Here is a 57,671-nt window from a genome sequence, read left to right as displayed (position 1 = left end):
GAATTTCTGGAACATATCCCATTGCAAAACTTTTTATTACTATATTTTTTAATAAATCACTTGACCTATCTTTTTCACATTGACATAAGTATCTTATAGCATGGATAAAAAATATTGGTCTATCTCCATCAGCATAAGCATACTCTTTTCTCATCTGTCTTAAATTATTGATAAGTACAGCAGCCATAGGGTCTCCCATTCCTATATCTTCTACAGAGATAGCTGTAAGTCTTCTCCAAAGTTTTTCTTCCATTTGAGGAGAAGTGATATACATCTCATAAGCAAATTCACAAGCTGCTTCTACATTTCCTCTTCTGATTGATTTTTGTAAAGCTGATATTACCTCATCTCCAGCTAATCCATTTCTTGTTGTTGTTCTTGCCCAAGGGTCAACAATAAATTTTTTTTCCATTTTATATCTCCTTTTTTTATAATTTTTATTGTATAATATAATTGGTGATGTACTTTGTTAGATATAGATTATATAGTTAAAAAACATAGACTTAACAGTTTAGAAAAAGATATCTTAACCTCTATCCAAGAAAAAATTTTAAAGCAAGAAAAAATTTCTATTCGAGAGGTAGCTAAAATCAATTATACTTCTACATCTGTAATTTATAACTGTATAAAAAAAATTGGTTTCAATAGTTTTACAGATTTAATTTTTTATATAAAAAATTCTAAAACTGAAGTTGATATAGATGATAACCTAACTCTTCCTATAAAAATTTTAACTTCCAATCCTGATTCCTTGATTATGTTTTTATCTGTTGGAATTGCTAATAATATTACCTCATATATGAATGAGAGAATAACTCTTATAGGTAGACGTTCAATAGCCAATACCCATCTCCAACTTTTAAATAAAAATCTGACAAATGATACTGTTCTTATTGTAGTTTCTGAATCTGGAGAAACAGATTCATTACTAGATATGATAAAAGAAGCTAATTCCAATAATATTCCTATAATAAGTTTTGTAGGTAAGAATAACTCTTCTATTGCAAAACTTTCAACCTTTTCTTTTGAAATTGAAAAAGGAATATTTTTTGCCGAAGTAATCAACTCTTTTGAAAAGTTATTATCTAAAATATAATAAATTTTTCTTATAAAATCAATATTTTCAGGCAATAAAAAAACATTTTTCTAAATTTAGAAAAATGTTTTTTTCATCTTATTTAAATTTTGTAAGTAGCTCTCTATATTGTTTTATCATAACTTTCAGCATACCTTTTTTAACAAATTGATACCACTTGAAAGTCATTCCTTCCATTCCTCTTATAGAATCCACTATCATTCTTTTTAAAAACTCATACTCTTCAAAACTTAATTTTAATTCCATTTGCTCTTTAGCATCAGCTACAGATTTTATATAATCAAAAAACTCTCCTAATCCACTTACTTGAGCTCCCATAGCTGAAGAAGAAAACTGCTTCTTTACTTCTTCTATAAATTTAGATAGGAATTTTTTATTATTTTTATCTAAATTGACTGTTATTTTTCTTTTTCCTTTCCCTATTCTTTGAATATTGTTCATCATACCCATCATGCTAGACATATTATTCATCTGCATCGGATTCATCCCATTTGGATTTACTCTTTGTGTTTTCATAACTTCCTCCCTATATTTTTCCAATTACTTTTTCTATATCTTCAATTGAAATTGCTCCTAATCTCAATATTTTTGGCTTATCAGTCATATCTATTATGGTAGATTCTGTTCCTAATGGAGATTTTCCTCCATCTACAATAATATCTACTCTCTCTTTAAAAGTATCTGATAACTCATCATAAGCTCTAGGTGTCTTTTCTCCAGAAATATTAGCACTTGTTGTAGGAAGTAACCCACCTGCAGCTTTTATTATTTTTTGTGCGATATTCAAAGCTGGCATTCTTACTCCTACAGTATCTCCATCAGCTGTCATAATATTTGGAATCCATTCTTTCTTTTTTAAAATAATTGTAAGCCCTCCAGGCCAAAACTTTGCTATTAACTTTTCAATAGCTTCTCTATTTTTTTCTTCTACATAAGCTACTTCTTCAATCTTTTTTACATCACTTACTAATACTATAAGAGGTGACTTAAAACTTCTCTCTTTTGCCTTATATATATTTTTTATTGTCTCTTCAGATGAAATTACTCCACCTATACCATATACAGTATCAGTTGGATATATTATCAATTCTCCAGCTTTTAGTGACTTTTCTATCTCTAAAAAATCAATATTTTGTAAATTATATATTTTTTTCATACTATACACCTTATTTTTAGACTCTTAATAATTTTATCATATCTAATTAAAAAAAGCTAGTAAAATACTAGCTTTTTTCTAATTTAATTAGTTTTCCATTATTAATTTTTTCTCAAATAACTCAGATACTGATTGATTATTTACAATTCTTCTAATTGCTTCAGCAAATATTTCATCTACTGATAATACAGTTATCTTATCTAATTTTTTTCTTTCAGGTAATGCTATTGAATCAGTTATAATAACCTCTTTTAAAGGAGAAGCAGCAAGTCTTTCGATTGCTGGATCAGAGAATACAGCGTGTGTACAACATGCATAAGCCTCCTTAGCTCCTCTTTCTATAATAGCAGCAGCACCATTTGTAATAGTTCCAGCTGTATCTATCATGTCGTCTATAAATATAGCAGTCTTTCCTTGAACTTCTCCAATTAAGTTCATTACTTCTGACATATTTGGTTTTGGTCTTCTTTTATCAATAATAGCTATTTTACAGTCTAGCCATTCAGCTAATTTTCTAGCTCTCTTTACTCCACCGATATCTGGAGAAACTACTACTACATCATCTCCATATAATCCTTTTTTCATAAAGTATCTTACCATTAATGGTAATGCTTGCATGTGGTCAACTGGGATATCAAAGAATCCTTGAATTTGATCAGCATGTAAATCCATAGCAATTATTCTAGTAGCACCTGATTTTGTAAGCAGATTAGCTACTAATTTAGATGTAATTGGTTCTCTTGGGTTAGATTTTCTATCTTGTCTAGCATATCCATAGTAAGGAATAATTACATTGATACTTTTAGCTGATGCTCTTTTTAATGCATCTACGAAAATTAACAATTCCATTAAGTTTTCATTTACAGGTTCAGAAGTTGATTGTACTACAAATACATCTCTTCCTCTTACTGTTTCGTCAATTTTAACGAATACCTCTCCATCTTTAAATCTTACTACGTCTGCTTTTCCTAAAGGCAGCCCATATTTCTCAGCTATCTTTTTAGCTAAGTCTCTGTTTGAAGTTCCTGCGAAAATTTTTACATTTTCTGAATTAATCATTTTTTATTTCCTCCAGTCGGTTTTAATAATTTGTTTACTTCTTGATACAGCTAATGAGTTATTAGGAACATCTTTTGTAATTACAGACCCAGCACCTACAAGAGCTTTTTCTCCTATATTTACTGGAGCTACAAGCATAGTATCACTTCCTATAAATACCTCTTTACCTATTACAGTTTTAAATTTGTTTACACCATCATAGTTACAAGTAATTGTTCCAGCACCAATATTTGTGTTCTCTCCAACTTGTGCATCTCCCAAATATGTAAGATGCCCTGCTTTTACTCCCTTTTCAAGGGTAGATTTTTTTACTTCTACGAAATTTCCAATATGTACTTTTTCTTTTAGATGAGCTTTAGGTCTTAAATGAGCAAATGGTCCCATAGTAACTTTATCTTCTAAAATACTCTCTTCTATTACTGAACTTTCTACTCTAATATCATTCCCTAATGTGCTATCTATAATTCTAGTATTTCCTATGATTTCGCATCTTTCTCCAATTGTAGTTTTACCTTGTAAAAACACTCCTGGATAAAGTATTGTGTCTTTTCCTATTTTTACATTATCTTCTACATATGTATTTTCTGGATCTATAAGAATAACTCCCTCTTCCATAAGTTCTCTATTTTTTCTATCTCTTAAAACTTTTCCTGCTTGAGCAAGTTCTACTTTAGAGTTAACACCTAAAATTTCCATGTTATCTTCTAGTACAAAACTTTGAACTTTTTTATTTTCTAAAACTTGAATACCTATTACATCAGTAAGATAGTATTCTCCTTTTTCATTATTATTATTTATTTTATCTAAGGCCTTAAAAAGTTCTTTTGAGTTAAAACAGTATACTCCTGCATTTACTTCCTTTATCTTTTTAATTTCTTCACTAGCTTCTTTTTCTTCAACAATAGCTTTTACAAACCCATCTTCTTTTACTATTCTTCCATACCCAAATGGATTTTCATAAATAGAAGTAAGTATTGTAGTTACAGCACCACTTTCTTTATGATACTGATATAGAGATTTTAATGTACTCTCTTTAAGTAATGGAGTATCTCCACATAGTATCATTACATCCCCATCATAATTTTGAAGTTTTTCTTTAGCTTGAATCACAGCATGTCCTGTTCCTAATTGTTCAGTTTGTAAAACATAATCACAATTTTCTCCAACTACTTTTAAAACTTCATCTTTCTTATGTCCTAAAATCAATATATTTTCCTCTGGACTTAATCCAGATAAAACATCTATTATTTTAGATATCATTGGTATTCCATTTACTTTATGGATGACCTTTGGCATTTCTGACTTCATTCTAGTACCTTTTCCTGCTGCCAGAATCAATGTTTTTAGTTTCATAAACTACACTCCTTTAAGTTATACTGTACATTTACAAAAAACATCTCATACGTGTTAAATTATATCATACTTATTAAAGTATTTCAAGATTAAGTAAAATCTTTTGAAAGTTTTTCATATGCTTCATTTATCTCTTTTAATTTATTTTCATGGTATTCTTTTTCAGAATCATTTGCATTAGTAAATTTATCTGGATGATGCTGCTTTACTAAGTCTCTATAAGCTTTCTTTATATCATCTTTACTAGCATTTTTATTTACACCAAGAATCTCATAATATTTACTTTTATCCTCTGCATAGCCAAAAGGATTATTATTGTAGTATCCTCCCTGTTGCTGTCCACCATAATTTCCTCCTGCTTGACGGAAAAAATCTTCAAAATCTTTTGTATTAGTTCCATTATATCTATAATAATAAGTTCTTCTTGTCCTTTTAGGTTGATTCCTATTTCTTAAATAATTAATGAAAATTATCAAAAGAATCAGCCAAAAAAAATTAAAAATAAACCATCCAAAAAATGCCACTAATAAAAATATTATAAATAGCACAGGAAGCATTCCAACTGCTCTATTAAATCCAAAAGTAATTCCTATAACCAAAAACAATACTAATATCAATGTCATTGAAACACTATAAATCATTTGTTCTCCTTAATATTAATTTTGAAGTAACTAAACAACTTTTACTTCAAGCTTTTCTTTTAATTTTTTTATCTTCTCCCCTATATTTTTTTCACGTGGGTCTATCTCATAAGCAATTACATACTCTTTTAAAGCTCTATCTAACAACCCCATTTTTTCATATTTTTCAGCAAAATCTATATGAGCTTTGTAGATATCTAAATCTAAAAATATTGCAAAATCATAACTTGTAATTGCTTCCATTATTTTCCCAGCTCTTGAATAAGCATTTCCTAATAAAAAATGTACAAATGCTACATCTGGATTAATATCCAAAGCTTTTTCAAAATATCTAATAGCTTTTAAATACTCTTCATTTTCATAATAAAGATGACCTAAAAAGGCGAAACTTTCTGCTTTATCTTCTTTGTAATCTACAACTTTTTTATATATCTTTATTGCACTTGAATAATCTCCTTTATGATATAATAAAATAGCTAATTCACTCAACATATCTATATCATTAGGATTCATTAGAAGAGTCATTCTTACACTCTCTTCTTTTTTTAATAAATCTTCCATCTCAAGTTGATTAAAAATTTCTGCTTTTAAAATATTTTTGTCCAATTAATTTCAACCTCCCTACTTAAAGAGTCCCTAATATATTATATCATAATTTTTTATTATATAAAGATTTTTTTTAGCTTGTGTTATTAAAAAAGATAGCTAAAATTTTTAATTAAAGCTATCTCTAAGTAATTATCGTTTATATTATATTTTAGAATGTATAAATTACTCCTGTACCAAAAATATAAATTACATCATTATCAACTATTGGAGAATTAGAAATCTCCTTAGATAACTTTGTAACTCCTGTAAATCCCATTAAAGAAACTGCATCATTTATTCTATAATTTCCTAAAATTCCTATCCCTATTCTATATGCTGCTTCTCCACTATATGTTTTTGTTATTTTATCACCATTGACCTCATTAGAATCAATTCCAAAATAATAATCTACAAAGTTAGAATCATAATATACATAATTTATTGCAGGAACTAATGTTAAATTAGATGTAACTTGATAAGGTCTACTGATACTAAAATTAAAATGTCCTCCCTCTTCTCCATACTCAGCAGCCACTTTTGTTTCTAGCTCATAAAATCCTGGGTAATAAGCTAATTCTACTCCTCCCATAAGATGAGTATCTCTATCATCAATTCCTTTATACCCTGATTTCATATCACTATTTTTTACTTCATATCCACCAAATGGCATTCCATAAAGAGATAGCACATAGTTATCTTCTTCGATAACTTTATATCCCAATGATAATCCATAAGTACTTCCACCTTTTAGAAAAAACTTTTCATACTCTAAATCTACTATTGGTAAAACATAGTCATTCTTATCATTATGATATATTGGTGTAGTGACACCATATCCTATCCCTATATTCCCAGCTAATGCTCCTTGAGCTAAGACAACTAAAGCTCCTAATATAGCTAATTTATTTTTCATAAAACTCCTCCTAATATTACTTTATGACTAATATTTTATTTTTACTATGAATTTCACTTCTATTTTATCACACTTTTATCAAAAAATAAATATTTATATTAATTTAATCATAATTACCTTTTTTTCATATTTTGATATATATCTCACGTTTAATAGACATCTCATTATACTAAAAAATTAATTTAATAATTGACACTTTTTAGTAGATATGATATATTTTATTTATAAAATATACAACTTGATAGACATCATAGAATTTGTTTAGGAGGTTTTGTTTATGAAATATGCTGAAGAAGGATTACAATATCATATTGGATTAAGAAAGGGAGATGTAGGTAAATATGTAATTTTACCTGGGGATCCTAAACGTTGTGAGAAAATAGCAAGACATTTTGATGATGCTAAACTTATTGCAGATAGTAGAGAATATGTTACATATACTGGTTATTTAGACGGTGTTAAAGTAAGTGTTACTTCTACTGGAATTGGAGGTCCATCTGCTTCTATAGCTCTTGAAGAGTTAGTAAGAGTTGGAGCTGATACTTTCTTAAGAGTTGGAACTTGCGGTGGTATGCAAACAGATATAATGGGAGGCGATTTAGTCATTGCTACTGGAGCCATTCGTATGGAAGGAACTAGTAAAGAATATGCACCTATAGAATTTCCTGCTGTTGCTAATCTCGAAATTACTAATGCACTTGTTCAAGCTGCTAAAGATTTAAATAAAAAATATCATGTTGGAATTGTTCAATGTAAGGATGCTTTTTATGGACAACATGAGCCTGAAACAAAACCCGTAGATTATGAACTAGTGAACAAATGGAATGCTTGGGTGCGTCTAGGATGTAAAGCTTCTGAAATGGAATCTGCTGCTTTATTTGTTGTTGGAGATTATTTAAGAGTTCGTGTAGGTTCATCTTTTTTAGTTGTTGCTAACCAAGAAAGAGAAAAATTAGGACTAGAAAACCCCGTTGTTCATGATACAGAGGCTGCTATTGAAGTTACAGTTCAAGCTATTCGTAACTTAATTAAACAAGATAAAGAATCTGGTCTTTTATAATTTTAATTAAATAAATCGGAGGAATGATGAAAGGGATAATAATTTTAATTGGTATAGTTTTACTATTAGGTCTATTGTATCTTATATCTTCACACAAAAAGGAAGTAAAAATTTCTATTGTTGTAAAAGCTTTAATTGTTCAATTTATTCTAGCTTTTCTTCTAGTAAAGTTTCCTTTTGGAAGAATTGTAGTATCTAAGCTTTCTGATGTAGTTACAAAAATTCTTAGTTATGGATTTAATGGATTATCATTTGTATTTGGTAGTTTAGCAGACCCTAGTCAAGCTACTGGTTTCATATTTATAATAGGTGCTCTTGGAAACATAATATTCCTATCAGCTCTAGTAGCTGCTCTTTTCTATCTTGGAATATTAGGAGCTATTGTTAAAGTTATTGGTAAAGTAGTAGGGAAAATCTTAGGAACTACTCAAGTTGAAAGCTTTGTTGCTGTTGCTAATATGTTTTTAGGACAAACTGAAAGTCCTATTCTTGTTAGTAAATACTTAGGAAATATGACTCAAAGTGAAATAATGGTAGTTTTAGTTTCTGGAATGGGAAGTATGTCTGCTACAATAATTGGAGGATATACTGCTTTAGGTATTCCTATGGAGTATCTACTTACAGCTTCAGCTCTTGTTCCTTTTGGAAGTATTGCTATCTCAAAAATTCTTTTACCTGAAACAGAGCATGCTAAAGTAATTGAAAATGTAAGTATGGATAGAAAAGAACATCATGAAAATATTATATCAGCTGTTACAGAAGGAGCTGTAAACGGTATCCAAGCTGTTATTGCCATTGCTGCTTCTCTTGTAGCATTTATCTCTATTGTTTCTCTTGTAAATGGTATATTAGGAGTTGCTGGATTAAGCCTTGAGAAAATTTTCGCATATATATTCTCTCCATTTGGTTTCTTTATGGGATTAGAAGGTGAAAATATCTTGTATGCTGGAGAATTACTTGGATTTAAATTAGTTTTAAATGAATTTGTTGCTTTTCAAAATTTAGGTCAACACCTTGCTTCTTTAGATTATAGAACAGGACTTATGTTAAGTATTGCTATGGCTGGGTTTGCTAATGTTTCTAGTATGGGAATTTGTATTTCTGGAATATCTATACTTTGTCCTGACAAAAGACCTGTACTTGCTAGACTTGCTTTCAAAGCTATGATAGGTGGTTTTGCTGTAAGTATTTTAAGTGCTATGATTGTTGGATTTATCACAATTATATAAATTTATGTTATAATATATTGAGGTTGATTTTCAACCTCAATTATTACTAGAAGGAGGTATTTATGCAAAAAATATTTGAACAATATAAAGATATTCTAGATAGAGCTTTTGAGGTAATGGAAAAAGCTTATGCACCTTATTCAAAATACCATGTTGGAGCTTGTGTAAAAACTAAAGATGGAAAATATCATGTTGGAGCTAATATAGAAAACGCTTCTTATGGGCTTACTAATTGTGCTGAAAGAAGTGCTCTATTTCATGTATATTCTTTAGGGTATAGACAAGATGACATTGAATCTATGGCTCTAGTAACTAGAGGGAACACTTTAGGAAGTCCTTGCGGAGCATGTAGACAAGTTATGGTTGAGCTTTTAAAAAAGGATACCCCTATAATTATTGCTAATACAAATTCTCAAGCTATGATCACAAATATTGTTGAACTTTTACCTTTTTCTTTTACAAGTGATGATTTAAAATAATAGGAGGATATATTAATATGACACCACATAATAATGCTAAAATCGGAGAAATTGCAAAAAATGTTTTAATGCCTGGAGATCCTTTAAGAGCAAAATTTATAGCTGAAACATTTTTAAAAAATATAAAACAAGTTAACTCTGTTAGAAATATGCTTGCCTATACTGGAACATATAAAGGAAAGGAAATTACTGTTATGGCTTCTGGAATGGGAATGCCATCAATAGGAATATACTCTTATGAGTTATTTAAAGTATATGGAGTAGAAAATATTGTACGTGTTGGTTCAGCTGGAGCATATGTTGATAAGTTAGATGTATACGATGTTGTCTTAGCTGAATCAGCTTGGAGTCAATCAACTTTTGCTCATACTCAAAATGGATATGAAAGTGATACTACATACCCAGATAAAGAATTAAATGAAAAAATTATAGCAACTGCTAAAAAATTAGGTATTCCTTTACATGTTGAAAAAATTCATTCAAGTGATGTATTCTATACAGAGCCAAATGTAGATAGCTATAAAGAGCATTTTGCAAAACATGGTTGTACATGTGTAGAGATGGAGAGCTTTGCTCTATTCCATAATGCTAAAGTTTTAGGTAAAAAAGCAGCTTGTCTCTTAACTATATCTGATTCTTTCACTTCTCATAAAGTTACAACTCCTGAAGAAAGACAAACTGCTTTCACTAAGATGATGGAAATAGCTCTAGAAACTTTTATTGACTAAAAAGGAGATTAATATGAAAAAATACAAAAGAATTTTTACAATAGTATTAGATTCATTAGGAATTGGAGCTATGAAAGATTCTGAAAAATTTGGAGATATAGGAGTAGATACACTTGGTAATATTGCTAAATCTGTTTCTTCTCTTAATATTCCAAATCTGCAAAAATTAGGATTAGCTAATCTACATCCTATTAAAAATGTAAATACAGTAGAAAAACCATTAGGATATTTTGCTGCTCTTAATGAAACTAGTGTTGGAAAAGATACTATGACTGGACATTGGGAGATGATGGGACTAAATATACAAAAACCTTTCCAAACTTTTACTGATACAGGTTTTCCAAAAGAATTAATAGATGAACTTGAAGCTAAATGTGGACGTAAAGTAGTTGGAAATAAATCTGCTAGTGGTACAGAAATACTTGATGAATATGGAGAACATGAGATAGCTACAGGAGACATGATAGTTTATACCAGTGCTGACTCAGTTTTACAAATCTGTGGACATGAAAAATATATGGGATTAGATAATCTTTATAAATATTGTGAAATAGCTAGAGAACTTACTATGAAAGATGAATGGAAAGTCGGGAGAATAATAGCTAGACCATATATAGGTGAAAAAAAAGGAGAATTCAAAAGAACAAGTAATAGACATGATTATGCTTTAAAACCTTATGGAGATACTGCTCTTAATGTTTTAAAAAATGCTGGACTAGATGTAATTTCTGTTGGAAAAATTAATGATATATTTGATGGAGAGGGAGTTACTGAGTCTCATAAATCAAAAAGTTCTGTTCATGGAATGGAACAAACTATTGAAATAGCCAATAAAGATTTTATAGGTCTTTGTTTTGTAAATTTAGTAGATTTTGATGCTTTATGGGGACACAGAAGAAATCCGCAAGGTTATGCTGAGGAGATAGAAAAATTTGATAAAAATTTAGGAGTACTTCTTTCTAAGTTGAGAGAAGATGATCTATTAATATTGACAGCTGATCATGGAAATGATCCTACTTATACTGGAACTGATCACACTAGAGAACAAGTGCCTTTTATAGCTTATTCTCCATCTTTTAAAGAAAATGGAAATTTAGGAGAATTTGATACCTTTGCTGTAATAGGAGCAACAATAGTTGATAACTTTGGACTAACAATGCCTCAAGATACTATTGGATACTCTATTTTAGATAAAATAAATTAAGAGAGGATATGTATATGGATAGAAATAAAATATTAAGTGCTGTTGACCACACACTTTTAACTCAAAATGCTACTTGGGAAGATATAAAACAAATTCTTGATGATGGAATAAAATATAATGTTGCTTCTGCTTGTATTCCAGCTTCTTATGTAAAAAAAGCTAAAGAATATGTAGGAGATAAGCTACCTATTTGTACAGTAATTGGTTTCCCTAATGGTTATTCTACAACTGCTGTAAAAATTTTTGAAACTGAAGATGCTATTAAAAATGGTGCTGATGAAATAGACATGGTTATCAATATTACTGATGTAAAAAATGAAAATTTTGATGCAATCTTAGAAGAGATTAAAGATATTCATAAAGCTTGTAATGGTAAAATATTAAAAGTGATTATTGAAACTTGTCTTTTAACTGAAGAAGAGAAAATAAAAATGTGTGAAATAGTTACTAAATCAGGAGCAGAATATATTAAAACTTCTACTGGATTTTCAACTGGTGGAGCTACATTTAATGACATAGCTTTAATGAAAAAATATGTAGGAAAAGATGTAAAAATAAAAGCTGCTGGTGGAATTTCTTCATTAGATGATGCTGCTAAGTTTATGGAATTAGGTGCTGATAGACTAGGTACAAGTAGAATAGTAAAAATCATCAAAGGGGAAAACTCTGAAAATATGTATTAATTTAATTAAATATGGAGGACTGACTTAACAGTCCTCCATATTTTTTAATCTTTCCAAATTCCTAATTTTCTAGCTTCTTCTTTTAACTTTTCTCTAAAATCTGGATGAGCTATACTTATTAATAATTTAGCTCTTTCAAAAGCACTCTTTCCTTTTAAATTAACTTTTCCATATTCTGTTACAACATATTGTACATTAGCTCTTGTATCAGTTACTATAGATCCTTCTTGTAATGTAGGTCTTATTCTTGATTTTAATTGACCATCTTTTGTTTTGAATGTAGATGATAAGCAGATAAAGCTTTTTCCTCCTTTAGATAGATAACCTCCTAGTACGAAGTCAAGCTGTCCTCCAGCTCCACTTATATGTTTAGGACCAGCACTTTCAGTATTTACTTGTCCAAATAAGTCTATATCAACAGCATTATTAATAGATATAAAGTTATCTATTGAAGAGATAGTTCTAATATCATTTACATAATCTACTGGTGCTGCCATTATCTCTGGGTTATTATTTAAATACTCATACATCTCTTTTCCACCAGCAGCAAATGTAAATACTTGTCTAAATCTATTAGAGTTTTTATGAGCTCCTGTTACTTTTCCAGCTTTAGCCATTTCTACAAATGAGTCAACATACATTTCTGAATGTACACTTAAATCTTTTAAATTAGATTTAGCTATTAAAGATCCAACAGCAGTTGGCATTGCTCCTATTCCTAATTGAATACAACATCCATCTTTTAATTCTTCTACTATTAGCTCAGCTACTTTCATATCTACTTCTGATGGAGTAGGTGCTGGTAAAATAGCTGGCATTGGATTATCTCCTTCGATTATCATATCCACTTTTGAAATATGGATAGCATGCTCAAATCCTCCTTGACATACTGGAAGATTTTTATTTACCTCTACTATAACTTTTTTAGCTACTTCACAAACTGCCATCATATGAGAAGGGCTTACACTGAAGTTGAAGTACCCTGCTTCATCCATTGGAGTAACTTGCATAACCGCCACATCTACTTTTGCCCCACCATCTCTATAATATCTTGGCATTTCTGAATATCTTAAAGGCATATAGAAACCTAAACCTTTTGATATTAATTTCCTTTCTAATCCACTTGAATGCCATGAATTCCAAGTAAAATGTTTTTCTGGATTTTCTATTTTAAAAACTTCTGGTTCCCATAAAAGAATTCCACCTCTTAAGTTAATATCTGTTAATTCTGGCATTCTTTTAGCTAAAGCTTTATCAAAAGCTACTGTAGTAGTTACACACCAACCATAATCTACAAAATCCCCAGATTTTACTATCTCTGCTGCTTTTTCTGCTGATACTAATTTTTCTTGATACTCTTTTTCAAATGTTGACATATCTACACTCTCCTTTTATTATCTCAAAAAACTCTATATATTATATATTTTTATATTATCCAACTAACTTAATTCTATCATATTTTTTCTCAATAGTATATGATTTTTTTTCATATTGTTATGAATTTGATTTAAAAATAATATTTTTAGGTATTTATTTTAACATTTATTATTTGATATAAGTTATAAAATTATAAAAATAAAAAAGAGGAATTTTTATAAATTTCATTCCTCTTAATCTGCATACTATCTAAACTTTTTCTAATTCAACAGTTAATTTCAATCTTTTTAAACCACTTTTAAGTGCTTTTATTTTTACTTTGCTTATCTTCATATCTGATAACTCTTCATCAGGGACATCTTGAAGCTTAGATATACTATTATATTTATTTATAAGTTTTTCAATATCTTTTTTAGTCAATTTACTAATTCTTCCTAAAAGTCTATATCCTTTAGGGCTAACTTCATTATCTAAAAGACTATAACTCTTTCCATAACCAAGAGCATGAGAGAAATTCTCTACTTCTAATAACTCTTCATCGTCTAAAGCTTTCATCTTTTCTTTTACATCTTTATAATCTCTATCTTCTTCCATATAATCTCTTATTAAGTCATATTCATCTTCTTCTATATCTTGATTTAAATCTTGAAATTGTAAATTTAAAAGTCTTCCTTCTACTCCTAACTCAACTACACAACTATTTACTTCATCACCAATTCTTCTAAGCATTTCAAATCTTTGAAGAGCTGTTGCTACATCATAAAGAGTTGCTATATTATCTAACTCAAGACTAGTTAAATTTGCTAACGCTCTATCCAAAACAGATTTATATCTTTCCATAGTTTTTATAGCTTGCGAAGCTTCATTTTCAATTGATGAGCCATCTTTTAACCTATATCTTATATCATCTCTATAAAGAGTTATCACATTTCTTCTTTCAGACACTGCTATGACAAGTTTTCCTGTTTGTTGGCCAGCTCTTTGAGCAGTTCTATGTCTTGTTCCACTCTCTGTTGATCTATACTTCCTATCTGGTTGTAAATGTACATTTGCATACATTATTTTTTTACATTCTGCATCTAATATTATTGCTCCATCCATTTTAGCTAGTTCATATACTCTCTCTGGAGTAAAATCACAATCTAAATAAAATCCACCATCTGTTATTTTTTTTACATTTTCATCAAACCCAACCACTATCAAAGCTCCTAGTCCAGCTTCAAGTATATTGTTTAATCCTTCTCTTAAAGCTGTTCCTGGTATTACAAATGACAGCATCTCCTCTAATTTTTTACTGTCCATCTTTATTCATCCTTTCTAAAAGTTCTTCCAAGTTTTTTAAATATATCAGTTTTAAATTATACTTATTTTTTTCTATTTCTTTTCTATTGGCCTCTGGAATATATACTCCTTTAAAACCAAGCTTTTCTAACTCTCTAAGCCTTTTGTCTATAAAGAAGACTTTTCTAATCTCTCCTCTTAAACCTAATTCTCCTATAGCTGCTATTTTTTGACTAATTTCTACTCCCTTATAGATAGATAACAACGAAATAAGTACAGCTAAATCTGCAGCTGGGTCTTCTATGTTAAGCCCTCCTGGAATATTTACAAATAAATCTTTCATAGATAAATTTATATGCATTTTTTTCTCTGCAATAGCTGTAAGTATCTGGATTCTATTTCTATCAAATCCCTGTACTATTCTTTTTGGTATACCTATTGTTACCTCTGTAAGTAAAGTTTGTACCTCTAATAAAAAAACTTTTGTTCCTTCTAATACAGGTACAACCATACTCCCTATATTTTTCTCTTCTCTTTCACTTAAAAAATATTCTGAAGAGTTTTTTATCTCCTTCATTCCATCTTCTTCCATACTAAATACTGCTATTTCATTTGTTGAACCAAATCTATTTTTAGTACTTCTTAAAATACGATAAAAAAGTCCCTCTTCTCCTTCAAAATTAAATACAGCATCTACCATATGCTCCAAAAGTTTTGGACCGGCTACCTTTCCATCTTTAGTTATATGACCTACTATAAAAAAAGATATCCCATATTTTTTAGCTAACTCTATGATTTTTAAAGTACATTCACGAATCTGCGTTGGAGTTCCAGGAATAGAATCTACAACAGAATTATACAATGTTTGTATAGAATCTACAATAACAACTTTAGGTTTTTTACTAACTAGATACTCATAAATTCTTGAAATATCTGTTTCTGACATTAAGAATAGATTTTTACTTTTTATATTTAATCTCTCTCCTCTATTTTTTACTTGAGCAGGAGATTCTTCCCCTGATATATAGATTACTTCTCCATATGTAGTATATTCATTTGCTACTTGTAGTAATAGTGTTGATTTTCCTATTCCAGGATTTCCAGTTATTAAGATTACTTCTCCACAAAGTAATCCTCCACCTAAAATTCTATCAAACTCTCCTATTCTAGTTCTATATCTATCATTTTTTTCTGTTAATATTTCATCAAAGGAAAAAACTTTCTCTGAAGTTTCTTTAATAGAAATAGCAGATGAAATTACTAAAGCCCCTACTGAAGATGTCACTTCTATTTCCTCTTCAAAACTTCCCCAACTACCGCATTGTGGACATTTTCCTGCCCACTTAGTAGCTTTATATCCACACTCACTACATATATAAAAACTTTTAGTTTTTGCCATCTATAACCTATCCTTTTAGACTTTCAGCCTTCTTCTTAATTATATCTATAATCTTTTCATCTACAAATATATCTAATCTAGCTCCTACTGTTGCTGCTTCTCTTACAGAGCTTGAACTTAAATACATATACTCTCTAGCTGCTGGTATAAATATAGTTTCTATCTCTCCATAAGACAAATCATGGTTTACAAAAGCATACCCTAACTCATATTCAAAGTCTGAAACAGCTCTTAATCCTCTAATTATTATATCAGCACCATTTTCTTTCATAAAATCTATTAAAAGTCCATCAAAACTTTTTACTTCAACTTTATCTCCAAACTCTGATACTAACATCTCTATTAAATTTTTTCTTTCCTCTAAAGAAAACCAACATTTTTTATTAGCATTATTCATTACCGCTACTATTAACTTATCAGTAATCTTTAAAGATTTTTTTATTACATCAAAATGTCCCTTAGTTATCGGGTCAAAACTTCCTGCATATACTCCTATTCTCATATATCCACCTTTACTTCATCAAAATAATTTCATAACTATAATCATTTTGACTATTCTCTTCCAAAATAATTTTTTTCTTTCTATTTTTTACAAAATCTTCTACAAAATCAAAATATAACTCTTTAAAAGCTATTTTCAATTTTTTAGACAAAATCACTTTTATGATATTTATGTCCTCATCTTTAGCACACTCTTTTATTTCTGTCATCATCTCATGGATAACAGAATCTTTGGATTTTATTTTTCCAGTTCCTTCACACATAGGGCATCTCTCTTGAAAGTAATTATAAAGAGGTTTTCCTGTTCTTTTTCTTGTCATCTCTATAAGTCCTAAATCTGTAAAATGAACTATATTATTTTTTATTCTATCCTTAGAAAGATTTTGTTCTAAGGCTTCTAAAACTTTTAATTTATCCTCTTCTAATCTCATATCAATAAAATCTATTATTATAATTCCACCTAAATTTCTCAATCTAAGTTGTCTAGGTATCTCTCTTGCTGCTTCTAAATTAGTGTTTAAAACTGTTTGTTCTAAGTTATAGCTTCCAGTATTCTTTCCTGTATTCACATCTATACTTATTAATGCTTCTGTTTTTTGGATAACTAAATATCCACCACACTCTAATCTTACTTCTTCTTTTAAAGCATTTTCTATCTCTTTTTCTATCCCATATCTTTCAAAAATTCCAATTTCATCATCATTATACAGCTTTATTTTTGTTTTTAAAGTCTTTTCACTAAAAGCATTAATATAATCAATTACTTCCCAATATACCTCTTCGTTATCTATAACCAATTCATCAATCTCATTAGAAAATATATCTCTAAGTACAGTAGCTACTATTCCATTATCTTTATATAATACTTCTCCTATTTTGGCTGTACTTGTTTTTTTCTCTATATCTTCCCATTTTTTTACAAGATATTCCATCTCTCTTTCAAAATGAAAAATACTCTTTCCTTGAGCAGCAGTTCTAATGATTACTCCCATATTTTCAGGTTTTAAATCTCTCACTATCTCTTCTAATCTATTTCTTTCCTCTTCCTCTTTTATCTTCTTAGAAATAGCTATATGATTATTATTAGGCATTAATACTAGATATTTTCCTGGAATAGTATAGTGAGTAGTAACTCTTGCTCCTTTAGTTCCTCTTGGTTCACTAAGTACTTGTACTACTACCTCATCTCCTACTGTTAGTATATCTTCAATAGGTCTCTCACTATTACATATTCCATCTAAATATTTCTCTTCAAATTCTCTTAAATCATTTACATATAAAAATGCATTCTTTTCTAATCCTATATTTACAAAAGCTGATTCCATTCCTGGTAAAACATTTGCTACCTTTCCTTTATAAATATTAGCATTTATTCTTCTTTCTTCCTCTCTCTCTATAAGGACTTCTACAACTTTTTCATCTTCTATAATAGCTGCTCTTGATTGAAATTCATCTATGTTGATTACTATCTGATTCATTCTATTCCAACTCTCCCTTTAGTACATCTAACCTAGAATACTCTTTACCATTTACAACTACACTATCTCTATCTATTGAGTTATCTATTTTTATCTCAAAAAACTCTTTTAATCTTATTTTATTTACTTTTTTTATTCCTACAAGCTTAGAAATATTTTTTTCATTAGCTAATATTTCTAATTTTTTCTCTCTATCTATAATTTTTTTGAAAAAACTATAATAGATTTCTGTTTCTACTAACTCTCTAAAAGCTGGATGAAATGGTCCACCTAAAACTACTCCATCCTCTCTTAAATCCTCACTTGGCTGTAACCCTACTCTTATTATATTTATACCATTACTTTCTAATAATGCATATATTTTTCTAGTTCTAGCTATTGCCTCTTCTATTGTAAGAGGAGTATACTCCCCTTTTAAAAACATATTCTCCATTTTAGTATTTTTTATTACTAAAGTAGGATAGATTCTTACCATATCAGGTTCCATATCTAGAGCTTTTACTGCTGTTTCATAGTCACTCTCATCTGTAGATTTAGGCAATCCTATCATAAGTTGTATCCCTAGTTCTATACCATATTTTTTTATAGTTTTACAAGCTTCAGCTACTACACTTACTGGATAATATCTCTCTGTTGCTAATAAAACTTCTTCGTCTAATGATTGAACTCCTAACTCAACAGAAGTTACTCCATATTTTTTTAATTGAGCTACTATCTCATCATTTATACAGTCAGGTCTTGTTGATAATCTAATTCCTGATATATCTCCTCTTTTTATATATTCATATGCAGTTTTTAGATATTCCTCTTGTAATTTCATAGAAATCCCTGTAAAAGTTCCACCAAAGAAAGCCACTTCTTTCTTGGAATTCTTTGGAAGAGTTTCTAAGTACATTTCTATGATATTTTTTAAGTCCTCCATTGTTACATCAGTTTCTCTACCATTTATTTTTTTTTGATTACAAAAAACACATGAATTTGGACATCCAAAATGGCTTATAAATACAGGTATATTATAGTGCTTCATGAATTTTTACCCCTAATTTCTTACATAGAGATTTTGCTGCTGCCTGCTCTGCTGTTTTTTTATTTTTTCCTGTACCTCTATCTGATTTTTCTTCATCTATACCATTATCTATCTTTACTTCTATCTCAAATATTTTCTGATGATCTGGTCCTATCTCATTGATAACTGAATATTCTGGAATAACTCTATAATTTTTTTGACTATATTCTTGAAGAATAGTTTTAAAATCTAAAATCTCTTCATTGCTATCTACATGGTCAATAGAATCTTTTATGTGTGTTAAAACAAACTCTTTTGCTGTTTCAAAATTAGAGTCCATGTATATGGCTCCTAAAATAGCTTCAAAGGCATCTCCTAAAATAGAACTTCTCTCTCTTCCTCCAGTTAACTCCTCTCCTCTACTAAGTAAAAGATACTTTCCTACTTCTAACTTTTTAGAAATTCCAGCTAAAACTGGCTCACTTACTACCATAGATTTAACCTTTGCTAAATCACCTTCTGTAGAATTAGCATAACTTTTATATAAATATTCTGTAACAACAAGATCTAGAACTGCATCACCTAGCAGCTCTAGTCTTTCGTTACTTATTTTTTTATATCTTCTATGCTCATTTCCAAATGAACGATGAATAAGTGAATTTTTTAGAAGTTCTTTATTTTTGAAAGAATACCCAAGATTTTTTTCAAAATCTAAGTAATTTCTTTTCATTATTTCCTCCTAAAATTATTTATATTTTCTCATAGCTATTACAGCATTATGTCCACCAAATCCTAATGAACTTGACATAGCTACATTTATCTCTTTCTCTACTGCTACATTTGGTACATAGTTTAAATCACAATCAGCATCTGGGTTATCATAGTTTATTGTAGGTGGGACTACTCCTTCAGATATAGCTTTAGCTATAAGTACAGCTTCTATTCCTCCTGCTGCTCCTAATCCGTGTCCTGTTGCTCCCTTAGTTGATGATACCATTAAATTCTTAGCACAATCTCCAAATACAGATTTTATTGCTGCTGTTTCATTTCTATCATTTGCCGGTGTTGATGTTCCATGAGCATTGATATATGTTACTTCATCAAGAGATATATTTCCTTCTTTAAGAGCCATTTTAAATGCTCTTGCTGCTCCTTCTCCACCATCTGCTGGAGCTGTTATATGATAAGCATCACAAGTCTCTCCATATCCTACTATTTCAGCATATATTTTTGCGCCTCTAGCTTTTGCATGTTCTAACTCTTCAAGAATTAATACTCCTGCTCCTTCTCCCATTACAAATCCATCTCTATCAGCGCTAAATGGTCTTGAAGCTTTTGTTGGCTCATCATTTCTTGTAGATAATGCTTTCATATTAGCAAAAGCATTCATAGCAAATGGAGTTATAGAAGCTTCTGTTCCTCCTGCTATCATAGCTATTGCTCTTCCATTTTTTATCATTTCAAAAGCATCTCCCACTGAGTGAGTTCCTGATGCACAAGCTGTAACTATTGATTTATTTGGTCCTTTTGCCCCAAAATATATTCCTATATTTCCAGAAGCCATATTTGCTATCATAGCTGGAATAGTAAATGGAGATATTCTTTTTACTCCCTTTTCTAGCATTGTTTGATGTTGAGCTTCAAATATCTCAATTCCCCCTATACCAGAAGAAACTATTACTCCCACTTCTTCAGCGTTAGTTTCATCAATTACTAATTTCGAATCTTCTAATGCCATTTTTGTAGCTGCAATAGCAAATTGAGTATTTCTAGCTAATTTTTTTACTTCTTTTTTTTCAATTCCAAATTCAATTGGATCAAAATCTTTTACTTCTGCTGCTATTTGTACTGGCATATCAGTAGCATCATATGATTCTATTCTTCCTACTCCTGTTTCCCCAGCTACTATTCTTTTCCAGCTTTTTTCAATTCCTGTACCTAGTGCAGTTATAAGTCCTATTCCTGTAACTACTACTCTGTTCACAATACCACCTCAATTTTATTTACTATATATAAGTGACGGGGTACTTTCATACCCCGCTTTCTTTTATTTAATTAATTATTTAGATTCGATATAATCAATAACGTCTTGAACTGTTTTTATTTTTTCAGCATCTGTATCAGGGATTTCTACATCAAACTCTTCTTCGAAAGCCATTATTAACTCAACTGTATCTAATGAGTCTGCTCCTAAATCCTCTACAAAGTTTGCCTCAGGTACTACTTGTTCAGCGTCTACTCCTAATTGCTCAACTACTATCTCTCTTATTTTATCTAACATTTTTCTTCCTCCTTAATTTTTTCTTTATCTATTTTAAAAAACGTTATATATAATAGATTTTACTATATATTTGACAAATCTTCAAGTTTTTCTATATTTTTTACCTCAATTTCTTTGTCAATCTTTTTAATAAGTCCTGCTAAAACCTTTCCAGGTCCTATTTCATAAATAGTTGTTACCCCTTCAGATTTTAATTTTTTTATAGTATCTACCCATTTTACAGGTCCAAAACTTTGTCTATATATTTCATCTTTTACCTCATCTACAGAAGTTAAGATATTAGCTGTAGTATTTGCTACTAACTTTATATCAGTCATAGTAAAATTATACTTCTCAGCTTCCTCTTTTAATTTTTCTCCTGCTTCCTTCATAAGAGATGAATGGAAAGGACCTGATACTGCTAATGGCATAGCCCTTCTTGCTCCTGCTTCTTTTAAAACTTCACAAGCTTTTGCTATAGCATCTTTTTCTCCTGCTATTACTGTTTGCTTAGGTTCATTGAAGTTTACAGCCTCTACTACTCCATCTACCTTTTTTAACTCTTCAATTATCTTATCTGAATCTAATCCGATTATAGCTGCCATTCCACCATTTACTTTTTCAGCTACTTCATTCATAAACTTTCCTCTAGCAGAAGTAAGTTTTACTGTATCCTCTATTAAAAGATACCCTGCAGCTCCAAAAGCAGCATACTCTCCTACAGAGTGCCCAGCTACATAGTCAGCTTTTACTCCTTTAGCTTCTAATAATTTTTTTAATATTAAACTCATTGATACAATTGCTGGTTGAGTATTTTTTGTTTCTTTTAATACCTCTTCTGGTCCCTCAAACATAACTGTTTTTAAATCAAAATCTAACTTTGAAAATAGGTTGTCAAACTCTTGTCTAGCTAATTCATTATTTTCATATAATTCTTTTCCCATTCCAACATATTGTGTTCCTTGTCCTGGAAATACGAAAGCTATTTTAGACATATTCTCCTCCTTAATAAAACACCTGTATTTTAATATATCATAGCTATTTAAATATGTCAATATTTATTAGTATGCCCACTTCATTATTATTGAACCATAAGTAAGTCCTGCACCAAATCCTGTAAGTGCAATCATATCACCTTTTTTTACCATTCCTTTTTCTAATGCCTCACCTAAAGCCAATCCTACTGAAGCTGAAGAAGTATTTCCAAATCTTTGTAAATTCATATAGAACTTTTCTAGAGGTACATGAATTCTTTTAGCTGCTGATTCAATAATTCTTACATTTGCTTGATGCGGAAATATCATATGTAAATCTTCTGATTTTACATTAGCTATTTTCAAAGCTTTATTTGTTGCACTTGGTAAAGCATGAACAGCAAATTTAAATACATCTTGCCCTTTCATTTTTACAAAATTTTCTCTATTTACTATTGTTTCTGCAGTATTTGGCTTTTTAGTTCCTCCAGCTGGTGTTCTTAAAATATCCTCATCTTCTCCCTCAGCTCCTAGATAAGTAGATAACATTCCAAATCCTTCTTCTACCTCTCCTACTACTGCTGCTGCTGCTCCATCTCCAAATAATATACAAGTATTTCTATCTTGCATATCAATTATTCTTGAAAGAGTTTCTGCCCCTATTACAAGAATATTTTTATAAATTCCACCTCTTATTAATCCTCCAGCAACTGTAAGTCCATATATAAATCCACTACATGCAGCATTTAAATCACAAGCTGGCACATTTTTTATCTCTAATTTATTTTGAACAAGACAAGCTGTAGCTTGAACTAGGTAGTCTGGACTGCAAGTAGCCACTAATATCATATCTATATCCTCTTTTGCTATTCCTGAAGCTGCTATTGCTTTTTTAGCTGCTTCTACACATAAATCTGAAGTAGCTTGTTCAGGAGCAGCAAATCTTCTTTCTTCTATTCCTGTTCTTGTTCTTATCCACTCATCACTTGTATCTATTATTTTTTCGAAATCAAAGTTAGTCATTACCTTTTCTGGTACATAATACCCTAATCCTTTGATACCTACACTTTTAAATTCCATTTTTCCTCCTAATCTAAGGTTTTATTTTCACTATTTTCCATATCTATAACATTTTTCAACTCTTCTACAAATTTCATTTCAGCAAATTTATTAGCTACTTTAATAGCATTTTTTATACCATTTGAATCTGAATTTCCATGTGCTTTTATAGAAAGTCCATTTAATCCTAAGAACATTGCTCCTCCATATTCTGAGGAATCCATTCTTTTCATTATATGTTTCATAGCTGGCTTTAATAATAATGCTCCTAATTTATATATAAAAGATTTATTTATCTCTTCTTTTAAAGATGAAACTACAAACTTCGCTATTCCTTCAGCTGTTTTTAGAACCATATTTCCTGTAAATCCATCAGTAACTACTACATCTATTTTTCCATTCATTACTTCTGTACTCTCTACATTTCCAGCAAAATTTATGCTTTTATTCTCTCTTAAAAGATTATATGCTTCTCTTGTAACTTCATTCCCTTTTCCTTCTTCAGTTCCTATATTAAGTAAGCCTACTGTAGGATTTTTCATTCCTAATAATATTTCCAAATATTTTGAGCCCATTATAGCATATTGATTTAAAAACTCTGGTTTACAATCAGCGGTAGCTCCTACATCTAGCATTAACATCTTACCTTTTTTATTAGGAAACATTGTTGCAATAGCTGGTCTAAGTACTCCTTTTATTCTTTTTAATTTAAGTTGACTCGCTGTAATTAAAGCTCCAGTATTTCCTGCTGATACAGAAGCATCTACTACTCCTTCTTTTACTAGTTCCAAAGTTCTATTCATAGATGAATCTTTTTTACTCTTTACAGCTGTAACAGGGTCATCTGTCATTTCTATTACTTCTCTAGCATCAACTATCTCTATTTTTGTACTATCATATTTGTATTTTTTTAACTCTTCTTCTATTATCTCTTTTTTTCCAACAAGTACAAGGTGTAAAGACTCTATTTCTTCTAATGCCTTCATAGCCCCTTTTATCGTTTCAAAAGGTGCCTTATCTCCACCCATAGCATCCAACGCTATTTTCATTACTGTCCTCCTATAAAAAAATTCTCCCTATATATTATACATCATAATTTAAAATTTTAAAAATATTTTTAATATAATTTATAATAAAAAAAGACAAGAGCTTATCTTGTCTTTTTTTATCTAATTAAACAATCTAATTACTCAGCTTGTCCTGCTAGAACTTGTTTACCATTGTAATCTCCACATGAAAGACATACTCTGTGTGGTCTTCTTGGAGCTCCACATTTTTCACAAGTTGTTAATCCAGTTCCAGTTAAAGCATGATGAGATCTTCTCATGTTTTTCTTAGCTTTAGATGTTTTCTTCTTAGGTACTGCCATCTTAGTTTCCCTCCTACTTACAATCTTATTTAAAAATTAATTTTTTATCTGTAATAATTGTTGCCATCGTGGATCTATCCCATCATTACTATGTTTCTCTATTTCTGAATCATCTTCACAACTAGGTTCACATTGTGGATATGGTGGCATATCTAATAATATATACTCTCTTACTAAGCTTTCTAAATCTATTATTCCATTTTCTATTGGGTCATAAATTTCATTTTTATCAATTTCACACTCAGTACTTAAGCTCTTTAAATACTGTATATATTGATTTTCATCTAAGAATGTTCCCATAAAATCATTTTCTAGTTTTAAATTAAACTCTTTTAAACATCTTACACATTGTACTCTTAGTATTGTTGAGTAATGTCCACTTATTTCAACTTTTCCATTGTTATTTACAGCTGTTCCAACAACATGTACTTTTTCTATAAGTTCAATATCTTCTATATTTTCTATATAGAAATCAAACTTTAAAATCTGGTTTGGAAAATCTTTAATCTCTAATTTCAAAACAATTTCCTCCAATCGTACACCTAGATATTTTACTAACTTTTTTAAATATTGTCAAGTAATTTTTCTTAACAAAGGATTTTTTATTCTATACATTAAATAAAAATTCCATTAAATCTCCATCTTGTACTATATACTCTTTTCCTTCTAGTCTAAGAACACCAGCTTCTTGTGCTCCTTTCCATCCAGAATATTTTATAAAGTCATCAAAAGATACCACTTTTGCTCTAATAAAGCCTTTTTCAAAATCTGTATGTATCTCCCCCGCTGCTTTTGGTGCTGTATCTCCTATTTTTATTGTCCAAGCTCTTACCTCTTTTACACCAGCAGTAAAATATGTTTGAAGTCCTAATAACTTATATCCTGCTCTAATAAGTCTATTAAGCCCAGCTTCCTCTACCCCTAAAGCTTCTAGATACTCTTTTTTACTCTCTTCATCATCCATCTCTTGTAATTCTGCCTCAACTTTAGCAGATACTATTACAACTTCTGACCCTAACTCTTTTGCATATTCTCTAACTTTTTCTACATATTCATTACCTGTTGCTAAATCATCTTCAGATACATTAGCTGCAAATATCATAGGTTTTAAAGTTAATAGTTGATAAGTTCTAACTAGTTCTAATTCTTCGTCATTCATTGACAATGTTTTTAAAAGCTGAAAATTTTCTAAGTGAGTCTTACACTTTTCTAAAACTGGCATAAGAGCCATAGACTCTTTATTTTTGTTCATAGCTAATTTTTTATGTTTCTCTATAGCTTTATCTACAGTTTCCATATCAGCAAAAATTAACTCTGTATTAATTACTTCTATATCTCTTATAGGATCTACTGAGCCACTTACATGGATTACATTATCATCTTCAAAGCATCTTACAACTTGACAAATAGCTGCTGTTGTTCTAATATTTGATAAGAACTTATTTCCAAGTCCCTCTCCTTTTGCTGCTCCCTTTACAAGCCCAGCTATATCCACAAACTCCACTGTTGCTTGAACTACCCTTTGTGGATTGATTATCTTTGATAATTCATCTAACCTTGAATCTGGTACAGTTACCATCCCTACATTTGGTTCTATTGTACAAAATGGATAGTTTGCTGCTTCTGCTGCTCCAGCTTTTGTTATAGCATTAAAAAGTGTTGATTTACCTACATTTGGAAGTCCTACTATTCCTATTCCAATCATTAAAAAACTCCTCCTAAAATTTTTTATTACCATAAATTTTATCATATATTAAAAACTTTGTAAATCTTTTCTATAATTATTATATGAAATTTTTCTGAAAAAAAAGACTAAAAGTTTTTATACTTCTAGTCTTAAAAACATTCTGGTGGAGATGACGGGAATCGAACCCGTGTCCGAAACTACCAGCGCCATAGGCTTCTACAATGCTTAGTCTACTATTTTATTTCGCAACAATCACTCCCGCAGACAGGGCTAACTGAAGCTATTCTCTAAAATGTCCCTTTGAGCTTAGAGAAATCACTAAAGGTAATCTGTATATTGGTAACACCTCGGTTGGATTCTCCTACAGAAGAGAGAAACCAGAGGTGAGCTGACTAATTAAGCAGCTAAAGCGTAATTTCTGTTTCCATCTAAACGATGTGTTGACCTCTCACAGCGGTCATCCTGGCATGCTACCTATAACCTCATAACCCCGTCGAAACCTTTGCATCCCCATTATTTAATTGTACATAATAGTATAACATATTTTAAAAAAAATTTCTATCTAATTTTTGTCATTCTTTGAATATCTCTTTGTGCATCTCTTTTAGCAATACTTTCTCTTTTATCATAAGTCTTCTTACCTCTAGCTAGAGCAATAGATACTTTAACATATCCCTTTGAAAGATGTATATCTAATGGAACTATTGTATACCCCTTTTGAGTAACTTTCTCATGAAGTTTTCTAATCTCTTTTTTATGTAATAATAATTTTCTAACTCTTCTCTCCTCTGGATTGTATACACTCCCAAAACTCCAAGGAACAATAGACATTCCCATTATAAATACTTCTCCATTTATAATTCTAATAAAAGATTCTTTTATACTTACTTTTCCAGCTTTAGCTGATTTTACTTCGCTTCCAACTAACTCTATTCCTGCTTCAAATTTATCTTCTATAAAATAATCAAAATAGGCTTTTTTATTCCCTGCTAAAACCATAATTTCCTCCAATATTTTCATTACTATCTTACAATATTATACTGTATTTTATATTTTTTTTCTATCCTTTTTAAGTTTTGTTATTAAAATACAAAAAATATTTTTTATTCCCCCTTGATTATTAAAAAAAATATGGTATACTCTTACCAAGATTGGATTAGATGAAAAACAGAAAAGGTTTTTGTTTTATAAATATATTACTTCAAATAAGTCTTATTCTGCTATTATTAAGTTTTGGTTTTATCTACTTTAAAAAATTAATTGAAAGAGAGGAGTTGATAAGAGCTAAAACAGAAATTTATGAAGTTTTTACAACATATGGTATCAAAGCCCATAATAGTAGAACAAATTATGAAGTGAAATTAGACTATCTTAAAAAAAATATTACAATTTCTCAAATGTCTGTTATTGATAAAGAGATTATCCATCTACCCCAAAATTTAAAATATATTACTATTTTTGATAAACAAACCCAAGAAAAATTTAATGCTAAAATTACTTCTCATGGAAATATCACACCCTCTTTTAGTATTTATATTTTTGATTATAATGATATTGCACAATACAGGATATCTTTTTATGGATTCGACTTAATAAAGTATATGCAAATTAATGTATACAGAAATATTAATGATACAACCCCTAAATATAATACCATCTTAAATTTTCACAACAAATGGACTACTACAAATCCTAAATGGAAGGAGGAGTAAGTATGAAGCTTATCATTATTTTACTTTTCTATTTTATAACTAGCTTTTTATTTGGAGAAAATACTACACAAGAGATAGTAAAAGTAAATATTATAATTAAAGGAAATAACTATATTACATATTTTATTCTTTCTTCTCAAGAAAATCCCAATAATTTTTTTATTGTAGGTGAAAAATTATGATAAAGAATAATTCAGAAAAAATTAGAGAGATATTTAAAGAGTTAAATTCTAATACTAAGAAATCTAAAAATACTACTGAATTAAAAATTGATTCCTCCCTTGAAACTAATAATCCAATTGTTGTAAAAGGTCTCAGTGCTATTATACTATTAGGTGTTGAGAAAAGAGCTAGTGACATACATATAGAACCTCTAAAAAACAGAACTAGAATTCGTTATCGAATAGATGGATTACTTTATGAAGAGATGGGTTTTGATATTTCTCTTCATTCCTCTATTATATCTAGATTAAAAATTATTTCAAATCTTAATATCACTGAGAAAAAACTTCCTCAAGATGGAAAATTTAGAATGAAAATAGATGAAAAAACTATTGATTTCCGCGTATCTATTGTCCCACTTATTACAGGTGAAAAGGGAGTAATTAGAATTTTAGATAGTGAAAGTTATAATTTTAATTTAGAAAATATTGGACTTAGTTTAGAATATTATAATAAAATCTCTAATCTTATCAATAAAAAGAATGGAATAATTTTAGCTTGTGGTCCCACTGGTTCAGGTAAAAGTAGTCTTATCTATTCCATTCTAAAAAAATTAAATAATGGAGTAGTAAATATTTCAACTGTTGAAGACCCAGTAGAGTATGAAATAGAAGGAATAAATCAAGTACAATACAATCAAGAGATAGGAAGAGATTTTTCTACAATTTTAAAAGCTTATCTTAGACAAGACCCCGATATCTTAATGATAGGAGAAATTCGTGATTATGAAACAGCAGAAATTGGAGTAAAATCAGCTCTCACTGGACATTTAGTACTATCTACCTTACATACATATGACTCTCTCAGTGGAATTTTTAGATTACTCAATATTGGAATTGAAAGATATATGATTTCTGCTTCTGTTATTGGAATAATTGCTCAACGTTTAGTAAGGAGACTGTGTCCTCACTGTTTAACTATTGATAATAACTCTCTTGGAAAATTATCTCTTTTACAAATAGATTTAAACTCTTTTAAAGGAAAAACTTTTTATACTAATACTGGTTGTGAATATTGTAATTATACTGGTTATAAAGGGAGAATAGCTATATTTGAATTACTTATAATAGATGAAGATATAAAAGCTTATATCGAAAAAGGAGTATCTATTCAAGAGTTACAAAATCTAATAAAAAGTAAAAATGTAAAAACTCTAATTGAAGATGGAATTGAAAAAGCTCTAAATAAAATAACCTCATTAGATGAGATTATACGGCAGTGTTAATTATGAAAACTTACTTTTTTAAAGCATATAATATAGATAGAAAAAAAGTTTCATCTACTTTAGAATTTAATTCTGCAAAAGAGTTTCATAGATATCTCAATAAAAATAGATTGACTCTTATATCTTATAAGATAATTACACCTAAATATAAAATTACTCAAGAAAATATCCTAATATTTACACAAAATTTAAAAACTCTTTTAGATAGTGGGCTTACAATATCCTTGGTTTTAGATATCCTTAGTACTCAAGAAAAAGATATACAGTTTTCTAAAGTTATAAAAAATATACGAGATAAAATATTAAATGGAAATAGTATCTATTCTGCTTTTTATGACTATAATACTATATTTGGGGATACATATTTAAATTTACTTTTAGCAGGAGAAGAGTCTGGAGAGCTTGTGGAAAATCTTGATAAAATTTGTGAAATTATATCTCTTAAAGAAAAAATTAAAAAAAATATTAAGGAAGCTCTTTTTTATCCTGCTATAGTTTTTGTATTTACTATTTTTTTACTTATATTTATGCTTACATTTGTGTTTCCTAATTTTATTTCCTTATTTCAAGATACAAATACAACTTTACCTTTACTTACAAAAATTATTATATTTTTAAGTCAAAACATATTCTATATTCTACTTATCCTTAGCATACTTATCTTATTTTTTATAAAAATATTAAAAAAATTACCTTTGGAAAAATATCAAAGTTTTATATTCACTCTACCTTTTTATGGAAAAATAGTAAAGAAAAATTTAATTATATCTCTTTGTCAAAATTTTTCTATAATGAATAAAGCTGGAATAAATATTATTGATATTTTAGAAACTTTAAAAAAAGCAACTCCATATATTTTTTTACAAAAAGAGTTACAAAAAATTCAGCTTAAAATAAAAATAGGAAATACTATTGAAGAAGCTTTCTTGTCTACTAATCTTTTTTCTTCTACTGAAATAAAAACTATCTCTATTGGAGAAAAGACAGGAAGATTAAGTGAAGCTTTTTCCTCTATATCTTTTATTCTACAAAAAGATTTAGAATCCTATCTCTTTAAACTTACAACACTTTTACAGCCATTTTTACTTCTAATCTTAGGAATAATTATAGGTATCATAGTTTTAGCTATCTATCTACCTATATTTAACATTACAGATCTCATAATTTAAGGAGGATATTTTATGAAAAACAAAGGTTTTAGTTTAATTGAGGTTACAGTTGCTATTGCTCTTATTGGAATTATGGCAGGTATTGGTGTCCCAAAACTTCGTAGACAGATGGCTTTAGGAAGAGATACTAAAGCTATTGCTACTTTAGGAACATTACGAACAGCAAGTGAATTATATTTTATTGAAAATAGTAAACCTCTTTCTGAAACTCCAACTTCTGAAGAGAGTGAAAATATTACTACTGCTCTTAAAAAATTAGAACCTTATTTAGATGAAAAAACTTTTAAAGAGATAGAAGATGGAGAGTTGGAAATAGGTGGAAGCAGAGCTAAAAAAGTTGATATTGATGAAGCAGATGAAAATATTACTTATGGTGGTACTATCTCTCTTACTTTTAAAAATCCAGATATAAATAAATCTACTGGTAGTGATGGTGTATATATTTGGTTTAAACCTAGTGAAGGAAAAGAGTATAATACAAAGGGAAACAAATGGATAGAATATTAATTATAATTATACTTTCTATTATTATGTGGATAGATATAAAAAAACTGTATATTCCTAATTTTTTAAATCTTCTACTACTTATCATTGCTATATATTTAAAAAAATTCGATTATGAAATTATAGAAAATAGTATTATTGGTATGGGTATCTATACTCTTCCACTACTTTTTCTCTATGGTTATCTCTCAGACATATTAAATAAAGAGGTTTTTGGATTTGGAGATATAAAATTATTAATGACATTAGGATATATCTTAGGTTATAGTAACTTTTTTGATATATACCTATTCTATCTTATATCATTTATTTCAGCTTCTTTTATAGGAATTATACTATTAATAAGAAAAACAAAAAGAAAAGAGATTCCATTTTCTCCATTTTTGATAATTGGATTTCTTTTTTTATGGCTGAGGTAATTATGAAAAATAAAGCACTTACTCTTATAGAACTGATTATATCTTTAGCTCTTTTTTTCATAACTCTTTTTCCTCTAGTTAAATATATTCAATTTTCATTTGCTAGTAATAGAAGATACTTAAATTTAGAAAGAAGTTACTATAATTTTAAAGCCATTGAAAAACAATTGATAGCTCAAGATTATGAAACTTTAAAAACTCATTTAGGAAAAAGAGAGTATAATTTTGAAAATTTTGGAAAAGATAGCTTTACAGAAAAATTTTTTATACCATATCCAATTAATAAAAACTCTAATTTAAAATTAGAAATCTCTAAAACATATTATCAATTCGAAGATAAAAAATATGATTATTTAGAGGTTTATTTTATGTATATAGACAGTAATAAAAGTTTTGAAAGTAGAAATTTAGTTAGTAATTGGTGATTATATGAGAAAAAATTCTGGATTTTCTCTTTTAGAATTAATAGTAACTTTAGGACTTTTTTCTATCTTTTCTCTACTTATTTTTCCACTATTAAAAGTTTCTAATACTCTTAATAATTCTATTACTAAGCAAAGCCTTTTTGAAAAAGACTCAGCTAAGATTATATCATTAATAGAAAAAAGTATAAAAGATAGCAATATAATCAAGGGGAATTATATTGGAAAAGAGTATGTAGAAAATGGAGCTATAGTTTTACAATATGATAAGGAAATCTATCTTGGACTAACTGAAAATTTTTTTAAAAATAAAACCTCAAAAGGAAATACACTTTTTTTAGAATATCCTGTAAGTGATGGAAAAAATATTTTTTATTCCTTTATTATTTTTAGATTTTACTATGGAGAATTACAAGTGATTGAGTGTAAAAAAATCAATAATGAAGTCTATGTTGAAAATAAAAATACTATTCTTGAAAATATATATGGATATTTTGAAAAAATAGAAAACGGAATTATTATAGAGATGGAAATTTTAGATAGTGATTTTTTAAAAGCTAGGAGTTTAAAAGGGTATGCAAACTTTAAAAAAGAGATTGAAAAATAGAGCTTTCATATTAATTGGTACTCTTATTCTTATTGTCTTTATATTGGGAAATTTTTTATTGGGATATAGAATTATTTATAGAAAAGGTGATAGATTAAATTCCTATTTTTCTACTATTTCCATAGATTCAAAAGTACATAATTTACAAACTCTTGCTTATGACGAATTAAAAAGAATAGATAAAGAGATCTCTTCTGGTAATTATCAAAGTGGTGCTGAATATATTGGATTTGAAGAAAATTTTAATAGAGTTTGGCTTGGAAATAGTAAAAATAGCTATAGCTTTAATAGATATCTACTTTATAGAATAAGATTTAATGGAAAAACTTGTTATAAATATGGTGATGGAGACAATAAAAATTTTAAAGAGATTATTTTAGTTAATCTTTATTCTTATCCATATACTAATAATATAGTTACTATTGAAATAAAAAAAACTCTTACAAATCCTAAAGCTAATAATCAAGTTTCATTATTAGCTAAAGTAGACATAGAATATGAAAAAGGAAATAAAAATCCTCTTACCCCCAATAGTGAAAAATTAAAGGAGTTTGTGGTCAATTTTGAAAATAGTGTGGTTAAATAAATTTTTAAAAAAAGAAAAACTTAACTTCTTCACTCTTGAAGAGATTGAAAATTATAAAAACGGTATCCTGTTACTTGAGAGTAATTTTTTTCATCTTATTCCTCTTACTCTATCTAAAGATATTGATGAAAGAGAAAGAGAGTTTGAAATAACAGAGAAACTTGAAAATATCTTTGATGAATATGATAGTTTTTATTTTTTAGATAAGGAGATAATTTTAGAAGAAGATGAAGAGAAGGAAAAAACTCTCCTCATTCTAATTGAAAAAGATAAAATATATACTTTACTAGACAACCTTAAAGATAAGAAAACAGATCTTTTAGGTATATATCCTCTTTTTTTAATAGAACTTTTTAATAAAGATAATCTTGAAAAAACTTATATAGAAGTAGAAAATGACAAGTATAGACTCTACTATTTTTTAGAAAATAAATTAATTAATTTTCTAGAAGTAGATTTTGAAAAAGAAGAAATAGTTAATAACTCTACTTACTTAGAAGAAAATTTAAAAGGAGAGAGCTTTGTCTATCCTAACCAAAATGATATCATTGAGTATCTTTCCTTTTTAAAAATTAGAGAGTGGAAAAATTATCCTTTAGAGTTTAGAAAAGATTTCAATTTTCTTCCAACAGATTATATTAAAGAAAGAAATTATAAGAAAAACATAAAAATTTCCATTTTTTTTATCTCTCTCACTATAATAATTTCAACTATTATATTTTTTTCTATATATTTTTTAATTGAAAAAGAACAAGAAAGATTAAATATTTTAGAAAATAGTTACTCCACTTATCATGAAAAAAATTTACAAATAAGAGAGGAAATTTTAAAAATAGAAGAGGAGATAAAAAAATTAAAAGAAAAAAATAGAATAAAAGATTTTAATAAGATGAAACTTTCACAACTGATAAAAACTATATACAATAATGAAAATTTAGAGATTACATCTATTGAATATGGAGATGGAATGTTTACTCTTCAAGGAATAACAGATTTTGAAGAAGATATTTATAAATTTCAAAATAGGTTATTAAATTATAGATTTTTTAAAAATTTTAATCATGATTTTATAAAACTAAATAATAACAGATATGAATTTCATATAGATATAGAGGTGGAAGATGAAATTACTGAAGAAAATTGATTGTCAAGAATATAAAAGCCAAATTCTTCTTTTAATATCTCTTATTATTTTCAGTTTTATTATATATTCTCTTGTCTTATCTCCCTTTCAAAACTATTTACAAAAAAGAGAAAGAGTAAGCTCTTTGGAAATTAAAACTAGAAAGGAAATGAAGCAAAATCAAGCTAATAATCAAAGATATAAAAAACTTTTAGAAGAATTAGAGGAAACAGAAAAATATTACTCTAATCTTGAAGAAAAAACAAAAAAGAAAAGTTTTAAAAACGTAAGTAGTTTTGAAAAATTTATTAGTGAAAAATCTAACTTCTATAATCTAACCATTGAAACCATAGGAAGAGTAGAGAAAATAAGCGAAACAGATAAAATATATATCCCCTATATTATAAGCGGAGATATTTCAGATATTTTCTTATTTATAGAAGAATTAGAAAATAGTGATAAAAAAATTAGTTTTACAGATAGTATTACACAGATATCTACACTTCCACAAGGTAGACTTACTACAAAAATATCTTCCAATGTTCTAAATATCACTAACAAAGATATAAAAGAAGAAAAATTTTTTCCTATATCTAAATTGAATAATCAAAAAATTACTAAAATAAAATATCTCAATTTTAATAATAGAATATATATAATAGTAAATTATAAAAATAATAGTAAAAATATTTTCTATGTGGGAGAGGAAATAGTATTTGATAATTCTAAGTATAGGATTATACTAGAAAATAATTATCCTTTTTTACAACAGATAAAAAATTAGGAGAGGTTTTATGAGAAAAAGAAATCTTATACTTTTAATAATTTTCTTTATTTGTTATAATAGTTATGGACAATTTAATCATCCAAATCTAAAAACTAAAATTACATATGAGCTCAACTTACAAGATATTACCTTAGGAGAGACTCTAAATATTATTAGCCAAGAAAATAATATAGCTATTATCCCCAGTGATGATATAAAAAATATCTCAGTTGATATGTATTTTCCCTCTGATATATTATTAGAAGATATTCTTAATACTTTTATTAAACTATATAACTTAAAGCTTTCTAAAAGTGGAGATATATTTATTTTATCTAAAAGAGGTGAAAATAATAATTATATTTTCTCTGGAAGAATTCAATCTGAAGGTTCTGGAAAAGGTTTAGAAGGAGTTAAGATTACCCTTATTAATAGTTTTTCTCAACCTACACTATCTAGTTATGATGGAAATTTTATCTTAGAAGATATTGACCCTGCTGTATATATTGTACAATTTGAAAAGGAAGGATATTCTACAATAACTGATATAATTGATTTAAGTGAAAAAAATATCTTTTTAAATATCTCTATGAAAAGAGAAAACAGTTTTAACTCTAGTAAAAATATTTCAAAGCAAACTTCTAATAGAAATATAATCAATGGAGAGGAGATAGTTACAGAAAATATCTATCTATATAATAACAGTTGTGAAGATATAAAAAAATTACTTTCTGAAACTTTTGGAAACTCTTTAAAAATCTCTTCACTCCCTAAGAAAAATATACTTGTCCTTTCTGGAAAAGAGAATATTATCAATAGCTCTAAATCTCTCATACAGGAATTAGATAAAGATGTAGAGCAGATTAGAATAGATGCTCAAATTTTAGATGTTACTGACAATCTCTTTGAAACTTTAGGTTTTAATTGGATATATGATAACAGTGGCAACACAGAAGGAAACAATAGTTGGAGTATGTCATTACTTGGAAATAGTAGTATTTCTGGAATTGGAAGTATCTACTCTTCATCTATTGCAATCTCTAAACAATTTAATAGTGGAAATGATATTCTCAATCTTGGAATCAATCTTTTGGAATCTACTCAAGATTTAGTAGTAAGTTCTAGACCATCTATACTTGTTTTAGATGGGGAAGAGGGAAGTTTTAAAGTTGCTGAAGAGGTAATAGTAGGAGAGCAAAGAGAAGAAGATGAAGATACTAATAAAGTTATTACTACTCCAATATTTAGAGAGGCTGGAATAATTTTAAAAGCAACTCCTACCATTAGAAAAGATGGTTGGGTAATTTTAAAAGTTTTAATAGAGATTAGTAATTTCAAATTAAAAGTCAATAAAGATGAATCAGAGGAAAGTGGTACATATAACTCTGAAGGTGGTTCAAAAGTTGGAAGAAGTATTGAAACTACAATTAAGATTAAAAATGGAGAAACTATATTTATAGGTGGATTAAAAAAAGCTACTGTACATAATTTAGATAGTAAAATTCCTTATTTTGGAACTCTACCTATGATTAATTTTTTCTTTAAAAATCAGAATATTAGCCATGAAATTAGTGATATCTATGTAAAGATGAAAGTCAATATTGTAAATAATGAAAATGATTCCTTTGAAAGAGATGAAATACATCAAAGGGCAAAGGAAATAATAAATAGAAAAATTTATTAAGAAAAGAGGAATAGTATGAAAAACAGATTAGATTTACCAAAAATATTAGAAAGTTTTAAAAATATAAAGATAGGAGTGGTTGGAGACTTAATGTTAGATGACTATATTATTGGTGTAGTTGATAGAATATCTCCAGAGGCTCCTGTTCCTGTTGTAAATGTAAAAGAGGAAAGATTTGTATTAGGAGGAGCTGCTAACGTTGTCAATAACCTTTCTGTTCTTGGTGCCCAAACTATATGTTTTGGTGTAATTGGTGCTGATGACAATGGAGATAGATTACTTAGAACTTTCAATGAAAAAGGAATAGATAGTACAGGAATTATTAGAACTAAAGATATACCTACTATTGTAAAAAGAAGAATATTAGCTGGAAACCAACAACTACTTAGAATAGATTGGGAAAAAGCTGAGCCTATTTCTAAAGAATTAGAAGATTTACTATTAGAAAATTTCAATTCTAAAATTGATTCACTAGATGCAATTATCCTTTCTGACTATGATAAGGGAGTACTTACTCCAAGAGTAGCTAAGGAGATTGTAAAAATTTGTAGAGAAAAAAATAAAATAGTTACTGTTGACCCTAAACCTAAAAATGCAATGAACTATATAGGAGCTACATCTATGACACCAAATAGAAAAGAGGCTATGGAGTGTTTAGGTAAAAGTAAAGTTACAGACTTTGAATCTTTAGGAAAAGAGTTAAAAGAAAAATTACAACTAGATAACCTTCTACTTACTAGAAGCGAAGAGGGAATGAGTTTATTCCTAGATAAGGTTATAAATATTCCTACCTTTGCTAAAGAAGTATATGATGTAACAGGGGCTGGAGATACAGTAATATCTGTATTTACTCTTGCTAGTGCTGCTGGGGTAGATTGGCACGAATCTGCTAAGATAGCTAATACAGCTGCTGGAGTAGTAGTAGGTAAGATGGGAACATCAACTGTAACTAAAGAGGAAATCTTAGAGTTCTATAACCAAATTTATGAGAGATGGGAGTGTCATAATGCTTAGAATAGGAAATGGATATGATGTACATAAGCTTGTAGAAGGAAGAACATTAATATTAGGAGGTGTGGAGATACCTCATACTAAAGGTGTTCTCGGACACTCTGATGGAGATGTTTTAATCCATGCCATTATGGATGCTATGCTTGGAGCTTTAGCTCTAGGGGATATCGGACAACATTTTCCTGATACTGATATGAAATACGAAAATATAGATAGTACAATTCTGTTAACTAGGGTAAAAGAATTGATAGCTGAAAGAGGATATAGAGTTATTAATTTGGATTCAATAATAGTTTTACAAAAGCCAAAAGTAAAACCATATATTGAAGCAATGAGAAAAAGAGTAGCTGAAATATTAGAAATAGATATAGAGCAGGTAAGTGTAAAAGCTACTACTGAAGAAAAACTTGGATTTACTGGAGATGAATCTGGAGTAAAATCTTACTGTGTTGTTTTATTAGAAAAATAATTTAAAATTTTTCACTTTGACATACTGAGGTCATAAATCAAAGTTATACTTAAACTATAAAAGAAACAGATAATTTTTAGGAGGTATAACTTATGAAAAAATTAATAATTTTAACTGGTATAATAACAATATTAGCAGGAACAACTGTATTGGCAAATAACTTTGATAACACTCAGCCTATGAGAAGAAATCAAACTTCAGCAACTTATTTTCATCATATGAGAGATGGAGAAAGATTCCACTCTAGATGTTGTAACTTTGATGGTAAAGGAAGATATCAAGTACAAGATAAAAAATTTGAAGCTAATCAATTAGATATTGCTGAAAAAAGAATAGCTCTAAGAAGAGAAATGTTAAAGGATACTCCTGATTGGAATAAAGTAGAACAATTAAATAAAGAGATTGGAGCTATCAGAGCTGAAAACAGAACTATTATGATGAAAGAAAGAGCAGTAAATAGAAATAGTTAATTTGAAAAAGGGGTATTGCAATTTATATGCAATATCCCCTTTATTTTAATTATACCGAAATATCTCTCGCTCCATTTTCTATATCTTTTAAGAATCCTTTTATTTTATTTTTAAAATTCTCATCAGGCATTTTTTCAAGGGCTTCTAGTATAGCCTTACTTCCTAACTCTCTTAAATTTTCATCAGCATAATCTAGTAAAAACTCTTTTAATGTCATAAGGGCATTAGCCTCACACATTACATTTATTTTTCCACTCTTAGCTATCTCCATAAATCTATCTCCAGTTCTTCCTGAACGATAACAAGCTGTACAATAGCTTGGAATATATCCACTATTTATTAAACTTGCTAACATCTCCATTGGAGAACGATGGTCTCCCACTTCAAATTGAGCAGTATTTTCATTTGCCTCAGAGTATCCACCTACACCTGTACAAGAACCTGTACTTACTTGAGATATTCCCAATTCAATAACTTTATCTCTAAATCCTGCTTCCTCTCTTGTAGATAAAATCATTCCTGTATATGGTACAGCAAGTCTTAATACAGCTACTAATCTTTTAAACTCTTCATCATTTACTAGATGTGGATATTGAGCTAAAGTCACATTACTAGCCTCTCTTAATCTTGGCACTGATATTGTATGAGGTCCTACACCTGTAACTCTTTCTAACTCATTAGCGTAAAGTATCATAGCTACTGTTTCATATTTATGTTCATATAATCCATATAGTACTCCTATACCAACATCATCTATTCCAGCTTCTCTAGCTCTAAACATAGCTGTTGTATGATAATAATAATCTTTTTTAGGTCCAGCTAAATGTAATTTTTCATAAGTAGGTTTGTGGAAAGACTCTTGGAAAAGAGTATAAGTTCCTATCTCAGCTTCTTTTAATTTTTTATAATTTTCAACAGTTGTAGCTGCTATATTGATGTTTATTCTTCTTATATTTCCATTCTCAAATTTTATAGAGTATATATCCTTAATACATTGTAAAATATAGTCTAAAGAACAATTGATTGGATCCTCTCCAGCCTCTAAAACTATTCTCTTATGTCCTAATTTTTCAAGAGCTTTTACCTCATTTACTAATTCTTCTCTAGTTAATTTTTTTCTGTTTAAATCTTCATTACAATGTTGATATCCACAATAGACACAATTATTTACACAATAGTTACTTACATAAAGTGGAGCAAACATTACTATTCTTTTTCCATAAATTTTTTCTTTTACTTGTTTAGCTACTTTAAACATCTTATCTAATAACTCTTTATCTTCTATATTTAAAAGAATAGCTGCTTCCTCTGGAGTTATTCCCTCAGCTAAACTGGCTTTTTTAATTATTCTTTCTACTTCATCTTTATTTTTAGCTTTTTCCTTGGCAGATTCTAATATATTGTTAATTCTGTCTTCAGATAAAAAACTAATATCATATTTTTCCTCTCTCATATTCTCCTCCAACTAAAATTGACTTTTAAAGTAAATAATTCTTATTATATCATAATCTATATACAAAAGTCATATTTTTTTATTTGGTAAAAAAAATTAACTTTTTTCTTATTTTTTTTATAATTTTTATTTTGATATTATTCTCTCAATACTATTAAAATAAGGTTTTTATAAATTTTTTTATTTTTCTTACTTGGTAAAATTTTTAAAATAATGTTTGACTTTTATTTTTTTATGTTTTATAAATAAATTAATATTTCTTAATAAATACAAAAAGTAGGAGGTTAAACGATGGAATCTAATACTAATTGGTTAGTTAATCCTGAAATATTTCAATTTAACAAACTTGAACCACATTCAGACCATTTGTTTTTTGAAACATTAGAGGCTGCTGAAAAACTTGAGGAAATTGAACTAAAACAATCTTTAAATGGAGAATGGAAATTTTTATTAGCAAAAAATCCAACAGAAAGAGAGAAAGATTTTTATAAAGAAAATTTTTCAGCTTCAAATTTTAAAACAATAACTGTTCCTGGACATATTCAAATGCAAAATTTTGATAAGTTACAATATATTAATACTTTATATCCTTGGGATGGTAAAGAAAGATTGAGACCTCCTTTTATCTCAATGGAAGATAATCCAGTAGGAAGTTATATAAAAGAATTTGAATTAGATAGTAGATTCTTTAATAAAGATATATTTATCTCTTTTCAAGGAGTAGAAACAGCTTTTTTCCTTTGGATAAATGGAGAATTTGTAGGTTATAGTGAAGATTCATTTACTCCTGCAGAATTTGAAATAACAAAATTTTTAAAAGAGGGAAAAAATAAAGTAGCTGTTGAAGTCTATAAAAGAAGTAGTGCTAGTTGGATAGAAGACCAAGATTTCTGGAGATTCTCTGGAATTTTTAGAGAGGTTTTCATCTATGCTACACCAAAATTACATATAAAAGATTTATTTGTAAAAACAGAACTAAAAAATAACTATAAGGATGCAGAATTAAAATTAATTTGTTCACTTAACTCTAAAGATCCTAAAGGAAAAATCTGGGCAAAAGTAATTTCCCAAGAAAAAATTGAAATCTTACAAACTGAAAAAATACAACTACAAAATGAATTAGAAATAAGATTTTCTTTAAATAATATAAAATTATGGAGTGCTGAAGAACCAAATTTATATAAAGTTTTTCTTATATTAGAAGATGAAAATAATGAGATTATCGAAGTAATTCCACAAACAATAGGATTGAGAGAATTTAAACTTGAAAATGGTCTCATGTTGCTCAACGGAAAAAGAATAGTTTTTAAAGGAGTTAATCGTCATGAATTCAGCCATAAAAAAGGAAGAGCTATCTCAAAAGAAGAGATGTTATGGGATATTAAATTTATGAAAACACATAATATAAATGCTGTGAGAACATCTCATTATCCTAATCAAAGTTTATGGTATAAACTATGTGATAAATATGGAATATATTTAATTGATGAAACTAACTTAGAAAGTCATGGTTCATGGCAAAAAATGGGAACATGTGAGCCTTCTTGGAATGTTCCTGGAAATAAACCAGAATGGAAAGAATGTGTTTTAGCTCGTGCTAAAGCAATGTTAGAAAGAGATAAAAATCATCCATCTATACTTATTTGGTCTTGTGGAAATGAATCTTATGCGGAGGAAAATATTTTTAATATGACTAAATTTTTCCATGAAAGAGATAATTCAAGATTAGTTCACTATGAAGGATGTTTCTGGAATAGAGAATTTGATAAAATATCTGATATGGAAAGTAGAATGTATGCTAAAGCTAAAGATATTATTACTTATTTAGAAAGTAATCCTGATAAACCATATATTAGTTGCGAATATATGCATGCTATGGGAAACTCATGTGGTGGATTAATGAAATATACTGAGCTTGAAGAAAAGTATGAAAAATATCAAGGTGGATTTATTTGGGACTATATCGACCAAGCTATTGAAGTAGAAAAAGATGGAAAGAAAGTTCTACTATATGGTGGAGACTTTATGGATAGACCAACAGACTACAACTTCTGTGGTAATGGAATAGTATTTGCTGATAGAACCATCACTCCAAAAGCTCTAGAAGTAAAATATCTATATCAAAATGTTAAAATCTCTCCTAATGAAACAGGATGCTTAATAAAAAATAGAAATTTATTTGAAAATTTATCTAACTATGAATTTATTTATACTATTGAAAAAGAGGAAAAAGTTCTTCAAGAGGGAAGATTTGAAGTTATTTGTAATCCAAATGAAGATATACAAATTGAAATCCCTTGGTTTAAAAATATTACTGGAGTATACAGTAAAAATATAAGAATGATTTTAAAAGAAGACCAGTTATGGGCAAAAAAAGGATTTGAAGTAGCTTATGGACAAGAAATAAAAGTAGAAAAAGAAAATCAAACTCATTCAGAGTATGATTTTAAAGTAGTTGAAGGAGATGGAAATATAGGTGTTTTCATCAATGATACTGAAGTTCTTTTTGCTAAAGATAAAGGATTAGTATCTCTAGTTTATCAAAAAAATGAAATGCTTATAGAAAGACCTCAACCTGTTTTTTGGAGAGCAGCTACTGATAATGATAAAGGATACGCTCACCCACAAATGTGCTCTATATGGTTAGGAGCTTCTATCTATCAAAATGTAAAACTATTAAATTGGGAAGCAAATGAAAATTTCTTTAAAATAGATTATATTCACCAAGTATTAACAATCCCTAATTTAGAAATAAAAGTAAGTTACTTAGTAGATAAAAGTGAAAGAATAAAAGTTACATTGGAATATACAGGTATTGAAAATCTTCCTGAACTTCCAACTCTAGCTATGAGATTTAAAATTCCTAATAACTTAAATCAATTTAAATATTATGGAAAAGGACCTCATGAAAACTATATTGATCGTAATGAAGGAGCTAGATTAGGAGTATATATAGATTTTGTAAAAAATAATGTCACTCCTTATCTTGTACCACAAGAATGTGGAAATAGAACTAATACTATTTGGGGAGAAGTTTTTGAAAATGCTACAAATAAAATTAAATTTATAGCAGAAGAGAATAAAAGCTTTGAATTCCAAGTATTGCCACATAGTTTTTTAGAATTAGAGGAAGCTAAGCACCAATATGAACTTGGTAATTACAATTATACATATATTACAATAGCTATGAAACAAATGGGAATAGGTGGAGATGATAGTTGGGGAGCTCCTGTTCTTGAAGAATATTGTATCCCTAGTAATAAAGATTATAAATTTTCATTCTACATTACAAAATAATTATATTTTAAAGGAGAAATAACTATGTCTGATAAAATAAGTTTAAAAGAAAGATATTCATTTGGCTTAGGAGCACTGGGAAAAGATTTAGTTTATGGAATAACAGCAACATTTGCTATGGTATACTTTACTGATGTTTTAGGTGTAAAAGCCAGTTTTATAGGAATTGTATTTTTTATAGCTAGGTTTTGGGATGCTATCAATGACTTAATGTGTGGAGTTATTGTAGATAATACAAAAAATAAATTTGGAAAATTTCGTACTTGGTTAGTTATTGGTACTCTATCTAATGCAGTAGTCCTTGCATTAATGTTTACTGATTTTGGTTTTTCTGGAACAGCTCTTTATACATATGTTGCTGTTTCATATGTACTTTGGGGAATGACTTATACTCTTATGGATATTCCTTATTGGGCAATGCTTCCTAACTTTTCTCAAGATAAAGAAGAGAGAGAAAAAATCTCTGTACTTCCTAGAATATTTGCTTCTATCGGAAATACATTAATTATAGGAGGATTTGGATTACAAATCATAAATTTTCTTGGAAATGGAAACACTGGAAAAGGATATTCAAATTTCGCTTATTTAATTTCTATTGTTTTTATTATAACTATTGGAATTACTGTTTTATATGTAAAAACACCAGATAAGATTGCTAATCAGTCTACCCCTGAAAATAAAGAAAAAATAACTTTTAAGCAAATGAAGGAAATTATTTTAAATAATGATCAATTACTTGCTGCAATTGGAATAATACTATCATATAATGGTTCTATGCAATTAGTTTATACTACAGCTATCTATTATTTCATTTATGTATGTGGTAAAGAGCAAATGTTTGCTGTTTTTATGGGATTTGCTTCTATTGCTGAAATATTAGGATTATTTATTTTTCCTAAAATAGGTAAGCTATTTGAAAGAAAAAAAATCTATGTTATTGCTGGTACTATCCAAATTTTAGGAATGATTACTCTATTTCTAACTGGTATCTTTTATCCACAAAATATAGCTATGACAGCTCTTGCTGGAATTCTAATTAAATTTGGTGCTGGAATGCAATCAGGTATAGCTACTGTAATTTTAGCTGATGTAGTAGATTATGGAGAATATAAATTGAAAAAACGTAGCGAATCTATAATATTTTCCTTACAAACACTACTTGTTAAATTTATGTCAGCTTTCTCAGCTTTATTAGTAGGATTTATCTTAGATTTAACTGGTTATATTCCTAATCAAATTCAAGGACCAGATACAATAATTACTTTACGTTTATTAGTTTCTATTTTCCCGATTTTCTTTATAATTTTAGGTTATATAGTTTATAAAAGAAAATATATCTTAACACAAGAATATATGGATAAAATACACTTATCTTTAATAAAAAAATAATCTAAAAAGTTGAGTAGTATTGAAAAATACTTTACTCAACTTTTTTATTAACCTTTTAGTGCTTTTATACTATTTTTTTCACTTATTATAGAACTACATAATATTTTTATTGGAGAAAAATTTTTAATTTGATTTTGTTTTACTACTAAGTCTATAGCTAGTTGTGCCATATAATCACAATTTATATCTACACTCGATAATGCTGGAGATACTAAAGAAGAATAAATTGTATTGTTATAACTTAAAATACTTACATCTTTTGGAATATTTAATCCAAACTCTCTTAAAACTTTTACCACTCCAATAGCTACACTTTCATTTACCGTAAAAATTGCTGTTGGCAAGGAACCGCCTTTCAATAAATATTCTCTCAACATCTGTTCTGCACTTTCTGAAGATCTTTCACACTCTAATAATAGAGAATCCAAATACATTTTTTTCTCTTTCATATATTTTATAAAAGATTCTCTTCTCACTTCTAAAGCTAAATTTGTGAAAAAATTAGGTGCATATGTAGGTCCAATAAAATATATCTTCCTATGTCCTTTTTCAAATAGGTAATCCAATCCATTTTTTACCCCTAATTCTAAATCAGGAGCAATACTTGAATATTCTCCATTTGGGTAAGCAGTATCTAAAAAAACTATATTTTTACTCAATTTTTCCATAGCTTTTACTTCTAATTTTGAAAACCTTCCTATAGCTATTAATCCATTTACCTTCAATTTAGAAATATCATTATTTACATATTTTTGTCTTTTTAAATCAAAAGTTAAACTCAAAGATTTTATTGTATTTTTTCTACAAACCTTTTCTAAAAACTCTTTCAAGTAAATATAATATGGGTCTTTTATAACTTCATTTGTACTAGACATCTCTATTATTCCAACAACCATACTTAAAGAATTCTTTTTCTTATATCTTTCCTTCTTCTTTTCATTTAATGTTTTATATCCTGTGGCTTCTGCTACTGTTTTTATTATATTTTTAGTATTTTGACTAGTTCTTAATGTTTTATCATTATTTAAAATTCTTGAAACTGTAGTTATTGAAAAACCAGTAATCTCTGCAATATCCTTTAAACGAACCATATTTTCTCCTAATAATCATTCTATATTTCTATTTATTTCTAAAAGAAACAGCTTCCATAAGATGTTCTCTCTCTATATTTTCACTTCCTGCTAAATCAGCTATAGTCCTAGCTACTTTTAAAATTTTATCATAACCTCTAGCTGAAATCTCCATAACTTGAATTACTTTTTTAAAGTACTCTCTATTTTCCTGTGATAACTTACAATATTTTTGAATCTGTTTTTGAGAGATAGTACCATTATATATTCCCTCTCCATATCTTTTTTTCTGAATCTTTCTAGCTTTTAAAACTCTCTCTTTAATTTCTTTTGAGCTTTCTCCAGACTTATAGGTCATAAGTTCTTCCTCAGTAAGTCTTCTCATCTCTACGTGCAAATCTATTCTATCCATAATTGGTCCTGAGATTTTCTTCATATATTTATTTATCTCTGTTTGAGTACAGTTACACTTTCCATTGTCATCTAATAAAAATCCACAAGGACACGGGTTACTAGCTCCAATAAAAATGAAGTCTGTTTTAAATTCAACCCTATATTGAGCTCTAGAAATAGAAACTACTCCATCTTCTAATGGTTGCCTCAAACTCTCTAACACACTTCTTGGAAACTCTGCTAACTCATCTAAAAAAAGTACTCCTCCTGAAGCAAGACTTACCTCTCCTGGAACTACCTTTTTCCCTCCACCTATTATAGCTACAGGTGTACTTGTATGATGTGGAGCTCTAAAAGGAGGAGTATCTATTATAGGCTTATTCTCTGAAAGTTCTCCTGCTATACTATATATTTTAGTACTCTCTATTACCTCTTTCTCATTGAGTGGTGGTAAAATTGTAGTAATTCTTTTGCAGAGCATAGTTTTTCCTGAACCGGGACTTCCTATCATAATTACATTGTGCTTTCCTGCTGCTGCTATTTCCAAGGCTCTTTTTGCCATGCTCTGTCCTTTTACATCAGAAAAATCTAACTCCTCTTTCTCTTCTGATACAACAATTTTTTCCTGTACACTTTTTACTATATTTTTAGAAATAAACTCCCCTACCTCTTGAAGATTTTTGACTGGTATAATATCTACTCCTCTTATCAATATTGCCTCTTGATAATTCTCCAATGGAAGAACTACTCCTTTATATCCTTTTTCCTTTGCAAATATTACACTATTGAGAGCTCCTCTCACTCTTTTTATCTCTCCTGTAAGAGAAAGTTCTCCTAAAAATAGATAGTTATCTAAAATACTATATCTATCTTTTAAAAATCCCATAGCCATCATTATTCCCACAGCAATAGGTAAATCAAAATGAGCACCCTCTTTTTTTATTCCAGCTGGAGATAGATTTACTATTATCTTTTTAGGTTCTAATTTAAAACCACTATTTTTTAAAGCAGTTCTTATTCTATCCTTGCTCTCTGAAATAGCTGTATCCCCCAACCCTATTATAGAAAAATTAGGAAGTCCATTACTTATATCTACCTCTACATCAACTAAAAAAGACTCCACTCCAATATAACTAGAACTTAACACCCTCTTATTCATAGTCTTAACCCCCTTAGAGATTTTATCCGTTTATATAATTATACCATATTTATTCTAATAAGAGATTAGGATATATTTGAAATATATGGTAAAATATTAGTGAATTAAAAAAATGGAGGAGCCTATGAGTAAAGAAAAAATATCAAAATATTTATTGAGCAGTTGTAATAAAACTCTTAGACTAAAAATGGAAAACTATCTATTTGAAGAACAAGATATTGAGTTTTCAAAATCTGAATTAAATAAGATAAAATTCTATAACTACTTTCTTTTCTTAGAACTAGATATTTTTAATAAAAATAAGACTATGAAAAAAAGTGAAGATAGTACTATTATTAAAAGATTACTTACATTGGGATATAACTATTGTCCTGAAAAATTAATTTTAGACCTTTCAACTTGTAATTTTAATAATAGAATGACTATTTATAAAAATTTAGGAGTTTCTGATGAATTTTTAGCAAAAGATTTAGAGTATACCTTTAATAACTTTGAAGATGAAAGGATATTATTTTCAATGATTGAAGATATCAATAAAAAATTCCCTAAATTTGTAGACTACTATCTTTCTTTAGAAGATACAGAAAAAAATAGATATATTGTTGGTAAAATTCTAGAGTTAAAGTGTTCTATTGATAATGAAAATATTATTTTACTTGAAAATTTTATTCTTAATTCTCTTTGTGAAATATATTCAAGTGAAAGAATTGAAAATATCTTAAACTACGATTTTAAAAATTATGAGTTAGCTAATTCAATAAAAGATATCTCTATTATAAATGATGATGAAAATTTAATATATTTCTTAAAAAATATCTATACTAATCTAAATATTGAGAGCAAAAATAAAAAAACTATTTTAGGAGTATTTGAAATCTTGACTTTTTCAGATTCACTTGACTTTTTAGAGCTAGAAAATCCAAAGGAATACTTTGATAAGGTAAATAACTCTACACTCCCTTTTATCTACAAACTTGTTTACTTATATAAAGGAAGTGAAGATTATAATATAACTTTCTATATCCAAAAATTTATTTTAGATAATTCTGAAAAATCTTTAGAAATTTTAGATAGAATGCTTAAACAAAATATTGAACTAGGAGCCTTTATATTAGGAACTCTTATTGACAATAAAATTATCTCTGAAGAGCTAAAAGCTAAATATATTGATAATTTTAAAAATAATGTAGCTTCTCTTATTAATATTTTAGAAGAAACAAAAGATAGAGAATTAGGAGTAGAACTTATCAATACCTTAGGATATATGTTGACTTATTCTAATGTAGAGGAATATATTGCTAAACTTTCTGACTCTTATGATGAAAATAGATGGGATATCAATGAATTTATAAATATGATAGCTCATTTTGAAAGATTAGAAAATAATGGAAAAAATCCTTGGAAAATTATTGCAGAAAAAACTTCAATTAGTAAAAAATTCTTAATTAGTGGTACTGCTGATTTTGTAAATATCTCTTCTGAAGAGCAATTTACTGAATTTTTAAAAGAAAATAAAGAGTATTTTTATGAGTTACTAGAGAAGAAAACATTTATAGACTATACTTTTGAGGAGATTTTAAATTTATCATATAGAAGTGATAAAAGTTTTGATGTAACTAAGCTTTTTCCATATCTTTCTATCTCAGATGAGATAATATTAGAAACTCTTTTTGAAATTCTGAAAGATAAAGAGAAAGAGTGTAGTGATGAAGTAGAAAAACTTACTAAAACAAAAAATAAAAAAATTCTAGCAAATATAAAAGCTCTAAAAAAAGTTTGGGAAAGTAATAAAGGAAAAAAGATTAAAACCTACTCTCAACTTGAAGACTATATTTTATCTATTTTTGATAACTATAAAAAAGATATACTTTACCCAAAATCAGAAGCTTATTTTAAAATAAGAGAAAAAGATAGTGAAACTTTTATTGATGAAAGAGTAATTAAGATGTATGTAGCTCTTTATATGTATAACAATGATTTAGAAGATATTGAACTTGGAAAAACTATTAGAAATTTTGTAAACCTAGAGGATTTAAATAAGTGTTTAGATACTCTTTTTGATACTTGGCTTCAAGATAATTCTCCAGTACATACTAGTTCTATTGTAAGAACATATCTTCTTACCGCTGATGACTATGGAATTGATAAAATACTTGATTTATTAGAAAAAGCTATTTTAAAATCAAAAACTCAATTAGCTAAAAATCTATTATCTATCTTCTTTTCTATTAAAAAACAAGAGCTTAATACTGAAATAAAATTTATAAAATCTAAAATACACCACACTGATTTGGGAGAGGTTCTAAGAAGAATAAGAGAAGAAGATGACTCTGATGTTACAAGTGAGATACTTGCTCCTAATATAGATTTTTCTATGGGATTTGATGCAAATGGAGAAAAGTTCTTCAACTATGGTAATAGAAAAATTAAATTAGTTCTTAATGAAAATTTTGATATTATTATGTATAATCAAGATGATAAAGAGGTAAGATCTCTTCCTAAGTACTCTAGTAAATTTGAAGATGATGAAAACAGAGTAGAATTCTATCAAAAAGAGATTAAAAGATTTAAAAAGAAAAAAGAAATATTACTATCTGAAATAAAAAAATATATGTTCTATCAAATGATAGGAAATAGAGTTTGGTCAATAGAAGAGTGGAATAAAGAGATAAATAGCTCTTATTTTATCAAAGGAATTTCAAAAAATATTTTATGGACAATAATTTCTGATAGTAAAGAGTATTATTGTAAATATGATGGAGAAAAATTTATAGATATTCATAGTAATAAAATTATTAACCAAATAGAAAATATCAAAATTTTCTACCAAGGAGAAACAGATATCGAAACAACTATATTTACTAAAAATATCACTCCATTTCTTCCACAACAGTTTAGTATAGTTAAGATTGAAGTTGCTAATTTAGATGATTATAAAGGATTACCTCTATCTCTAAAAAAAATAAATACAGTTATAAATAATTACTTTGCAGAGATATATTCTTCAATTCTTTATGGAGATAATTTTACTCTAATTGATAAGTTAACTCATACATACTTAGAAATTCCTTTTACTTTTTCAACTAAATCTCAAAATATTCAAGATATAAAAGTAAGTAAGATGTTTAAAGATGAGATTAGTCTTGAAGAAGTCAATCCAAGATTTTTAAATTTTATATATTTTATACTTAAAGAGATAACTACTCTTGATATGTAGAAAAAATTGTAATATAATCAAATTAAACAATACTAAAGGAGGAGTAATATGTTCTACAATGTGTTCTTTAAACTTAAAAATGAAAATGAAATAAAAAAAATCTTAAACTTTCCAACTAAGGAAGATGTTTTAGAAAAAATCTATTTACCTTTTAAAAACAATGGAAAATTTGAATTTGATGGAGCAACTATCAATAGAGAGGATTTAGAATTTTTTCAAGTAGTAGAAACTGGATTACAATCTCCAGAAGATTATGAAAATATAAAAAGATATTTAAAAGAAACTCAACAGCTTGGAGAAAAATTTTTAAATGAAAAATTCCCTAACTACTATGCAAAAGATATTACAGAGGAGTTATAATGAAAAATGTTTTAACTATAGCTGGTTCTGATAGTAGCGGTGGAGCTGGAATTCAAGCAGATATTAAAACTATGGGAGCTTTGGGGGTACATGGTATGAGTGTTATCACAGCTGTTACTGCTCAAAACTCCCTTGGAGTACAAAAATCTTTCCCACTTACTCCTGAAATTATTGGAGAACAACTAGAATCCCTTTTTTCTGATATAGAGATTGATGGAGTAAAGATAGGTATGGTTTCAGATATAGAGATAATTAAAATTATTAGAGAAAAACTTTTAAAGTATTCTGCTAAAAATATTGTAATTGACACTGTTATGGTTTCTAAAAATGGTTATCATCTTCTTAAACCTGAAGCAATAGAGGAGCTAAAATCTCTTATCTCTATCAGTACACTTGTTACTCCAAATATTCCAGAAGCTGAAATATTATCTGATATGAAAATAAAAACTCAAGAAGATGTAAAAAAAGCTTGCATCGAAATTGCAAAACTTGGGGTAAAAGCCGTATTAATAAAAGGTGGACATAGTGATGAGAATAGCTGTACTGATATCTTATACTTTGAAAAGAGTTTTTATTACTATACTACTCCTAGATTAGAAAATAAAAATACTCATGGAACAGGTTGTACTCTTTCATCGGCTATCACAACTTTTTTAGCTAAAGAAAAAAGTATTCCAATCAGTGTAGAGCTTGGAAAAAAATATATTACTAAAGCTATTGAAAATTCTTTTGACTTAGGTCATGGAATAGGCCCATTGGGACATTTTGTTGAGATTTATAAAAGATTAGGAATTAAATATTGGTAGTGTAAAAAATTTTGTGTAAATAAAAATTTAAAACCTCTCTTGATTATTAGTTAATTATGTCGCATAATTATATTAATATCAAGGAGGTTTTTTATGTCTATTTTACCTAAAGAAACTATTAGAGAAATTATTAAGTCTCAAAATTTTAAATCTGCTAATGATATCCATTCTTTTCTTAAAGATATCATAAAAGATTTCATTCAAGAATCTCTTGAAATTGAACTAGATTCTCAACTTGGCTATGAGAAAAATGATAAAAATTTCATTTCTGACAATTCTAGAAATGGTTATTCTAAAAAGAAAGTTAAATCTTCTTTAGGAGAAATTGAACTTGATATCCCATGTGATAGAAATGCTGAGTTTGAACCTCACATTGTACCTAAGTATTCGCGTGATATTTCTAACTTAGAAGAGAAAATTATTTCTATGTATGGACTTGGTATGGTTACTAGAGATATTAGCAAACATATCAATGAAATTTATGGAATTGATGTTTCTGCTGAAATGGTAAGCAAGATTACTGATAAATTAATTCCTAGCATTGAAAAATGGAAAACTAGAACCTTAGAAGATATTTATTATTTTGTATTTCTTGATGCTATTCACTTTTCTGTAAGAGAAGATAAATCAACAGTAAAGAAAGCAGCCTATGTTGTACTAGGAGTGGATCAGGAAGGAAAAAAAGATATATCGGGAATCTATATTGGAGCTAATGAAAGTTCAAAGTTTTGGCTAATGGTATTAAATGATTTAAAAAGCAGAGGAGTAAAAGATATATTAATAACTTGTGTAGATGGTTTAACAGGGTTTAAAGAAGCAATACAAGCAGTTTATCCTCAAACAGATATTCAAAGATGTATAGTTCATCAAATTAGATATACACTAACTTATGTAAGTTACAAAGATAAAAAAGAATTTAGAAAAGATTTAAAAACAATTTATACAGCGCCAAATGAAGAAGCGAGTTATTTAGCTTTACAAGAAGTGAAGGAAAAGTGGGAAAAGAAATATCCGTACTCATTGAGAAGTTGGGAGAATAACTGGAATGAGTTAAAAACATTTTTTAAATTTAGCCCAGAAGTAAAAAGAATAATGTACACAACAAATGTAATAGAAAATTTAAATAGAATTTTTAGAAAAGCAACAAAAACAAGAAATAGCTTTCCAACAGATATGGCGTTAATGAAGATATTATACTTATGTACAATGAATTTAACAGAAAAATGGAAATTAGAATATGCAAGAGACTGGTACTTAATTAGAGGACAATTGGCAATAGAATATGAAGAGAGACTGAAAAACATCTAAGTTCTTCAGTCTCTACTAACTAGGTTAATTTCTAATAATCAAGAGAGTAAATACACAAAATTAATTACACTCTCTTTATTTCTTTAGCTTTTTATTTGAAATTATTTAAATTGTAATATTTTTAAAAATAGCTGCTTTCTATATAAAATAAATAAAGATAATTTATAATATAATTAATTGAAAATTCTTGAATTATTGGAGATTCAAATTCTTTATAATTTAAACTAGAAACTAGTAAAGTAATTTCATTATTATAATTAGAATCTTGTTTTGAAGATATATATATTGTTTTTATTTGTTTTTTTCTTAATATTCTTTTAATCCTATTAATTTGAAAATTATTATTTGAAAAGCTTATAATAACAACTAAATCATCTGGTTTTATTTGAGTAATTATATTATTTTGCGAAGAAATTGTCAAAGGACATATTGTATTTTTTCCTAATCTCATAAATTTTTCACTTATATTTTGAGCAAGAATATTTGAAAAAGATGTTCCAAAGAAAAAAATCTTTTTAGCTTCTTTAATCCAAAATATTGCGTTTTTAATTTTTTCTATATCATTGGCTTGGCTAGTTTCCTTCATTGCTTTAAATAAGTCAGTTATATAAGATTCATTTAATGTTCTTTGGTTTGTAGGTTTTACAATTTCTTTTTCCTCTAAAAAATTGTTGTATATTCTACATTCTTCTTTTAATGTTTTAAAATCACTACCATTAATTCTTTTACAAAATCTAGAAATAGTAGATGTTGATGTATTACATCTTTGAGCTAGTTCTTTTATAGAAAGGTCTGGAATAATTTTATGATTATCCAAAATAAAATTAGCTATAATTACTTCTATTTTAGGAAAAAGTTCATTATTATCTCGACATTTTTTTAAATTTGAAAAAAAAGAATACATATAAATCTCCTAGTTATTCATGTTTTAAAAATTCTCTCATCTCTATCTTTAATAAATTTGCCCTATTTCCATAAATAATTTGAATTCCATTTTCAACTAAAACAGCTCCACTAGCACCTAAAGATTTTTCAAAAATTTTCAAGTCATTAACTTTTGAATTATCTTCTAAAGTTAATCTAAGTCTTGTAAAACAAGCATCTACCTTTTTGATATTCTCTTCTCCGCCAACTGCTTCTATTATTTCTTTTAGTAATTTGGTTGAAATATTTTTATTTACACTAACCTCTTCAAAATTTTCTTCATTACCAGTTTCAAAATTTTCTTCTCTTCCTGGAGTTTTTAAATTTCTTTTTTCTATATATATTTTAAAAGTAAAATAATATAATATAAAATATATAGGTCCTACTATTAAAAGATAATACCAATGAGATCCTTTATCTGAGTTTAGTATACCATTAAATATAAATGAAAGTAAAGGTCCTCCAAAACTAGATGGCCCTGGAATATTTATTTCTAAAATATAAGTTAAAATATATGCTATTCCAGCATAAAAAGAGTGAATTATAAATAACATTGGAGCTATAAATAAGAATGAAAATTCTAATGGTTCTGTAATTCCCATTAAAGCACATGGTAACACTGCTGCTGTCATTAAAGCAGCTACTTTCTTTTTATTTTTTGGTAATGATGTTTTATAAATAGCTAATGCAGCTCCAGGTAAACCAAACATAGCAAATAAAACTTTTCCATTCATTACGAATCTTGTAATATTTATATCAAATTTAGCTGTTGGTGAACTTAACATTGCATTATATATATTTACTGCACCTTCTACCATAACTCCATCTATATTTAAATATCCTCCTAATTGAGTAAAAAAGAATGGAAGATAAATAAAATGGTGTAATCCAAATGGAAGAAGTAATCTTTCAGATAATCCATATATAAAAGCTCCACTAGCACCTATTGAATTAATTATATCAGAAGATTTAATTAACAAATGTTGAATAGGTGGAAAAATAAAAGCTAAAATAATTCCTAAAATACTTGAAAAAATAATTGAAAGTGCTGGTATTGATCTAGTTCCATTAAAGATAGATAATATTGCTGGTAACTGTATTTTATAGAATTTATTATGGATATGTGCTATTAAGAATCCAACTAAAATTCCACCAAAAACACCTGTATCTAAAGTTAATACTCCTAATATTTGTTTTTGACCTATTAATAAATTTTTAGGATCTAAATTTCCTGTATAAATAAGGAAATTTCCTAATATTGTATTCATTGTCATATATCCTAAAAAACCACTAAGAGCTGCTGTTGCCTTTTCACTTTTTACAAAACCATAAGCTATACAAATTGCAAATATTACTGGAATATTATTATTTACCACATTTCCTGCATCTTTTAAAATATTAAAAAATATAGTTAAATTTTTTAAAAAAGGAAATAATTCTAATATTTTTGGATTTGTAAAACCACTTCCAATTCCAACTAAAATTCCTGCTATTGGTAATATTAAAACAGGAGCCATTAATACTTTTCCCAATTTTTGAAATTCACTAAATAATCTATTTTTATCCATTTTTCCCCCTAAATTAATAAGATTTTTTTTCTAATCTTGGCCAATATTCTCCATTAGCTTCAATAAAGTCATCTAAAATAGCTTTAGCAATATTTGTTGATGGAATTGTTTTATTTATTGCTATTGCTTGAAGAGCTTTATCATAAGAATTCTCAAAATATGCATCTACAGCTAATTTTTCTGAAGCAGCTTGATTTTCTATTAAACCTTTATAAAAAGTTGAAATAGGCTTTCTTGAAATTGCTTCAGGTCCCCAGCTTCTTAAGTAAGCAGGAACTTCTACCATTACATCTGATGGTAAATTAGGTATTGCTCCATTATTTTCTACAATAACTAAATATCTATACCCTTTGTTATAAGCAATAGAAGCTGCTGCATCTACTATAAAATCTCCAAAAACAGTAAATTCTTGTATTGGGCTTTTATATTCAGATGGATTTGCTAAATATTTTTGATATTCTTCTATCATCTCTTTCTCTCTACCATTGATCACCATATCAGCTCTTGTATAACTAGGGTCCATTTTTTTTACAACATCAGATGAATATAAATAATATTGTAAATAACTATTTGGTAAATATTCAGGATAATCCTTTATTATTTCAGCATATTGTTTCCAAGTTTTTTGCCAATCCTTGTCTTTATGATGTTTATCACTACATGCTGTCATTCCATTTTCTAAAATTAATTTTCTTAATTCTGGTAATCTATCCTTTCCTGTTTTATCATATAATGCTGTAAACCAACCAAAGTGATTAAGTCCAAAATATTCAGGGTCTAATTCTGTCCAATCTTTTAGCCCTAGCATTTTACTATATGATAATAAAATTGCAACTGGCATATCGCAGATATTTAAAATTCTTTCATTTCCAAATTCTCTTCTTGTTGCTTCTGCTACTACAGCAGCTGGATTTGAATAATTTAAAATCCAACAATTAGGTGAATATTTTTTTGCTTGTCTTATAATTTCTATAACAGCTGGAATTGATCTAATTCCATAAGAAATTGATCCTCCTGGCCCACAAGTTTCTTGTCCTACAACACCATATTTTAATGGAATTTTTTCATCACAGCTTCTCATCTTTAGACCACCTTGTCTTATTTGAGCAAAGACAAAATCAACATCAGTAAAAGCTTCTTTATAATCAGAGGTACTTATTACTTCTAAATTTTCATATGCTTCTTCTATAAACTGAGTCATAATCGATTTTACCATATTCATTCTCTCTTCATCGATATCAAAAAGAATCAATTTTTTTAATGGAAACTCTTCTTTTTTTTGTAATAAACTTTGGATTATTCCAGGAGTATGAGTACTTCCTGCTCCTACAATTACAACTGTATTTTTTTTCATTTTTTCCTCCTACTATTTTTTATTTTTTTATATTTTTATAATAGCATAAAAAAAATTTACACGTCTAAAATTTTCATTTTTTGAAAATTTTATTTTTATATGACCGTTTAATAAACTGAAATTCTTTATTTATAATAAAAAAAGCTGAGTAGCATTAAAAAAATGCTTTACTCAGCTCTCTTTTTTTGTATAATATAGTCGCCAAATAAAATATACAAAAGGAGATATACATGCTTTTAAAACACATATTCTCCGATATTAATATATCAAATCTTTTAACTCATGTCAAAAAATATTTTTACTATAATCATTTTCTTTACATTGAAGAGACTATTCAAAAATTTCTTGCTTGTTCAATTGATAAAGCTTTCATTGTTTATCAATGCCCTCTGTGCGGTAGCGCT

The 57,671-nt window shown here is 28.1% G+C and carries 58 protein-coding genes and 1 other RNA gene (1 of these 59 running past the window's edge); 28 read left to right on the top strand and 31 right to left on the bottom strand.

Features of this window, described 5'->3' with window-relative positions:
• Positions 1-412: the 5' portion of an AAA family ATPase gene (locus tag FMAG_RS01620; protein WP_005883441.1), read on the bottom strand. Its footprint begins 203 nt before the window's first position; only the first 412 of its 615 coding nucleotides appear in the window; it begins with the start codon at positions 410-412; the stop codon falls past the left edge of the window.
• 54 nt (positions 413-466) lie between these two features.
• Here FMAG_RS01620 and FMAG_RS01615 point away from each other — a divergent pair, with 54 nt between their 5' ends.
• A complete protein-coding gene (locus tag FMAG_RS01615) occupies positions 467-1,096 on the top strand; it encodes a MurR/RpiR family transcriptional regulator (protein ID WP_005883440.1) in 630 nt (209 codons plus the stop codon).
• Between the two features lie 78 nt (positions 1,097-1,174).
• Here FMAG_RS01615 and FMAG_RS01610 read toward each other — a convergent pair whose 3' ends face one another.
• From FMAG_RS01610 to FMAG_RS01580, 7 genes are all read right to left on the bottom strand, one after another.
• Positions 1,175-1,612, bottom strand: coding sequence for a hypothetical protein (locus FMAG_RS01610; RefSeq protein WP_005883439.1), 438 nt, complete (start codon positions 1,610-1,612; stop codon positions 1,175-1,177).
• 10 nt (positions 1,613-1,622) lie between these two features.
• Positions 1,623-2,252, bottom strand: coding sequence for an L-threonylcarbamoyladenylate synthase (locus FMAG_RS01605; RefSeq protein WP_005883438.1), 630 nt, complete (start codon positions 2,250-2,252; stop codon positions 1,623-1,625).
• Positions 2,253-2,339: 87 nt separating this feature from the next.
• A complete protein-coding gene (locus FMAG_RS01600; protein ID WP_005883437.1) occupies positions 2,340-3,311 on the bottom strand; it encodes a ribose-phosphate diphosphokinase in 972 nt (323 codons plus the stop codon).
• Positions 3,312-3,314: 3 nt separating this feature from the next.
• Positions 3,315-4,664: a bifunctional UDP-N-acetylglucosamine diphosphorylase/glucosamine-1-phosphate N-acetyltransferase GlmU gene (gene glmU, locus FMAG_RS01595; protein WP_005883434.1), complete on the bottom strand. Its 1,350-nt coding sequence runs from the start codon at positions 4,662-4,664 to the stop codon at positions 3,315-3,317.
• Between the two features lie 89 nt (positions 4,665-4,753).
• Positions 4,754-5,305 carry a J domain-containing protein gene (locus FMAG_RS14215; RefSeq protein ID WP_005883432.1) on the bottom strand — a complete coding sequence of 184 codons (552 nt, stop codon included), beginning with the start codon at positions 5,303-5,305 and terminating at the stop codon, positions 4,754-4,756.
• A 30-nt stretch (positions 5,306-5,335) separates the two neighbouring features.
• Positions 5,336-5,911, bottom strand: a complete 576-nt coding sequence (locus FMAG_RS01585; RefSeq protein ID WP_005883430.1) for a tetratricopeptide repeat protein — start codon at positions 5,909-5,911, stop codon at positions 5,336-5,338.
• A 151-nt stretch (positions 5,912-6,062) separates the two neighbouring features.
• The gene (locus FMAG_RS01580; RefSeq protein ID WP_005883428.1) at positions 6,063-6,806 is read right to left on the bottom strand and encodes a MipA/OmpV family protein; all 744 of its coding nucleotides are present in this window, start codon (positions 6,804-6,806) and stop codon (positions 6,063-6,065) included.
• Between the two features lie 277 nt (positions 6,807-7,083).
• Here FMAG_RS01580 and udp point away from each other — a divergent pair, with 277 nt between their 5' ends.
• The 6 genes from udp (at position 7,084) to deoC (ending at position 12,189) form a co-directional block, all read left to right on the top strand.
• On the top strand, positions 7,084-7,866 hold the full coding sequence (udp, locus tag FMAG_RS01575; RefSeq protein WP_005883426.1) for a uridine phosphorylase: 783 nt from the start codon (positions 7,084-7,086) through the stop codon (positions 7,864-7,866).
• A 26-nt stretch (positions 7,867-7,892) separates the two neighbouring features.
• Entirely contained in the window at positions 7,893-9,095 is a 1,203-nt protein-coding gene (locus FMAG_RS01570) for a NupC/NupG family nucleoside CNT transporter (RefSeq protein ID WP_005883421.1), read from the top strand.
• A gap of 62 nt (positions 9,096-9,157) precedes the next feature.
• Positions 9,158-9,574 carry a cytidine deaminase gene (gene cdd, locus FMAG_RS01565; protein WP_005883420.1) on the top strand — a complete coding sequence of 139 codons (417 nt, stop codon included), beginning with the start codon at positions 9,158-9,160 and terminating at the stop codon, positions 9,572-9,574.
• A gap of 17 nt (positions 9,575-9,591) precedes the next feature.
• Positions 9,592-10,302 (top strand): purine-nucleoside phosphorylase, encoded by a 711-nt coding sequence (deoD, locus tag FMAG_RS01560; RefSeq protein WP_005883418.1) that lies wholly within the window; start codon positions 9,592-9,594, stop codon positions 10,300-10,302.
• Between the two features lie 13 nt (positions 10,303-10,315).
• Entirely contained in the window at positions 10,316-11,506 is a 1,191-nt protein-coding gene (locus FMAG_RS01555) for a phosphopentomutase (protein WP_005883416.1), read from the top strand.
• A 14-nt stretch (positions 11,507-11,520) separates the two neighbouring features.
• Entirely contained in the window at positions 11,521-12,189 is a 669-nt protein-coding gene (gene deoC / locus FMAG_RS01550) for a deoxyribose-phosphate aldolase (RefSeq protein WP_005883414.1), read from the top strand.
• A gap of 44 nt (positions 12,190-12,233) precedes the next feature.
• Here the strand turns inward: deoC and FMAG_RS01545 are convergent, their stop codons facing one another.
• From FMAG_RS01545 to smpB, 17 genes are all read right to left on the bottom strand, one after another.
• Positions 12,234-13,565, bottom strand: a complete 1,332-nt coding sequence (locus FMAG_RS01545; RefSeq protein ID WP_005883411.1) for a butyryl-CoA:acetate CoA-transferase — start codon at positions 13,563-13,565, stop codon at positions 12,234-12,236.
• Between the two features lie 250 nt (positions 13,566-13,815).
• Positions 13,816-14,868: a DNA integrity scanning diadenylate cyclase DisA gene (gene disA, locus FMAG_RS01540; protein ID WP_005883409.1), complete on the bottom strand. Its 1,053-nt coding sequence runs from the start codon at positions 14,866-14,868 to the stop codon at positions 13,816-13,818.
• On the bottom strand, positions 14,858-16,246 hold the full coding sequence (radA, locus tag FMAG_RS01535; protein WP_005883407.1) for a DNA repair protein RadA: 1,389 nt from the start codon (positions 16,244-16,246) through the stop codon (positions 14,858-14,860). Before radA ends, disA begins: the two co-directional genes overlap by 11 nt.
• 7 nt (positions 16,247-16,253) lie before the next feature.
• The gene (coaD, locus tag FMAG_RS01530; protein ID WP_005883405.1) at positions 16,254-16,748 is read right to left on the bottom strand and encodes a pantetheine-phosphate adenylyltransferase; all 495 of its coding nucleotides are present in this window, start codon (positions 16,746-16,748) and stop codon (positions 16,254-16,256) included.
• A 10-nt stretch (positions 16,749-16,758) separates the two neighbouring features.
• A complete protein-coding gene (locus FMAG_RS01525; RefSeq protein ID WP_005883403.1) occupies positions 16,759-18,225 on the bottom strand; it encodes an Rne/Rng family ribonuclease in 1,467 nt (488 codons plus the stop codon).
• A 1-nt stretch (position 18,226) separates the two neighbouring features.
• Positions 18,227-19,252, bottom strand: a complete 1,026-nt coding sequence (locus tag FMAG_RS01520; RefSeq protein WP_005883400.1) for an elongator complex protein 3 — start codon at positions 19,250-19,252, stop codon at positions 18,227-18,229.
• Positions 19,239-19,961 (bottom strand): ribonuclease III, encoded by a 723-nt coding sequence (gene rnc, locus FMAG_RS01515; protein ID WP_005883398.1) that lies wholly within the window; start codon positions 19,959-19,961, stop codon positions 19,239-19,241. The genes FMAG_RS01520 and rnc overlap by 14 nt, the downstream gene beginning before the upstream one ends.
• A 15-nt stretch (positions 19,962-19,976) precedes the next feature.
• Positions 19,977-21,215, bottom strand: coding sequence for a beta-ketoacyl-ACP synthase II (gene fabF, locus FMAG_RS01510; protein WP_005883397.1), 1,239 nt, complete (start codon positions 21,213-21,215; stop codon positions 19,977-19,979).
• A gap of 75 nt (positions 21,216-21,290) precedes the next feature.
• Positions 21,291-21,512, bottom strand: coding sequence for an acyl carrier protein (acpP, locus tag FMAG_RS01505; protein WP_005883395.1), 222 nt, complete (start codon positions 21,510-21,512; stop codon positions 21,291-21,293).
• 62 nt (positions 21,513-21,574) lie between these two features.
• Complete coding sequence (gene fabD / locus FMAG_RS01500) at positions 21,575-22,486, bottom strand: ACP S-malonyltransferase (RefSeq protein ID WP_005883393.1); 912 nt, start codon at positions 22,484-22,486, stop codon at positions 21,575-21,577.
• 66 nt (positions 22,487-22,552) lie between these two features.
• Positions 22,553-23,545, bottom strand: coding sequence for a beta-ketoacyl-ACP synthase III (locus FMAG_RS01495; protein WP_005883392.1), 993 nt, complete (start codon positions 23,543-23,545; stop codon positions 22,553-22,555).
• 8 nt (positions 23,546-23,553) lie between these two features.
• Positions 23,554-24,573, bottom strand: coding sequence for a phosphate acyltransferase PlsX (plsX, locus tag FMAG_RS01490; RefSeq protein WP_005883389.1), 1,020 nt, complete (start codon positions 24,571-24,573; stop codon positions 23,554-23,556).
• A gap of 137 nt (positions 24,574-24,710) precedes the next feature.
• Positions 24,711-24,893: a 50S ribosomal protein L32 gene (rpmF, locus tag FMAG_RS01485; RefSeq protein WP_005883387.1), complete on the bottom strand. Its 183-nt coding sequence runs from the start codon at positions 24,891-24,893 to the stop codon at positions 24,711-24,713.
• Between the two features lie 36 nt (positions 24,894-24,929).
• Complete coding sequence (locus FMAG_RS01480) at positions 24,930-25,412, bottom strand: YceD family protein (RefSeq protein ID WP_005883385.1); 483 nt, start codon at positions 25,410-25,412, stop codon at positions 24,930-24,932.
• A gap of 88 nt (positions 25,413-25,500) precedes the next feature.
• Positions 25,501-26,598 (bottom strand): redox-regulated ATPase YchF, encoded by a 1,098-nt coding sequence (ychF, locus tag FMAG_RS01475; protein WP_005883383.1) that lies wholly within the window; start codon positions 26,596-26,598, stop codon positions 25,501-25,503.
• Positions 26,599-26,741: 143 nt separating this feature from the next.
• Positions 26,742-27,092, bottom strand: a transfer-messenger RNA (tmRNA) gene (ssrA, locus tag FMAG_RS13520).
• 46 nt (positions 27,093-27,138) lie between these two features.
• The gene (gene smpB / locus FMAG_RS01470) at positions 27,139-27,579 is read right to left on the bottom strand and encodes an SsrA-binding protein SmpB (RefSeq protein WP_005883381.1); all 441 of its coding nucleotides are present in this window, start codon (positions 27,577-27,579) and stop codon (positions 27,139-27,141) included.
• A gap of 161 nt (positions 27,580-27,740) precedes the next feature.
• On the opposite strand from smpB, the gene FMAG_RS01465 reads away from it, so the two are divergent.
• The 15 genes from FMAG_RS01465 to FMAG_RS01395 all read left to right on the top strand — a co-directional run bounded on the left by FMAG_RS01465 (position 27,741) and on the right by FMAG_RS01395 (position 38,969).
• The gene (locus FMAG_RS01465) at positions 27,741-28,292 is read left to right on the top strand and encodes a hypothetical protein (RefSeq protein WP_005883379.1); all 552 of its coding nucleotides are present in this window, start codon (positions 27,741-27,743) and stop codon (positions 28,290-28,292) included.
• Positions 28,293-28,294: 2 nt separating this feature from the next.
• Positions 28,295-28,474 (top strand): hypothetical protein, encoded by a 180-nt coding sequence (locus tag FMAG_RS01460; RefSeq protein WP_005883378.1) that lies wholly within the window; start codon positions 28,295-28,297, stop codon positions 28,472-28,474.
• Positions 28,474-29,739, top strand: a complete 1,266-nt coding sequence (locus FMAG_RS01455; RefSeq protein WP_187073662.1) for a GspE/PulE family protein — start codon at positions 28,474-28,476, stop codon at positions 29,737-29,739. The genes FMAG_RS01460 and FMAG_RS01455 overlap by 1 nt, the downstream gene beginning before the upstream one ends.
• A 2-nt stretch (positions 29,740-29,741) precedes the next feature.
• The gene (locus tag FMAG_RS01450) at positions 29,742-30,908 is read left to right on the top strand and encodes a type II secretion system F family protein (protein WP_040493510.1); all 1,167 of its coding nucleotides are present in this window, start codon (positions 29,742-29,744) and stop codon (positions 30,906-30,908) included.
• A gap of 12 nt (positions 30,909-30,920) precedes the next feature.
• Positions 30,921-31,415, top strand: coding sequence for a type II secretion system protein (locus tag FMAG_RS01445; protein WP_005883372.1), 495 nt, complete (start codon positions 30,921-30,923; stop codon positions 31,413-31,415).
• The gene (locus tag FMAG_RS01440; RefSeq protein ID WP_005883370.1) at positions 31,400-31,831 is read left to right on the top strand and encodes a prepilin peptidase; all 432 of its coding nucleotides are present in this window, start codon (positions 31,400-31,402) and stop codon (positions 31,829-31,831) included. Before FMAG_RS01445 ends, FMAG_RS01440 begins: the two co-directional genes overlap by 16 nt.
• A 2-nt stretch (positions 31,832-31,833) precedes the next feature.
• A complete protein-coding gene (locus tag FMAG_RS01435; RefSeq protein WP_005883369.1) occupies positions 31,834-32,256 on the top strand; it encodes a hypothetical protein in 423 nt (140 codons plus the stop codon).
• Between the two features lie 4 nt (positions 32,257-32,260).
• Positions 32,261-32,860 (top strand): type II secretion system protein, encoded by a 600-nt coding sequence (locus FMAG_RS01430; protein WP_005883367.1) that lies wholly within the window; start codon positions 32,261-32,263, stop codon positions 32,858-32,860.
• On the top strand, positions 32,829-33,446 hold the full coding sequence (locus FMAG_RS01425; protein ID WP_005883365.1) for a hypothetical protein: 618 nt from the start codon (positions 32,829-32,831) through the stop codon (positions 33,444-33,446). Before FMAG_RS01430 ends, FMAG_RS01425 begins: the two co-directional genes overlap by 32 nt.
• Positions 33,424-34,590, top strand: a complete 1,167-nt coding sequence (locus FMAG_RS01420) for a hypothetical protein (protein WP_005883362.1) — start codon at positions 33,424-33,426, stop codon at positions 34,588-34,590. The genes FMAG_RS01425 and FMAG_RS01420 overlap by 23 nt, the downstream gene beginning before the upstream one ends.
• 124 nt (positions 34,591-34,714) lie before the next feature.
• Positions 34,715-35,353, top strand: coding sequence for a hypothetical protein (locus FMAG_RS01415; protein ID WP_147368713.1), 639 nt, complete (start codon positions 34,715-34,717; stop codon positions 35,351-35,353).
• A gap of 10 nt (positions 35,354-35,363) precedes the next feature.
• Entirely contained in the window at positions 35,364-37,019 is a 1,656-nt protein-coding gene (locus FMAG_RS01410; RefSeq protein WP_005883358.1) for a general secretion pathway protein GspD, read from the top strand.
• Between the two features lie 15 nt (positions 37,020-37,034).
• Positions 37,035-38,033 carry a D-glycero-beta-D-manno-heptose-7-phosphate kinase gene (gene rfaE1, locus FMAG_RS01405; RefSeq protein ID WP_005883356.1) on the top strand — a complete coding sequence of 333 codons (999 nt, stop codon included), beginning with the start codon at positions 37,035-37,037 and terminating at the stop codon, positions 38,031-38,033.
• Positions 38,026-38,499, top strand: a complete 474-nt coding sequence (gene ispF / locus FMAG_RS01400) for a 2-C-methyl-D-erythritol 2,4-cyclodiphosphate synthase (RefSeq protein WP_005883355.1) — start codon at positions 38,026-38,028, stop codon at positions 38,497-38,499. The genes rfaE1 and ispF overlap by 8 nt, the downstream gene beginning before the upstream one ends.
• A 92-nt stretch (positions 38,500-38,591) precedes the next feature.
• Positions 38,592-38,969, top strand: a complete 378-nt coding sequence (locus FMAG_RS01395) for a hypothetical protein (protein ID WP_005883354.1) — start codon at positions 38,592-38,594, stop codon at positions 38,967-38,969.
• Between the two features lie 49 nt (positions 38,970-39,018).
• On the opposite strand, the gene hydG is transcribed toward FMAG_RS01395, so the two are convergent.
• A complete protein-coding gene (gene hydG, locus FMAG_RS01390) occupies positions 39,019-40,422 on the bottom strand; it encodes a [FeFe] hydrogenase H-cluster radical SAM maturase HydG (protein WP_005883353.1) in 1,404 nt (467 codons plus the stop codon).
• A gap of 291 nt (positions 40,423-40,713) precedes the next feature.
• Here hydG and FMAG_RS01385 point away from each other — a divergent pair, with 291 nt between their 5' ends.
• Together FMAG_RS01385 and melB are read left to right on the top strand one after the other, a co-directional pair.
• The gene (locus FMAG_RS01385; protein WP_005883352.1) at positions 40,714-43,719 is read left to right on the top strand and encodes a glycoside hydrolase family 2 TIM barrel-domain containing protein; all 3,006 of its coding nucleotides are present in this window, start codon (positions 40,714-40,716) and stop codon (positions 43,717-43,719) included.
• 24 nt (positions 43,720-43,743) lie between these two features.
• Positions 43,744-45,108, top strand: coding sequence for a melibiose:sodium transporter MelB (gene melB / locus FMAG_RS01380; RefSeq protein ID WP_005883351.1), 1,365 nt, complete (start codon positions 43,744-43,746; stop codon positions 45,106-45,108).
• A 47-nt stretch (positions 45,109-45,155) separates the two neighbouring features.
• Here melB and FMAG_RS01375 read toward each other — a convergent pair whose 3' ends face one another.
• Both FMAG_RS01375 and FMAG_RS01370 read right to left on the bottom strand, forming a co-directional pair.
• Positions 45,156-46,199, bottom strand: coding sequence for a LacI family DNA-binding transcriptional regulator (locus tag FMAG_RS01375; protein ID WP_005883350.1), 1,044 nt, complete (start codon positions 46,197-46,199; stop codon positions 45,156-45,158).
• Positions 46,200-46,227: 28 nt separating this feature from the next.
• Positions 46,228-47,730 carry a YifB family Mg chelatase-like AAA ATPase gene (locus FMAG_RS01370; RefSeq protein WP_005883349.1) on the bottom strand — a complete coding sequence of 501 codons (1,503 nt, stop codon included), beginning with the start codon at positions 47,728-47,730 and terminating at the stop codon, positions 46,228-46,230.
• A gap of 124 nt (positions 47,731-47,854) precedes the next feature.
• Between FMAG_RS01370 and FMAG_RS01365 the strand changes: the two genes are divergently transcribed.
• From FMAG_RS01365 to FMAG_RS01350, 4 genes are all read left to right on the top strand, one after another.
• On the top strand, positions 47,855-50,947 hold the full coding sequence (locus FMAG_RS01365; protein WP_005883348.1) for a hypothetical protein: 3,093 nt from the start codon (positions 47,855-47,857) through the stop codon (positions 50,945-50,947).
• Positions 50,948-50,995: 48 nt separating this feature from the next.
• The gene (locus FMAG_RS01360; RefSeq protein ID WP_005883346.1) at positions 50,996-51,307 is read left to right on the top strand and encodes a hypothetical protein; all 312 of its coding nucleotides are present in this window, start codon (positions 50,996-50,998) and stop codon (positions 51,305-51,307) included.
• Positions 51,307-52,113 (top strand): bifunctional hydroxymethylpyrimidine kinase/phosphomethylpyrimidine kinase, encoded by an 807-nt coding sequence (gene thiD / locus FMAG_RS01355; RefSeq protein WP_005883344.1) that lies wholly within the window; start codon positions 51,307-51,309, stop codon positions 52,111-52,113. The genes FMAG_RS01360 and thiD overlap by 1 nt, the downstream gene beginning before the upstream one ends.
• A 93-nt stretch (positions 52,114-52,206) precedes the next feature.
• The gene (locus FMAG_RS01350; RefSeq protein WP_005883342.1) at positions 52,207-53,421 is read left to right on the top strand and encodes an IS256 family transposase; all 1,215 of its coding nucleotides are present in this window, start codon (positions 52,207-52,209) and stop codon (positions 53,419-53,421) included.
• 121 nt (positions 53,422-53,542) lie between these two features.
• Here FMAG_RS01350 and FMAG_RS01345 read toward each other — a convergent pair whose 3' ends face one another.
• Genes FMAG_RS01345 through FMAG_RS01335 form a run of 3 tightly spaced genes read right to left on the bottom strand, consistent with a single transcriptional unit; the run spans position 53,543 to position 57,267 of the window.
• Positions 53,543-54,325 (bottom strand): MurR/RpiR family transcriptional regulator, encoded by a 783-nt coding sequence (locus FMAG_RS01345; protein ID WP_005883340.1) that lies wholly within the window; start codon positions 54,323-54,325, stop codon positions 53,543-53,545.
• Between the two features lie 13 nt (positions 54,326-54,338).
• Positions 54,339-55,913, bottom strand: coding sequence for a PTS transporter subunit EIIC (locus FMAG_RS01340; RefSeq protein WP_005883338.1), 1,575 nt, complete (start codon positions 55,911-55,913; stop codon positions 54,339-54,341).
• Between the two features lie 13 nt (positions 55,914-55,926).
• Complete coding sequence (locus FMAG_RS01335; protein WP_005883337.1) at positions 55,927-57,267, bottom strand: family 4 glycosyl hydrolase; 1,341 nt, start codon at positions 57,265-57,267, stop codon at positions 55,927-55,929.
• Positions 57,268-57,671 lie beyond the last annotated feature (404 nt).

Source organism: Fusobacterium mortiferum ATCC 9817 (genome assembly GCF_000158195.2).
GTDB lineage: Bacteria > Fusobacteriota > Fusobacteriia > Fusobacteriales > Fusobacteriaceae > Fusobacterium_A > Fusobacterium_A mortiferum.
The sequence above is the reverse complement of the archived record's forward strand: the minus strand, read 5'-3'. Positions and strand labels throughout refer to the sequence as shown.

Coding starts and splice junctions, on each gene's coding strand:
- FMAG_RS01610 (WP_005883439.1), bottom strand. CDS start 1,612: ATGAAAACACAAAGAGTAAATCCAAATGGGATGAATCCGATGCAGATG.
- FMAG_RS01605 (WP_005883438.1), bottom strand. CDS start 2,252: ATGAAAAAAATATATAATTTACAAAATATTGATTTTTTAGAGATAGAA.
- FMAG_RS01600 (WP_005883437.1), bottom strand. CDS start 3,311: ATGATTAATTCAGAAAATGTAAAAATTTTCGCAGGAACTTCAAACAGA.
- glmU (WP_005883434.1), bottom strand. CDS start 4,664: ATGAAACTAAAAACATTGATTCTGGCAGCAGGAAAAGGTACTAGAATG.
- FMAG_RS14215 (WP_005883432.1), bottom strand. CDS start 5,305: ATGATTTATAGTGTTTCAATGACATTGATATTAGTATTGTTTTTGGTT.
- FMAG_RS01580 (WP_005883428.1), bottom strand. CDS start 6,806: ATGAAAAATAAATTAGCTATATTAGGAGCTTTAGTTGTCTTAGCTCAA.
- udp (WP_005883426.1), top strand. CDS start 7,084: ATGAAATATGCTGAAGAAGGATTACAATATCATATTGGATTAAGAAAG.
- FMAG_RS01570 (WP_005883421.1), top strand. CDS start 7,893: ATGAAAGGGATAATAATTTTAATTGGTATAGTTTTACTATTAGGTCTA.
- cdd (WP_005883420.1), top strand. CDS start 9,158: ATGCAAAAAATATTTGAACAATATAAAGATATTCTAGATAGAGCTTTT.
- deoD (WP_005883418.1), top strand. CDS start 9,592: ATGACACCACATAATAATGCTAAAATCGGAGAAATTGCAAAAAATGTT.
- FMAG_RS01555 (WP_005883416.1), top strand. CDS start 10,316: ATGAAAAAATACAAAAGAATTTTTACAATAGTATTAGATTCATTAGGA.
- deoC (WP_005883414.1), top strand. CDS start 11,521: ATGGATAGAAATAAAATATTAAGTGCTGTTGACCACACACTTTTAACT.
- FMAG_RS01545 (WP_005883411.1), bottom strand. CDS start 13,565: ATGTCAACATTTGAAAAAGAGTATCAAGAAAAATTAGTATCAGCAGAA.
- disA (WP_005883409.1), bottom strand. CDS start 14,868: ATGGACAGTAAAAAATTAGAGGAGATGCTGTCATTTGTAATACCAGGA.
- radA (WP_005883407.1), bottom strand. CDS start 16,246: ATGGCAAAAACTAAAAGTTTTTATATATGTAGTGAGTGTGGATATAAA.
- coaD (WP_005883405.1), bottom strand. CDS start 16,748: ATGAGAATAGGAGTATATGCAGGAAGTTTTGACCCGATAACTAAGGGA.
- FMAG_RS01525 (WP_005883403.1), bottom strand. CDS start 18,225: ATGAATCAGATAGTAATCAACATAGATGAATTTCAATCAAGAGCAGCT.
- FMAG_RS01520 (WP_005883400.1), bottom strand. CDS start 19,252: ATGAAGCACTATAATATACCTGTATTTATAAGCCATTTTGGATGTCCA.
- rnc (WP_005883398.1), bottom strand. CDS start 19,961: ATGAAAAGAAATTACTTAGATTTTGAAAAAAATCTTGGGTATTCTTTC.
- acpP (WP_005883395.1), bottom strand. CDS start 21,512: ATGTTAGATAAAATAAGAGAGATAGTAGTTGAGCAATTAGGAGTAGAC.
- fabD (WP_005883393.1), bottom strand. CDS start 22,486: ATGTCTAAAATAGCTTTCGTATTTCCAGGACAAGGAACACAATATGTT.
- FMAG_RS01495 (WP_005883392.1), bottom strand. CDS start 23,545: ATGGAATTTAAAAGTGTAGGTATCAAAGGATTAGGGTATTATGTACCA.
- plsX (WP_005883389.1), bottom strand. CDS start 24,573: ATGAAAATAGCGTTGGATGCTATGGGTGGAGATAAGGCACCTTTTGAA.
- rpmF (WP_005883387.1), bottom strand. CDS start 24,893: ATGGCAGTACCTAAGAAGAAAACATCTAAAGCTAAGAAAAACATGAGA.
- ychF (WP_005883383.1), bottom strand. CDS start 26,598: ATGATTGGAATAGGAATAGTAGGACTTCCAAATGTAGGTAAATCAACA.
- smpB (WP_005883381.1), bottom strand. CDS start 27,579: ATGGTTTTAGCAGGGAATAAAAAAGCCTATTTTGATTATTTTATAGAA.
- FMAG_RS01465 (WP_005883379.1), top strand. CDS start 27,741: ATGAAAAACAGAAAAGGTTTTTGTTTTATAAATATATTACTTCAAATA.
- FMAG_RS01460 (WP_005883378.1), top strand. CDS start 28,295: ATGAAGCTTATCATTATTTTACTTTTCTATTTTATAACTAGCTTTTTA.
- FMAG_RS01450 (WP_040493510.1), top strand. CDS start 29,742: ATGAAAACTTACTTTTTTAAAGCATATAATATAGATAGAAAAAAAGTT.
- FMAG_RS01445 (WP_005883372.1), top strand. CDS start 30,921: ATGAAAAACAAAGGTTTTAGTTTAATTGAGGTTACAGTTGCTATTGCT.
- FMAG_RS01440 (WP_005883370.1), top strand. CDS start 31,400: ATGGATAGAATATTAATTATAATTATACTTTCTATTATTATGTGGATA.
- FMAG_RS01435 (WP_005883369.1), top strand. CDS start 31,834: ATGAAAAATAAAGCACTTACTCTTATAGAACTGATTATATCTTTAGCT.
- FMAG_RS01430 (WP_005883367.1), top strand. CDS start 32,261: ATGAGAAAAAATTCTGGATTTTCTCTTTTAGAATTAATAGTAACTTTA.
- FMAG_RS01425 (WP_005883365.1), top strand. CDS start 32,829: ATGCAAACTTTAAAAAAGAGATTGAAAAATAGAGCTTTCATATTAATT.
- FMAG_RS01410 (WP_005883358.1), top strand. CDS start 35,364: ATGAGAAAAAGAAATCTTATACTTTTAATAATTTTCTTTATTTGTTAT.
- rfaE1 (WP_005883356.1), top strand. CDS start 37,035: ATGAAAAACAGATTAGATTTACCAAAAATATTAGAAAGTTTTAAAAAT.
- ispF (WP_005883355.1), top strand. CDS start 38,026: ATGCTTAGAATAGGAAATGGATATGATGTACATAAGCTTGTAGAAGGA.
- FMAG_RS01395 (WP_005883354.1), top strand. CDS start 38,592: ATGAAAAAATTAATAATTTTAACTGGTATAATAACAATATTAGCAGGA.
- hydG (WP_005883353.1), bottom strand. CDS start 40,422: ATGAGAGAGGAAAAATATGATATTAGTTTTTTATCTGAAGACAGAATT.
- FMAG_RS01385 (WP_005883352.1), top strand. CDS start 40,714: ATGGAATCTAATACTAATTGGTTAGTTAATCCTGAAATATTTCAATTT.
- melB (WP_005883351.1), top strand. CDS start 43,744: ATGTCTGATAAAATAAGTTTAAAAGAAAGATATTCATTTGGCTTAGGA.
- FMAG_RS01375 (WP_005883350.1), bottom strand. CDS start 46,199: ATGGTTCGTTTAAAGGATATTGCAGAGATTACTGGTTTTTCAATAACT.
- FMAG_RS01370 (WP_005883349.1), bottom strand. CDS start 47,730: ATGAATAAGAGGGTGTTAAGTTCTAGTTATATTGGAGTGGAGTCTTTT.
- FMAG_RS01365 (WP_005883348.1), top strand. CDS start 47,855: ATGAGTAAAGAAAAAATATCAAAATATTTATTGAGCAGTTGTAATAAA.
- FMAG_RS01360 (WP_005883346.1), top strand. CDS start 50,996: ATGTTCTACAATGTGTTCTTTAAACTTAAAAATGAAAATGAAATAAAA.
- thiD (WP_005883344.1), top strand. CDS start 51,307: ATGAAAAATGTTTTAACTATAGCTGGTTCTGATAGTAGCGGTGGAGCT.
- FMAG_RS01350 (WP_005883342.1), top strand. CDS start 52,207: ATGTCTATTTTACCTAAAGAAACTATTAGAGAAATTATTAAGTCTCAA.
- FMAG_RS01345 (WP_005883340.1), bottom strand. CDS start 54,325: ATGTATTCTTTTTTTTCAAATTTAAAAAAATGTCGAGATAATAATGAA.
- FMAG_RS01340 (WP_005883338.1), bottom strand. CDS start 55,913: ATGGATAAAAATAGATTATTTAGTGAATTTCAAAAATTGGGAAAAGTA.
- FMAG_RS01335 (WP_005883337.1), bottom strand. CDS start 57,267: ATGAAAAAAAATACAGTTGTAATTGTAGGAGCAGGAAGTACTCATACT.